Source organism: Klebsiella sp. X1-16S-Nf21 (assembly GCF_002837615.1).
Classification (GTDB): domain Bacteria; phylum Pseudomonadota; class Gammaproteobacteria; order Enterobacterales; family Enterobacteriaceae; genus Klebsiella; species Klebsiella variicola.
Genome location: NZ_PJDK01000007.1, coordinates 57672 through 112606 on the forward strand (window position 1 = coordinate 57672; position 54935 = coordinate 112606).

At 58.1% G+C, this 54935-nt stretch carries 53 protein-coding genes and 1 pseudogene (1 of these 54 only partly in view); 24 read left to right on the forward strand and 30 right to left on the reverse strand.

Annotated features, from left to right (window positions below; all coding sequences use genetic code 11):
- The 4 genes from pepA to CW267_RS05475 form a co-directional block, all read left to right on the forward strand.
- A protein-coding gene (pepA, locus tag CW267_RS05460; protein WP_008807121.1) for a leucyl aminopeptidase crosses the window boundary here: on the forward strand, positions 1–732 show its end. Its footprint begins 780 nt before the window's first position; the window shows 732 of its 1512 coding nt (coding positions 781–1512); the start codon falls outside the window, past its left edge; the stop codon is at positions 730–732.
- Positions 733–853: 121 nt separating this feature from the next.
- On the forward strand, positions 854–1297 hold the full coding sequence (gene holC / locus CW267_RS05465) for a DNA polymerase III subunit chi (protein WP_100781446.1): 444 nt from the start codon (positions 854–856) through the stop codon (positions 1295–1297).
- Complete coding sequence (locus CW267_RS05470; RefSeq protein WP_032736732.1) at positions 1297–4152, forward strand: valine--tRNA ligase; 2856 nt, start codon at positions 1297–1299, stop codon at positions 4150–4152. The genes holC and CW267_RS05470 overlap by 1 nt, the downstream gene beginning before the upstream one ends.
- Positions 4153–4273: 121 nt before the next feature.
- Entirely contained in the window at positions 4274–4777 is a 504-nt protein-coding gene (locus CW267_RS05475) for a GNAT family N-acetyltransferase (RefSeq protein WP_008807124.1), read from the forward strand.
- 283 nt (positions 4778–5060) lie between these two features.
- On the opposite strand, the gene miaE is transcribed toward CW267_RS05475, so the two are convergent.
- A complete protein-coding gene (gene miaE / locus CW267_RS05480) occupies positions 5061–5825 on the reverse strand; it encodes a tRNA isopentenyl-2-thiomethyl-A-37 hydroxylase MiaE (RefSeq protein ID WP_008807125.1) in 765 nt (254 codons plus the stop codon).
- Between the two features lie 49 nt (positions 5826–5874).
- Entirely contained in the window at positions 5875–6297 is a 423-nt protein-coding gene (rraB, locus tag CW267_RS05485; protein ID WP_008807126.1) for a ribonuclease E inhibitor RraB, read from the reverse strand.
- A 98-nt stretch (positions 6298–6395) separates the two neighbouring features.
- Here rraB and argL point away from each other — a divergent pair, with 98 nt between their 5' ends.
- Together argL and argF are read left to right on the forward strand one after the other, a co-directional pair.
- On the forward strand, positions 6396–6491 hold the full coding sequence (gene argL, locus CW267_RS31650) for a putative translational regulatory protein ArgL (protein WP_370736902.1): 96 nt from the start codon (positions 6396–6398) through the stop codon (positions 6489–6491).
- Positions 6461–7465, forward strand: a complete 1005-nt coding sequence (argF, locus tag CW267_RS05490; protein WP_016160171.1) for an ornithine carbamoyltransferase — start codon at positions 6461–6463, stop codon at positions 7463–7465. Before argL ends, argF begins: the two co-directional genes overlap by 31 nt.
- A 61-nt stretch (positions 7466–7526) precedes the next feature.
- Here argF and CW267_RS05495 read toward each other — a convergent pair whose 3' ends face one another.
- Positions 7527–7979 (reverse strand): YhcH/YjgK/YiaL family protein, encoded by a 453-nt coding sequence (locus tag CW267_RS05495; protein ID WP_008807128.1) that lies wholly within the window; start codon positions 7977–7979, stop codon positions 7527–7529.
- 194 nt (positions 7980–8173) lie between these two features.
- Here CW267_RS05495 and CW267_RS05500 point away from each other — a divergent pair, with 194 nt between their 5' ends.
- The 5 genes from CW267_RS05500 to ridA all read left to right on the forward strand — a co-directional run bounded on the left by CW267_RS05500 (position 8174) and on the right by ridA (position 10264).
- Positions 8174–8278 (forward strand): pyrBI operon leader peptide, encoded by a 105-nt coding sequence (locus CW267_RS05500; RefSeq protein WP_012969080.1) that lies wholly within the window; start codon positions 8174–8176, stop codon positions 8276–8278.
- Positions 8253–8312, forward strand: a complete 60-nt coding sequence (locus CW267_RS31515; protein ID WP_227650304.1) for a pyrBI operon leader peptide — start codon at positions 8253–8255, stop codon at positions 8310–8312. The genes CW267_RS05500 and CW267_RS31515 overlap by 26 nt, the downstream gene beginning before the upstream one ends.
- Positions 8313–8314: 2 nt before the next feature.
- Positions 8315–9250, forward strand: a complete 936-nt coding sequence (gene pyrB / locus CW267_RS05505) for an aspartate carbamoyltransferase (RefSeq protein ID WP_044525204.1) — start codon at positions 8315–8317, stop codon at positions 9248–9250.
- Positions 9251–9263: 13 nt separating this feature from the next.
- Positions 9264–9725, forward strand: a complete 462-nt coding sequence (gene pyrI / locus CW267_RS05510; protein WP_002886927.1) for an aspartate carbamoyltransferase regulatory subunit — start codon at positions 9264–9266, stop codon at positions 9723–9725.
- A gap of 152 nt (positions 9726–9877) precedes the next feature.
- Entirely contained in the window at positions 9878–10264 is a 387-nt protein-coding gene (ridA, locus tag CW267_RS05515; protein WP_002886926.1) for a 2-iminobutanoate/2-iminopropanoate deaminase, read from the forward strand.
- 72 nt (positions 10265–10336) lie between these two features.
- Here ridA and mgtA read toward each other — a convergent pair whose 3' ends face one another.
- Positions 10337–13045, reverse strand: a complete 2709-nt coding sequence (gene mgtA / locus CW267_RS05520; protein WP_049164671.1) for a magnesium-translocating P-type ATPase — start codon at positions 13043–13045, stop codon at positions 10337–10339.
- Positions 13046–13190: 145 nt separating this feature from the next.
- Entirely contained in the window at positions 13191–13310 is a 120-nt protein-coding gene (mgtL, locus tag CW267_RS31655; RefSeq protein ID WP_353074613.1) for a mgtA regulatory leader peptide MgtL, read from the reverse strand.
- Between the two features lie 113 nt (positions 13311–13423).
- Between mgtL and treR the strand changes: the two genes are divergently transcribed.
- The 5 genes from treR (at position 13424) to nrdG (ending at position 20859) form a co-directional block, all read left to right on the forward strand.
- The gene (gene treR, locus CW267_RS05530) at positions 13424–14371 is read left to right on the forward strand and encodes a trehalose operon repressor TreR (RefSeq protein ID WP_023323529.1); all 948 of its coding nucleotides are present in this window, start codon (positions 13424–13426) and stop codon (positions 14369–14371) included.
- A gap of 130 nt (positions 14372–14501) precedes the next feature.
- Positions 14502–15920 (forward strand): PTS trehalose transporter subunit IIBC, encoded by a 1419-nt coding sequence (gene treB / locus CW267_RS05535; protein WP_032741413.1) that lies wholly within the window; start codon positions 14502–14504, stop codon positions 15918–15920.
- A 51-nt stretch (positions 15921–15971) separates the two neighbouring features.
- A complete protein-coding gene (treC, locus tag CW267_RS05540) occupies positions 15972–17627 on the forward strand; it encodes an alpha,alpha-phosphotrehalase (protein WP_016160169.1) in 1656 nt (551 codons plus the stop codon).
- A gap of 385 nt (positions 17628–18012) precedes the next feature.
- Positions 18013–20145, forward strand: coding sequence for an anaerobic ribonucleoside-triphosphate reductase (gene nrdD / locus CW267_RS05545; RefSeq protein ID WP_100781445.1), 2133 nt, complete (start codon positions 18013–18015; stop codon positions 20143–20145).
- 249 nt (positions 20146–20394) lie between these two features.
- Positions 20395–20859 (forward strand): anaerobic ribonucleoside-triphosphate reductase-activating protein, encoded by a 465-nt coding sequence (gene nrdG, locus CW267_RS05550; RefSeq protein WP_012969085.1) that lies wholly within the window; start codon positions 20395–20397, stop codon positions 20857–20859.
- 17 nt (positions 20860–20876) lie between these two features.
- On the opposite strand, the gene CW267_RS05555 is transcribed toward nrdG, so the two are convergent.
- The 10 genes from CW267_RS05555 to CW267_RS05600 all read right to left on the reverse strand — a co-directional run bounded on the left by CW267_RS05555 (position 20877) and on the right by CW267_RS05600 (position 29645).
- Positions 20877–22787 carry a BglG family transcription antiterminator gene (locus CW267_RS05555; RefSeq protein ID WP_032731805.1) on the reverse strand — a complete coding sequence of 637 codons (1911 nt, stop codon included), beginning with the start codon at positions 22785–22787 and terminating at the stop codon, positions 20877–20879.
- A gap of 22 nt (positions 22788–22809) precedes the next feature.
- Complete coding sequence (locus CW267_RS05560; RefSeq protein ID WP_022065399.1) at positions 22810–23964, reverse strand: lactonase family protein; 1155 nt, start codon at positions 23962–23964, stop codon at positions 22810–22812.
- Positions 23965–24089: 125 nt separating this feature from the next.
- Positions 24090–24830: a 2-dehydro-3-deoxy-phosphogluconate aldolase gene (dagF, locus tag CW267_RS05565; protein WP_022065398.1), complete on the reverse strand. Its 741-nt coding sequence runs from the start codon at positions 24828–24830 to the stop codon at positions 24090–24092.
- The gene (locus CW267_RS05570; protein WP_016160167.1) at positions 24827–25945 is read right to left on the reverse strand and encodes a DgaE family pyridoxal phosphate-dependent ammonia lyase; all 1119 of its coding nucleotides are present in this window, start codon (positions 25943–25945) and stop codon (positions 24827–24829) included. The genes dagF and CW267_RS05570 overlap by 4 nt, the downstream gene beginning before the upstream one ends.
- On the reverse strand, positions 25929–27062 hold the full coding sequence (locus tag CW267_RS05575) for an amidohydrolase/deacetylase family metallohydrolase (protein ID WP_012969089.1): 1134 nt from the start codon (positions 27060–27062) through the stop codon (positions 25929–25931). The genes CW267_RS05570 and CW267_RS05575 overlap by 17 nt, the downstream gene beginning before the upstream one ends.
- A gap of 113 nt (positions 27063–27175) precedes the next feature.
- A complete protein-coding gene (locus CW267_RS05580) occupies positions 27176–27820 on the reverse strand; it encodes a DUF4310 family protein (RefSeq protein ID WP_004152267.1) in 645 nt (214 codons plus the stop codon).
- A gap of 13 nt (positions 27821–27833) precedes the next feature.
- Complete coding sequence (locus CW267_RS05585; protein ID WP_002886897.1) at positions 27834–28610, reverse strand: DUF4311 domain-containing protein; 777 nt, start codon at positions 28608–28610, stop codon at positions 27834–27836.
- Positions 28611–28631: 21 nt separating this feature from the next.
- Positions 28632–28931 (reverse strand): DUF4312 family protein, encoded by a 300-nt coding sequence (locus tag CW267_RS05590; protein ID WP_004206503.1) that lies wholly within the window; start codon positions 28929–28931, stop codon positions 28632–28634.
- Positions 28932–28933: 2 nt separating this feature from the next.
- Positions 28934–29296 (reverse strand): SFCGS family glycine-rich protein, encoded by a 363-nt coding sequence (locus CW267_RS05595; protein WP_004206501.1) that lies wholly within the window; start codon positions 29294–29296, stop codon positions 28934–28936.
- A 10-nt stretch (positions 29297–29306) separates the two neighbouring features.
- Positions 29307–29645: a PRD domain-containing protein gene (locus CW267_RS05600; RefSeq protein ID WP_008807140.1), complete on the reverse strand. Its 339-nt coding sequence runs from the start codon at positions 29643–29645 to the stop codon at positions 29307–29309.
- Positions 29646–29748: 103 nt separating this feature from the next.
- Between CW267_RS05600 and CW267_RS30360 the strand changes: the two genes are divergently transcribed.
- Positions 29749–29880, forward strand: coding sequence for a hypothetical protein (locus tag CW267_RS30360; RefSeq protein WP_012543089.1), 132 nt, complete (start codon positions 29749–29751; stop codon positions 29878–29880).
- 54 nt (positions 29881–29934) lie between these two features.
- Here CW267_RS30360 and cybC read toward each other — a convergent pair whose 3' ends face one another.
- Entirely contained in the window at positions 29935–30321 is a 387-nt protein-coding gene (cybC, locus tag CW267_RS05605) for a cytochrome b562 (protein ID WP_100781444.1), read from the reverse strand.
- Positions 30322–30357: 36 nt separating this feature from the next.
- Positions 30358–31710, reverse strand: coding sequence for a metalloprotease PmbA (gene pmbA, locus CW267_RS05610; protein WP_064166991.1), 1353 nt, complete (start codon positions 31708–31710; stop codon positions 30358–30360).
- Between the two features lie 95 nt (positions 31711–31805).
- Here pmbA and yjgA point away from each other — a divergent pair, with 95 nt between their 5' ends.
- Positions 31806–32357 carry a ribosome biogenesis factor YjgA gene (yjgA, locus tag CW267_RS05615; RefSeq protein ID WP_004177664.1) on the forward strand — a complete coding sequence of 184 codons (552 nt, stop codon included), beginning with the start codon at positions 31806–31808 and terminating at the stop codon, positions 32355–32357.
- Positions 32358–32690: 333 nt separating this feature from the next.
- Here the strand turns inward: yjgA and CW267_RS30365 are convergent.
- Positions 32691–32806: pseudogene (locus CW267_RS30365) on the reverse strand (hypothetical protein).
- A gap of 184 nt (positions 32807–32990) precedes the next feature.
- On the opposite strand from CW267_RS30365, the gene CW267_RS05620 reads away from it, so the two are divergent.
- Positions 32991–34199, forward strand: a complete 1209-nt coding sequence (locus tag CW267_RS05620; RefSeq protein ID WP_060876401.1) for an aldose 1-epimerase family protein — start codon at positions 32991–32993, stop codon at positions 34197–34199.
- A gap of 47 nt (positions 34200–34246) precedes the next feature.
- Here the strand turns inward: CW267_RS05620 and CW267_RS05625 are convergent, their stop codons facing one another.
- Both CW267_RS05625 and mpl read right to left on the reverse strand, forming a co-directional pair.
- Positions 34247–34774: a GNAT family N-acetyltransferase gene (locus CW267_RS05625; RefSeq protein ID WP_012969092.1), complete on the reverse strand. Its 528-nt coding sequence runs from the start codon at positions 34772–34774 to the stop codon at positions 34247–34249.
- 68 nt (positions 34775–34842) lie between these two features.
- Entirely contained in the window at positions 34843–36216 is a 1374-nt protein-coding gene (gene mpl / locus CW267_RS05630) for a UDP-N-acetylmuramate:L-alanyl-gamma-D-glutamyl-meso-diaminopimelate ligase (RefSeq protein WP_023296931.1), read from the reverse strand.
- A 175-nt stretch (positions 36217–36391) separates the two neighbouring features.
- Between mpl and fbp the strand changes: the two genes are divergently transcribed.
- A complete protein-coding gene (fbp, locus tag CW267_RS05635) occupies positions 36392–37390 on the forward strand; it encodes a class 1 fructose-bisphosphatase (RefSeq protein WP_008807144.1) in 999 nt (332 codons plus the stop codon).
- Between the two features lie 42 nt (positions 37391–37432).
- Here the strand turns inward: fbp and yjfF are convergent, their stop codons facing one another.
- The 4 genes from yjfF to ytfQ form a co-directional block, all read right to left on the reverse strand.
- Positions 37433–38431 (reverse strand): galactofuranose ABC transporter, permease protein YjfF, encoded by a 999-nt coding sequence (gene yjfF, locus CW267_RS05640; RefSeq protein ID WP_002886825.1) that lies wholly within the window; start codon positions 38429–38431, stop codon positions 37433–37435.
- On the reverse strand, positions 38418–39443 hold the full coding sequence (gene ytfT, locus CW267_RS05645; protein WP_048271419.1) for a galactofuranose ABC transporter, ATP-binding protein YtfT: 1026 nt from the start codon (positions 39441–39443) through the stop codon (positions 38418–38420). Before ytfT ends, yjfF begins: the two co-directional genes overlap by 14 nt.
- 10 nt (positions 39444–39453) lie before the next feature.
- Positions 39454–40956 carry a galactofuranose ABC transporter, ATP-binding protein YtfR gene (gene ytfR, locus CW267_RS05650; protein WP_008807146.1) on the reverse strand — a complete coding sequence of 501 codons (1503 nt, stop codon included), beginning with the start codon at positions 40954–40956 and terminating at the stop codon, positions 39454–39456.
- Positions 40957–41079: 123 nt separating this feature from the next.
- A complete protein-coding gene (gene ytfQ / locus CW267_RS05655) occupies positions 41080–42036 on the reverse strand; it encodes a galactofuranose ABC transporter, galactofuranose-binding protein YtfQ (RefSeq protein WP_008807147.1) in 957 nt (318 codons plus the stop codon).
- A 403-nt stretch (positions 42037–42439) separates the two neighbouring features.
- Between ytfQ and ppa the strand changes: the two genes are divergently transcribed.
- Together ppa and CW267_RS05665 are read left to right on the forward strand one after the other, a co-directional pair.
- The gene (ppa, locus tag CW267_RS05660; RefSeq protein ID WP_002886766.1) at positions 42440–42970 is read left to right on the forward strand and encodes an inorganic diphosphatase; all 531 of its coding nucleotides are present in this window, start codon (positions 42440–42442) and stop codon (positions 42968–42970) included.
- A gap of 74 nt (positions 42971–43044) precedes the next feature.
- Positions 43045–44232: a hypothetical protein gene (locus tag CW267_RS05665; protein ID WP_100781443.1), complete on the forward strand. Its 1188-nt coding sequence runs from the start codon at positions 43045–43047 to the stop codon at positions 44230–44232.
- A 143-nt stretch (positions 44233–44375) separates the two neighbouring features.
- Here CW267_RS05665 and CW267_RS05670 read toward each other — a convergent pair whose 3' ends face one another.
- Genes CW267_RS05670 through tamA form a run of 3 tightly spaced genes read right to left on the reverse strand, consistent with a single transcriptional unit; the run spans position 44376 to position 50229 of the window.
- Positions 44376–44720 (reverse strand): gamma-glutamylcyclotransferase, encoded by a 345-nt coding sequence (locus CW267_RS05670; protein WP_008807149.1) that lies wholly within the window; start codon positions 44718–44720, stop codon positions 44376–44378.
- Between the two features lie 2 nt (positions 44721–44722).
- Positions 44723–48499: an autotransporter assembly complex protein TamB gene (tamB, locus tag CW267_RS05675; RefSeq protein WP_008807150.1), complete on the reverse strand. Its 3777-nt coding sequence runs from the start codon at positions 48497–48499 to the stop codon at positions 44723–44725.
- Positions 48496–50229 carry an autotransporter assembly complex protein TamA gene (tamA, locus tag CW267_RS05680; protein WP_008807151.1) on the reverse strand — a complete coding sequence of 578 codons (1734 nt, stop codon included), beginning with the start codon at positions 50227–50229 and terminating at the stop codon, positions 48496–48498. The genes tamB and tamA overlap by 4 nt, the downstream gene beginning before the upstream one ends.
- A gap of 208 nt (positions 50230–50437) precedes the next feature.
- On the opposite strand from tamA, the gene msrA reads away from it, so the two are divergent.
- Positions 50438–51073, forward strand: coding sequence for a peptide-methionine (S)-S-oxide reductase MsrA (msrA, locus tag CW267_RS05685; protein ID WP_008807152.1), 636 nt, complete (start codon positions 50438–50440; stop codon positions 51071–51073).
- A gap of 30 nt (positions 51074–51103) precedes the next feature.
- Here the strand turns inward: msrA and CW267_RS05690 are convergent, their stop codons facing one another.
- The 3 genes from CW267_RS05690 to CW267_RS05700 all read right to left on the reverse strand — a co-directional run bounded on the left by CW267_RS05690 (position 51104) and on the right by CW267_RS05700 (position 54226).
- Complete coding sequence (locus tag CW267_RS05690) at positions 51104–51775, reverse strand: hypothetical protein (protein WP_008807153.1); 672 nt, start codon at positions 51773–51775, stop codon at positions 51104–51106.
- 99 nt (positions 51776–51874) lie between these two features.
- Positions 51875–53164: an Nramp family divalent metal transporter gene (locus CW267_RS05695; protein WP_008807154.1), complete on the reverse strand. Its 1290-nt coding sequence runs from the start codon at positions 53162–53164 to the stop codon at positions 51875–51877.
- 129 nt (positions 53165–53293) lie between these two features.
- On the reverse strand, positions 53294–54226 hold the full coding sequence (locus CW267_RS05700; RefSeq protein ID WP_008807155.1) for a dihydrodipicolinate synthase family protein: 933 nt from the start codon (positions 54224–54226) through the stop codon (positions 53294–53296).
- A gap of 291 nt (positions 54227–54517) precedes the next feature.
- Between CW267_RS05700 and CW267_RS05705 the strand changes: the two genes are divergently transcribed.
- Positions 54518–54935 (forward strand): LacI family DNA-binding transcriptional regulator (locus CW267_RS05705; RefSeq protein WP_133124735.1); only part of this gene is annotated, 418 nt, incomplete at its 3' end.

The window sequence follows — 54935 nt, forward strand, 5'->3', positions numbered from 1 at the left end:
GACGCGCGCCCTATCGTGCTGGTCGGTAAAGGCCTGACCTTCGACTCTGGCGGCATCTCCATCAAGCCTGCCGAAGGCATGGACGAGATGAAGTACGACATGTGCGGCGCCGCGGCGGTGTACGGCGTGATGCGGATGGTTGCCGAGCTGCAGCTGCCGCTGAACGTCATCGGCGTGCTGGCGGGCTGTGAAAACATGCCTGGCGGTCGCGCCTATCGTCCGGGTGACGTCCTGACCACCATGTCCGGCCAGACGGTGGAAGTCCTGAACACCGACGCCGAAGGCCGCCTGGTGTTGTGCGACGTCCTGACCTACGTTGAGCGTTTCGAACCGGAAGCGGTTATCGACGTCGCGACGCTGACCGGCGCCTGCGTGATTGCCCTCGGCCATCACATCACCGGCCTGATGTCGAACCATAACCCGCTGGCTCATGAGCTGATCGGCGCCTCCGAACTGGCGGGCGACCGCGCCTGGCGTCTGCCGCTGGCCGACGAGTTCCAGGATCAGCTGGAGTCCAACTTTGCCGATATGGCGAACATTGGCGGCCGTCCTGGCGGCGCAATTACCGCCGGCTGCTTCCTGTCGCGCTTTACCCGTAAGTACAACTGGGCGCACCTCGACATTGCCGGTACCGCCTGGCGTTCCGGTAAGGCCAAAGGCGCTACCGGTCGTCCGGTGGCGCTGCTGTCGCAGTTCCTGCTCAATCGTGCGGGTTTTAACGGCGAAGAGTGATTGCCGTCTGATGCCCGGTGGCGCTACGCTTACCGGGCCTACGGAAAGATGCCGTTTGTAGGCCGGGTAAGCGTAGCGCCACCCGGCTTTGCATTTAAATCCACGACAAGAAGCCCCATATATGAAGAATGCAACGTTCTACCTTCTGGACAACGAAAACACCGTCGAAGGCCTGAGCGCCGTCGAGCAGCTGGTGTGTGACATTGCCGCAGAACGTTGGCGCAACGGCAAGCGCGTCCTGATCGCCTGTGAAGATGAGCAGCAGGCGATTCGCCTCGACGAGGCGCTGTGGTCGCGGCCGCCGGAGAGCTTTGTGCCGCATAATCTGGCGGGCGAAGGCCCGAAAGGCGGTGCGCCAGTGGAGATTGCCTGGCCGCAGAAACGCAACAGCAGCCCGCGGGACATTCTGATCAGTCTGCGGCTTAACTTTGCAGATTTTGCCACCGCTTTCACAGAAGTGATAGACTTTGTCCCTTACGAAGAAAATCTGAAACAACTGGCGCGCGAACGCTATAAAGCGTACCGCATGGCTGGTTTCAACCTGAACACGGCAACCTGGAAATAATGGAAAAGACATACAACCCACAAGATATCGAACAGCCGCTTTACGAGCACTGGGAAAAGCAGGGCTATTTCAAACCGAATGGTGATGAAAGCCAGGAGAGCTTCTGCATCATGATCCCGCCGCCGAACGTCACCGGCAGTTTGCATATGGGTCATGCCTTCCAGCAAACCATCATGGATACCATGATTCGCTACCAGCGCATGCAGGGCAAAAACACCCTGTGGCAGGCCGGTACCGACCACGCGGGTATCGCCACCCAGATGGTGGTTGAGCGTAAGATTGCCGCGGAAGAAGGGAAAACCCGTCACGACTACGGCCGCGATGCCTTCATCGACAAAATCTGGCAGTGGAAAGCGGAATCCGGCGGCACCATTACCCGCCAGATGCGCCGCCTCGGCAACTCCGTGGACTGGGAGCGCGAGCGCTTCACCATGGACGAGGGGCTTTCCAATGCCGTGAAAGAAGTCTTTGTTCGCCTGTACAAAGAAGATCTGATCTACCGCGGTAAACGCCTGGTTAACTGGGACCCGAAACTGCGCACCGCCATTTCCGACCTCGAAGTGGAAAACCGCGAATCGAAAGGTTCCATGTGGCACATCCGCTACCCGCTGGCCGATGGCGCGAAAACCGCTGACGGTAAAGATTACCTGGTGGTCGCCACCACCCGTCCGGAAACCCTGCTTGGCGATACCGGCGTGGCCGTTAACCCGGAAGATCCGCGTTACAAAGATTTGATTGGCAAATTCGTGGTGCTGCCGCTGGTTAACCGTCGCATCCCGATCGTGGGCGACGAACACGCCGACATGGAAAAAGGCACCGGCTGCGTGAAGATCACCCCGGCGCACGACTTTAACGACTACGAAGTGGGTCGTCGTCATCAGCTGCCGATGATCAACATCCTGACCTTTGACGGCGACATCCGCGAAAGCGCGGAAGTCTACGACACCAAAGGCAATGAATCCGACGTCTACTCCAGCGAGATCCCGGCGGAGTTCCAGAAACTGGAACGCTTCGCGGCGCGTAAAGCCGTCGTTGCGGCGGTTGACGCCCTCGGCCTGCTGGAAGAGATCAAACCGCACGACCTGACCGTCCCTTACGGCGATCGCGGCGGCGTGGTTATCGAACCGATGCTCACCGACCAGTGGTACGTGCGTGCGGACGTGCTGGCCAAGCCGGCGGTGGAAGCCGTTGAGAATGGCGACATTCAGTTCGTGCCGAAGCAGTACGAAAACATGTACTTCTCCTGGATGCGCGATATTCAGGACTGGTGTATCTCCCGTCAGCTGTGGTGGGGTCACCGCATCCCGGCATGGTATGACAACGACGGCAACGTCTACGTGGGCCGTAGCGAAGACGAAGTGCGTCAGGAAAACAACCTGAGCGCCGACGTTGCCCTGCGTCAGGATGAAGACGTTCTCGATACCTGGTTCTCCTCCGCGCTGTGGACCTTCTCCACCCTCGGCTGGCCGGAAAACACCGACGCCCTGCGTCAGTTCCACCCGACCAGCGTGATGGTGTCCGGCTTCGACATCATCTTCTTCTGGATCGCCCGCATGATCATGATGACCATGCACTTCATCAAAGATGAAAACGGCAAGCCGCAGGTACCGTTTAAGACCGTCTACATGACCGGTCTGATCCGCGATGACGAAGGCCAGAAGATGTCCAAATCCAAGGGTAACGTTATCGACCCGCTGGATATGGTTGACGGCATCACCCTGCCGGAGCTGCTGGAGAAACGTACCGGCAACATGATGCAGCCGCAGCTGGCGGAGAAAATCCGTAAGCGCACCGAGAAACAGTTCCCGAACGGCATTGAGCCGCACGGCACCGACGCCCTGCGTTTCACCCTGGCAGCGCTGGCCTCTACCGGCCGCGACATCAACTGGGATATGAAGCGTCTGGAAGGCTACCGTAACTTCTGTAACAAGCTGTGGAACGCCAGCCGCTTCGTACTGATGAATACCGAAGATCAGGATTGTGGCTTCAACGGCGGCGAAATGGTGCTCTCCCTGGCCGACCGCTGGATCCTCGCAGAATTCAACCACACCGTGAAAGCGTATCGCGAAGCGCTGGATAACTTCCGCTTCGATATCGCCGCCGGCATCCTGTACGAGTTCACCTGGAACCAGTTCTGCGACTGGTACCTGGAGCTGACCAAGCCGGTGATGAACGGTGGCAGCGAAGCGGAGCTGCGCGGGACGCGTCATACGCTGGTGACCGTGCTGGAAGGTCTGCTGCGCCTGGCGCATCCGATCATTCCGTTCATCACCGAGACCATCTGGCAGCGCGTGAAAGCGATCTGCGGTATCACCGCCGACACCATCATGCTGCAGCCGTTCCCGCAGTACGATGCTTCTCAGGTCGATGACGCGGCGCTGGCCGATACCGAATGGCTGAAACAGGCGATCGTCGCCGTGCGTAACATCCGTGCGGAAATGAACATCGCCCCGGGCAAACCGCTGGAACTGCTGCTGCGCGGCTGCAGCAAAGAGGCCGAGCGTCGTGTGAACGACAACCGCAGCTTCCTGCTGAACCTGGCGCGTCTGGAAAGCATTACCGTGCTGCCTGCCGATGATAAAGGTCCGGTCTCCGTGACCAAGATTATCGACGGTGCCGAGCTGCTGATCCCGATGGCGGGCCTCATCAATAAAGAAGATGAGCTGGCGCGTCTGGCGAAAGAAGTGGCCAAAATCGAAGGTGAAATTGGCCGCATCGAAAGCAAGCTGTCCAACGAAGGTTTTGTCGCCCGCGCGCCAGAAGCGGTGATCGCTAAAGAGCGCGAGAAGCTGGAAGGCTACGCGGAAGCGAAAGCGAAGCTGATTGAGCAGCAGGCGGTGATCGCCGCGCTGTGATCCTCCCGCCCCTTGCCACCCGGCAAGGGGCGTTTTTTTATGAAACATCCTCGCTTGCGCTCTCCCCTGTCGCGATGTTATTAACATCATCATTCGTCTTTTTTGGGTAATGAGTCATTGTATGAATACGAGCGTCCCCGCGGCGACGTTGCTGCGTCGCATTACGGCGGCAGACAATGCCGCCATCGCCAGGGTCATCCGCCAGGTCTCGGCTGAATATGGCCTGACCGCCGATAAAGGCTATACGGTCGCCGACCCGAATCTCGATGAACTGTATGAGCTGTACAGCCAGCCAGGCTCTGCCTATTGGGTGGTGGAGAAAGAGGGCGAAGTGGTTGGCGGCGGCGGCGTCGCGCCGCTCGCCTGCAGCGAGCCGGATATCTGCGAGTTACAGAAAATGTATTTTATGACCAGCGCGCGCGGTCAGGGGCTGGCGAAGAAGCTGGCGCTGCTGGCGCTGGACTACGCCCGCGAGCAGGGCTTTAAACGCTGCTATCTGGAAACTACCGCCTTCCTGACGGAGGCGATCGGCTTATATGAACATCTCGGCTTTGAGCACATTGACGGGCCGCTGGGTTGCACCGGCCACGTTGACTGTGAAGTGCGGATGCTGAAAACGCTGTAGCGCCTCGATATCGCAGGCGTCCCCGGTAGAGCTACGCTTACCGGGGCTACAGTTCGGTAGCCCGGCTAAGCGTAGCGCAAGCCGGGGTATGTCCCGGATGGAACCCCTTGCACCTTACCCGTGCTCGCGGTGCCGTTTTTTTGTTGGGTGGCGGCTAACGCCTTACCCGACCTACGGCTCGTACCATTGCGGGCTGAAGCTCTCAACGCTATCTCTTTCCCCAGGGCTACTGAAACTGCCAGTGTTAGTGGCTACCGGGGCTGCAGGGCCCGAATACCGAGGGTTACGCCGCCACCGGCACACCGCTGTGAAAGCGGAACTCGGCCTCCGGCCTGAGGATCAGCGCCGCTTCCGCCTCGCCGAGCTGGCGCACCCGCTCGCTAATATCGTCTCCGGCAATCTTCTGCGCCAGATCCAGATAGTCCTGATAGTGACGCGCCTCGGAACGCAGCAGCGACAGATAAAACTTCTGCAGATCGTCATCCAGCCACGGCGCCAGCGCCGCAAAGCGTTCGCAGGAGCGGGCCTCGATATAGGCGCCGCAGATCAACTTATCGATCAGCATCACCGGCTCGTGCGAACGCACCTCCCGCCGCATGCCGCGGGCATAGTTGCTGGCGGTGATTTTGACGTAGGGGATATCGCGCGCCAGCATCATCTCCCGCACCTGCCAGAAGTGATGTAACTCCTCTTTAATCAGCAAAATCATGCTGTCCAGCAACTGGCGGCCCCACGGGTCGTCGGTCTGCGGCATGGCGCTTTTGTTGATCCGCTTATGCAGGGCGACGAAATCCGGCTCCGGCCCCCAGCGGTAGGTGAAGTCTTCATACGGCTTCAGGCAGGCCAGCAGCTCGTCGGCGTCGGCTTTATCCGCGACGTAGCGACGCACCAGCAGCATGGCGTTCTGCGCCGCTTTCAGTTCGCACACCATATGGTCGGTCAGCAGCAGCGGCAGGTTTTCCGGCTTGCGGGCTTCATCAATCCACGCCTGCGGCGTCGGGCAGTGCAGGAAGTTGATAATCGGGGAGAGTATCTGCGGGTAATCCATGGAAGTTCCTTGCTATACGGCGGCAGGCGCCGCCGTATCCATCTGCAGCTTAGTGGCGAACACCATCGTCGTCTTCATCGACAAAATCTTCGTCATCGTCGCCGTCTTCTTCACCGTTCGGGTCCTCATAATAGGTACCCCAACCGTCATACTCGACGTCATATTTTTCTGCCAGCGTCATCAGCTGTTCCACCTGGGCATCGATCAGGTCTGCGTTCAGCGCGCATTCGCTGAGAATATCGCAGCAGATGACCATGTCACCCTCTTCCACTTCCAGCTCTTCGGGCTCGGTCACTTCATAGCCCAGCTTGAACGCTTCCACCGCCACTTTCTCCAGCGTTTCGAAATCGTCTGCAGAGAGGTGATGCTCAATCGTGTACAGTGCGTCCGGATCGCTGCCATCCTCCAGCAGCTCTTCGATAATCAGACGCGTCTCTTCACGCTGTTCTTCCAGGTGTTCCGGGTTTGCCATGGCTCGTTCCTCATAATGTGCGGCAGTTGTCCCTATTGTCACATACCGCCGTCATTGCCTCCACTTCTCAGTGAAAGATTTCGATCACAGACTTGCAAATGAATATTCATACATATAAATTGAATTTTAATTCAATTAGTGGCCTATGCCAGGTGAGGGAACCATGTCTGCGTTTTACCAGAAGCATTTTTTAAAGTTACTCGATTTTACGCCTGCAGAAATCACCGCCCTGCTCGAGCTGGCGGCAAAGCTCAAAGCCGATAAGAAAAACGGTATCGAAGTCCAGAAACTGGCAGGGAAAAACATCGCGCTCATCTTCGAAAAAGACTCAACCCGTACACGATGCTCTTTCGAAGTTGCCGCATACGATCAGGGCGCCCGCGTGACCTATCTGGGGCCAAGCGGCAGCCAGATTGGCCATAAAGAGTCGATCAAAGACACCGCCCGCGTGCTCGGGCGGATGTACGATGGCATTCAGTATCGCGGCCACGGCCAGGAGGTGGTGGAGACCCTGGCGCAATACGCCGGCGTGCCGGTGTGGAACGGCCTCACCAACGAGTTCCACCCCACCCAGTTGCTGGCGGACCTGCTGACCATGAAAGAGCACCTGCCGGGCAAAGCCTTTAACCAGATGACGCTGGTCTACGCCGGCGACGCGCGCAACAACATGGGCAATTCGATGCTGGAAGCCGCAGCGCTGACCGGTCTGGATCTGCGCCTGGTAGCGCCATCGGCCTGCTGGCCGGAGTCTCAGCTGGTGGAGACCTGTACGGCACTGGCCAAACAGCAGGGTGGCAACATCACCCTGACGGAAGATATCGCCGCGGGGGTGAAAGGCGCCGATTTTATCTATACCGACGTCTGGGTATCGATGGGCGAGGCGAAGGAAAAATGGGCCGAACGTATCGCCCTGCTCCGCGATTATCAGGTTAACAGCGCGATGCTGGCGCTGACCGGCAATCCGCAGGTCAAGTTCCTCCACTGCCTGCCGGCATTCCATGACGACCAGACCACGCTGGGCAAACAGATGGCCGCCGATTACGGCCTGCACGGCGGCATGGAAGTGACTGACGAAGTGTTTGAGTCGGCGGCGAGCGTGGTTTTCGATCAGGCGGAAAACCGGATGCACACCATCAAAGCGGTGATGGTGGCGACGCTGGGCAAGTAGCCCCTCGCTGGCGGTCAAATCCCGGATAGCACGGCGCTTATCCGGGATATGGCTCGCCATTTTACGCCATCAGCATCTTCACTACCGCTTTGCGCACCTTCGCCGGGGCGCCTACGGCGCACAGCGGTTTATGCACTTCGCCGGGATAAAACACCACAAAATCCCCTTCGTTGAGGATCACCGTTTTCTCCTGCTGGCCTTCGGCCAGAAAAGCGATGTCTTTCTCCGCCAGCCAGTCGGTCTGCGGCTCTCCAGCCGGCAAGGTACTGAAGGTCATCCCCTCGATGCCGCGGAGCACAATCTGAATATCGAGATAGCGGGCATGGTATTCCGCGCGGCGCGCGGCCTGCGGCTCGGTGGTGTCTTCGGAAATCAGATAAAACAGGTTATTGCCGTCGATATCGTGTTTACCCAGCGGCGTCGCCTCGCTGACATGGGCGATGACGTGCTCAATGGCCTCGCGCAGCGCAGCAGGCAGCCATGGCTGCAGATGGTGGATATTGCCAATAATCATCACTTACCTCGAATATAAAACAGCATTTCATTTTATGACTTTATACCCCCATCGCCACTGCCATACCAGTACAGTTTCACCGTTCTTTGCGCTGGCGCACTTTTCTGCAGGCAAACGATTACCTGTTTGTGAATGAATCGCTTGATCGTCATAACGGTCTGCGTATAATGCCAGTCGTTTTGCCGGGAGGAAGCATGGCCAATTGCGTACGACATTCTGTCTTAGCGCGTCTGAACGCAGACGCTGGCCTGGCGTTTTTCTTTCCGTTGCTCATTGGATTCCCGAAGCCCCTTATTTAAGGGGCTTTTTTTTTGCCCAGGCGTCAGGAGATAAGCATGGCTAACCCGCTATATCAAAAACATATCATTTCCATAAACGATCTCAGCCGCGAAGACCTCGAACTGGTGCTGGCGACGGCGGCAAAGCTGAAAGCCAATCCGCAACCCGAGCTGCTGAAGCATAAGGTTATCGCCAGCTGTTTCTTTGAAGCCTCCACCCGTACCCGTCTCTCTTTTGAAACCTCGATGCACCGCCTGGGCGCCAGCGTGGTCGGCTTTTCTGACAGCGCCAATACCTCGCTGGGCAAAAAAGGGGAAACCCTGGCGGATACTATCTCCGTTATCAGCACCTACGTTGACACCATCGTGATGCGTCATCCGCAGGAGGGCGCCGCGCGCCTGGCGACTGAATTCTCCGGCGGCGTGCCGGTGTTGAACGCTGGCGACGGCGCTAACCAGCACCCGACCCAAACCCTGCTCGACCTGTTCACCATTCAGGAGACCCAGGGCCGCCTCGAAAACCTCAACGTGGCGATGGTCGGCGATCTGAAGTATGGCCGTACCGTCCACTCCCTGACCCAGGCGCTGGCCAAATTCAGCGGCAACCGCTTCTACTTTATCGCCCCGGACGCGCTGGCCATGCCGCAGTACATCCTCGATATGCTGGATGAAAAAGGTATCGCCTGGAGCCTGCATAGCGCCATCGACGACGTGATGGCGGAAGTGGATATTCTGTACATGACCCGCGTGCAGAAAGAGCGTCTGGATCCGTCGGAATACGCCAACGTGAAAGCGCAGTTCGTCCTGCGCGCCGCCGACCTCGAAGGGGCGCGCGCCAACATGAAGGTGCTGCACCCGCTGCCGCGCATTGACGAAATCACCACCGATGTCGATAAAACACCGCACGCCTGGTACTTCCAGCAGGCCGGTAACGGCATCTTCGCCCGCCAGGCGTTACTGGCACTGGTACTGAATAGCGAGCTGGCACTGTAAGGGGGAATGAGAGATGACACACGACAATAAACTGCAAGTAGAAGCCATTAAACGCGGCACCGTGATCGACCATATCCCGGCGCAGGTCGGCTTTAAGCTGCTCACCCTGTTCAAACTGACCGAAACCGACCAGCGCATCACCATCGGCCTGAACCTGCCCTCCGGCGAGATGGGCCGCAAGGATTTGATTAAAATCGAGAACACCTTCCTGACCGACGAGCAGGTTAACCAGCTGTCGCTGTACGCCCCGCAGGCGACGGTAAACCGCATTGATGATTACGAAGTGGTGGGCAAATCCCGCCCGAGCCTGCCGGATCGCATTGACAGCGTGCTGGTCTGCCCGAACAGCAACTGTATCAGCCACGCCGAACCGGTTTCTTCCAGTTTTGCAGTGAAAAAACGCGCCGATGACATCGCACTCAAATGCAAATACTGTGAAAAAGAGTTTTCTCATTATGTGGTGCTGGCCAACTAAATGCGGTTGGTATTGGTGGTAGGCCTCCCTATAATGGCTACCACCCTACGCTTCGTCCTTCAGGCGGCGTCTGCGCCGGCGGCACAGCGCTTACCCTCTGGCGGCAACCTGAATGATTTTGCGTAACATTACTCAGTTCATCTGGAGATAACATGAGCAAAACTATTGCGACGGAAAATGCACCAGCAGCGATTGGCCCATACGTTCAGGGCGTTGATCTGGGCAGCATGATCATCACCTCTGGCCAGATCCCGGTCGACCCGAAAACCGGCAGCGTCCCGGAAGACGTGTCCGCGCAGGCGCGTCAGTCGCTGAACAACGTGAAAGCGATCGTTGAAGCCGCTGGCCTCACCGTCGGCGACATCGTCAAGACCACCGTATTCGTCAAAGATCTCAACGATTTCGCTACCGTTAACGCCACCTACGAAGCGTTCTTCACCGAGCACAATGCCACCTTCCCGGCGCGCTCCTGTGTGGAAGTCGCTCGTCTGCCGAAAGACGTGAAGATCGAGATCGAAGCCATCGCCGTGCGTCGCTGATCGCTTTGGTTGGCAGAAAAAAAGGCAGCCAGTGGCTGCCTTTTTTACGTGGCTCATCCGAAAATGCGCCCTTCACTGCCAGCCGTAGCGACGGCTGTAGAAACCTTTAACGGTCTGGGTCAGCACCATATAGCCCGCCAGGATCACCACCAGCCACGGGAAGTAGCTGAGCGGCAGCGCCTGCAGCTGCAGGTAGCCCGCCAGCGGCGAGAACGGCAGGGCAATGCCCACGGCCATCACCACCAGAGTCATGGCGAACAGCGGCCACGCGGCGCGGCTCTGAACGAACGGAATGCGCCGGGTGCGGATCATATGCACAATCAGCGTCTGCGACAGCAGCCCTTCGATAAACCAGCCGGACTGGAACAGGGTCTGCATCTCCACGGTATTGGCGTGGAACACCCACCACATCAGGCCGAAGGTGAGGATATCGAAAATCGAGCTGATCGGTCCGAAGAAGACCATAAAGCGCCCGAGATCGGTCGGGTTCCAGCGCTGCGGTTTACGGATCTGCTCATCATCGACGTTATCAAACGGGATCGCCACCTGGGAGACATCGTACAGCAGGTTCTGAATCAACAGGTGCAGCGGCAGCATCGGCAGAAACGGCAGGAAGGCGCTGGCCACCAGCACGCTAAAGACGTTACCGAAGTTGGAGCTGGCGGTCATTTTGATGTACTTGAGCATGTTGGCGAAGGTGCGGCGGCCTTCGATCACCCCCTCCTCCAGCACCATCAGGCTTTTTTCCAGCAGAATGATATCCGCCGCCTCGCGGGCGATATCCACCGCGCCATCAACCGAGATGCCAATATCCGCCGCGCGTAACGCCGGGGCGTCGTTGATGCCATCGCCCATAAAGCCCACCACGTGACCTTCGCGTTTCAGCAGCGTCACGATACGCTCTTTATGCAGCGGCGCCAGACGCGCAAACAAAGTGGTGCGCTTCGCCAGCGCCGCCAGGTCATCGTCGCTCATGGCTTCAATCTGGCTGCCAATCACCACTTCGCCCGCATCCAGCCCCACTTCATGGCACACCTTGGCCGCCACCAGTTCGCTATCGCCGGTGAGGATTTTCACCGTGATGCCGCTGGCCTTCAACGCCTTCAGCGCCGGGGCGGTGGTCTCTTTCGGCGGATCGAGGAAGGCGATGTAGCCTTCGAGGATCAGGTCGGATTCATCGGCGCGCTGGTAATCGCCCTCGCGCGCCGGCAGGTATTTGGTTGCTACCGCCACCACCCGCAGTCCCTGACGGTTCAGAGTATCGGTGACCCGACGGATGCGGCGCAGCATGGTGTCGTCCAGCGGTACGATTTCGCCGTTGTAGCGCACCTGGGTCGAGACGTTAAGGATCTCCTGCAGCGCCCCTTTACAGATCAGCTGATGCGCGTCGCCCTGCTCTTTTACCACCACCGACATGCGGCGGCGTTCGAAGTCGAACGGGATCTCATCCACCTTCTGCCAGCGCTCCGCGAGACCGCGAGCGGCATCCAGTTCCACGCCTTCCAGCACCGCGGTATCGAGCAGGTTTTTCAGCCCGGTCTGGTAATGGCTGTTGAGCCAGGCGGTATGCAGCACTCTCTCGCTGGACTTACCGGAGACATCGGTGTGGTTCTCCAGCACGATCTTGTCCTGAGTCAGGGTGCCGGTTTTATCGGTGCAGAGAATATCCATCGCGCCAAAGTTCTGAATGGCGTCGAGGTGTTTGACGATCACTTTTTGTTTCGACAGCTTCACCGCCCCGCGCGCCAGCGTCGAGGTGACGATCATCGGCAGCATCTCCGGCGTCAAGCCGACCGCCACCGACAGTGCAAACAGCGCCGCTTCCCACCAGTCGCCTTTGGTGTAGCCATTAATCAATAGCACCACCGGGGCCATCACCAGCATAAAGCGGATCAGCAGCATGCTGACCCGGCTGATGCCTTTCTGGAAGGCGTTCGGCTCGCTTTCCTGCTCGCTGACGCGCCCGGCCAGCTGGCCAAACCAGGTGTTGCCGCCGGTGGCGTAGACGATAGCCTGCGCCGAGCCGCTCACCACGTTGGTCCCCATAAAGCACAGGGTGTCGCATTCCAGCGGGTTCTGCTGCAGCGGGTCGCGGCTGCGCGCGACTTTCTCTACCGGCAGCGATTCGCCGGTCAGCGAGGCCTGAGCGACAAACAGGTCGCGCGCCTGAATAATGCGCAGGTCCGCCGGGATCATATCTCCCGCCGACAGCTTGACGATATCTCCTGGCACCAGTTGGTCGATAGGCAGTTCAAGCCAGCGGCTCTCCCCCTGCTCGTTCACCACCCGCAGTACCGTGGCGGTATTGCTGACCATCGCCTTTAGCGCATCCGCCGCTTTGGTCGAGCGCGCTTCCTGGATGAAGTTAAGCAGCGTCGAGATGCCGACCATCAGCGCGATAACGCCCGCGGCGAACAGATCTTCGGTGGAATAGGAGACGATGCCGAGCACCGTCAGCAGCAGGTTGAACGGGTTGCGATAGCAGGTCCACAGATGCACCCACCACGGCGAGGGCTTCTGCGCCGGGATCTGATTGTCACCATGTTTGAGGATCTTTGCCGCCACTTCGCCTTCATTGAGCCCTTCAGGGTGGCTGTCAAAGGCACGCCAGATCTCCTGGTCATCCATCGCCGCAACGTCCAGGCAGCGCTTGCCGAGCGAGTCCGGGATCGGCACGCTGGTCAGGTTACGGGCATCAGGCAGCGGATCGCGCTGGACCAAACGGCGTGGCAGATGGCGGCTAAGCTGCGCGAACAGCTGCCGGGTATAATTTTTCAACATAAACAGTCCCTCCGCGCTCGCGCGAGCGAACGCAGCGTTGCCAACAGGCGTAGCAAAGCCTACCTGTCAGGCATGTAATTTTTATGGCAGGGACATCAAGGACGTCACTGCTTTACGCTTTCCGGTAAAGCAGTGTTAAACAGGCTTACCGGAAAGAAAGGTTGCTCCATCGAGGATGAGGAGTGGGATCGGGGTCCATAAATTCTCCGGTAAGTGAATATAAACGGCGCGGATTATAGCGCGCTCGTTGAGACATGTGTGGCATTTATGGCGATGATAAGCCCGCGCAACTAAACCGAACGTAAACCAGACTTTGCTCATTGCGGTTTGGTTGAGTAGCATTAGGCTCACTTCTACCATCCCTGACGAGAATTCCGCATGCAGAACCGGCTGACCATCAAAGATATCGCGCGTTTAAGCGGCGTAGGAAAATCGACGGTATCCCGCGTCCTTAACAACGAGAGCGGGGTCAGCGAACGGACCCGCGAGCGCGTCGAAGCGGTGATGCAGCAGCACGGTTTCTCCCCCTCCCGCTCCGCCCGCGCCATGCGCGGCCAGAGCGATAAAGTGGTGGCGATTATCGTCACCCGTCTGGATTCCCTGTCGGAAAACCTTGCCGTACAGACCATGCTGCCCGCCTTTTATGAACAGGGTTACGATCCGATTATGATGGAGAGCCAGTTCTCCCCGGGACTGGTTGAAGAGCATCTCGGCATGCTCGCCCGGCGTAATATTGACGGCGTGGTGCTGTTCGGATTTACCGGCATTGATGAGGCGATGCTCGCCCCCTGGCGCGATACGCTGGTGCTGATGGCCCGCGACGCCCCCGGTTTCGCCTCGGTGTGCTATGACGACGAAGGCGCCATCACGCTGCTGATGCAGCGGCTCTACGATCGCGGACATCGCCACATCAGTTTTCTTGGCGTCCCGCACAGCGACGTCACCACCGGCGAACGCCGCCATCTCGCCTACCTCGCTTTCTGTAAAAAGCATCGCCTGACGCCCACCGCCGCTCTGCCGGGCTTGGGCATGAAGCAGGGGTATGACACCGTCGCCAGCGTGCTGACGGCCGAAACCAGCGCCCTGGTCTGCGCGACGGATACCCTCGCCCTCGGCGCCAGCAAGTACCTCCAGCAGCAGGGCTGCGCTGCGCTGCAGCTCGCCAGCGTCGGCAGCACGCCGCTAATGAAGTTTCTCCACCCGGAAATCTTGACCGTCGATCCCGGCTATGCCGAGTCCGGACGCCGGGCCGCCCGGCAGTTGATCGAGCAGATCGCCGGCAGCGTCGAACCCCGCCAGATCGTGATTCCTGCCGCCCTGAATTAATCTCGTTCGGACGATTTATGTGATCGTCGCCGGGTTTCGGGAACGTTCCCATTTCGCAAAGCAAACGAAACGGTTAGGATGCCCTCAAGGTAAAAACGGCATCTCTCCCCTCTGTTTTTGAGGCTTCATCATGAGCAAAGTAAACCAGCAGGACATCGATAAACTGATCGAACTGGTGGGCGGGCGCGGCAACATCGCCACCGTCAGCCACTGTATTACCCGTTTGCGCTTTGTGCTGAACGACCCGGCCATCGCCAAACCAAAAGAGATTGAACAGCTGCGCATGGTGAAGGGATGCTTCACTAACGCCGGTCAGTTCCAGGTGGTCATCGGCACCGAGGTGGGCGATTACTACAAGGCCCTGCTGGCTACCACCGGCCAGACCTCCGCCAATAAAGAGCAGGTCAAGCAGGCCGCGCGGCAAAATATGAAGTGGCATGAGCAGTTGATCTCGCACTTTGCCGAGATCTTCTTCCCGCTGCTGCCGGCGCTAATCAGTGGCGGTCTGATCCTCGGTTTCCGTAACGTCATCGGCGACTTACCCATGAGCAACGGCCAGACGCTGGCTCAGATGCACCCGTCGCTGAAAACCATCTATGACTTCCTGTGGCTGATTGGCGAGGCGATCTTCTTCTATCTGCCGGTGGGGATCTGCTGGTCAGCGGTGAAGAAGATGGGCGGCACGCCGATCCTCGGGATCGTTCTTGGCGTCACCCTGGTTTCCCCGCAGCTGATGAACGCCTATCTCCTCGGCCAGCAGGTGCCGGAGGTGTGGAACTTCGGCCTGTTTACGATTGCCAAAGTCGGCTACCAGGCGCAGGTGATCCCGGCCTTGCTGGCGGGCCTGACGCTCGGCTTTATCGAGACGCGCCTCAAGCGCATCGTGCCTGACTACCTCTACCTGGTCATTGTCCCGGTCTGCTCGCTGATCCTCGCGGTGTTCCTCGCGCACGCCATTATCGGTCCGTTCGGCCGCCTGATCGGCGACGGCGTGGCCTTCGCGGTACGCCATCTGTTAACCGGCAGCTTCGCGCCAATCGGCGCCGCGCTGTTCGGCTTCCTCTACGCGCCGCTGGTGATTACCGGTGTCCACCAGACCACCCTCGCTATCGATATGCAGATGATCCAGAGCATGGGCGGCACCCCGGTGTGGCCGCTGATTGCGCTGTCGAACATTGCCCAGGCGTCGGCGGTGGTCGGCATCATCATCGCCAGCCGTAAACAGAATGAACGTGAAATCTCGGTGCCGGCGGCAATTTCTGCTTACCTCGGGGTTACCGAACCGGCGATGTACGGTATCAACCTGAAGTACCGCTTCCCGATGCTGTGCGCGATGATCGGCTCCGGCCTCGCCGGCCTGCTGTGCGGCCTGAACGGCGTGCTGGCGAACGGCATCGGCGTCGGCGGCCTGCCGGGCATCCTCTCCATCCAGCCAACCTACTGGCAGGTGTACGCCATGGCGATGGCTATCGCGGTGGTGGTGCCGATTATCCTGACCACCGTGGTGTATCAGCGCAAGTACCGTCAGGGCACCTTGCAGATTGTCTAACTTCTTCTTTCGGGGCGCCTTTGGCGCCCCTCGTTGCAGCAGGAAAGCACTATGAATCATCTTCCCCACTGGTGGCAAAACGGCGTTATTTATCAAATCTATCCGAAGAGTTTTCAGGATACCACCGGCAGCGGTACCGGCGATCTGCGCGGCGTCACTTCCCGCCTCGACTATCTGCAGAAGCTTGGGGTCGACGCCATCTGGCTGACGCCGTTCTATGTCTCACCGCAGGTGGATAACGGCTACGATGTGGCGAACTACACCGCTATCGATCCCTCCTACGGCACGATGGCCGACTTTGACGCCCTGGTGGCGGAGGCGAAGGCCCGTGGTATCCGCATCGTGCTGGATATGGTACTGAACCATACCTCGACCGAGCATGAATGGTTCCGTCAGTCGCTGAATAAGGAGAGTCCCTACCGGCAGTTCTATATCTGGCGCGACGGCGAACCGGACGCGCTGCCGAACAACTGGCGCTCCAAATTTGGCGGCAACGCCTGGCAGTGGCACGCCGACAGCGGGCAGTATTATCTGCACCTGTTCGCCATTGAACAGGCGGATCTCAACTGGGAGAACCCGGCGGTACGCGCCGAGCTGAAAAAGGTCTGCGAATTCTGGGCCGATCGCGGCGTCGACGGTCTGCGCCTCGACGTCGTCAACCTGATCTCGAAAGACCAGACCTTCCCCTGCGATGCGGAGGGTGATGGCCGCCGCTTCTACACTGACGGCCCGCGGGTGCATGAATTCCTGCAGGAGATGAGCCGCGATGTCTTTACTCCCCGTAACCTGATGACCGTCGGCGAGATGTCCTCCACCTCGCTGGAGCACTGCCAGCAGTACGCCGCGCTGGACGGCCGCGAGCTGTCGATGACCTTTAACTTCCACCATTTAAAGGTCGATTATCCCGGCGGTGAAAAATGGACCCTCGCCCGCCCGGACTATGTGGCGCTGAAAGCGCTGTTCCGCCACTGGCAGCAGGGGATGCACAATCGGGCGTGGAACGCGCTGTTCTGGTGTAACCACGATCAGCCGCGCATCGTGTCGCGCTTTGGCGACGAAGGCGAGTATCGGGTACCGGCGGCAAAGATGCTGGCGATGGTGCTGCACGGCATGCAGGGCACGCCCTATATCTATCAGGGCGAAGAGATCGGCATGACCAACCCGCACTTCAGCAACATCAGCGACTATCGCGACGTCGAAAGCCACAATATGTTTATCGAACGCGCAGCGCAGGGGCAAAGCCCGGACGAACTGCTGGCAATCCTCGCCAGTAAGTCGCGCGACAACAGCCGCACGCCGATGCCATGGCACGCGGGGGAGAACGGCGGCTTCAGCGACGGTGAGCCGTGGATCGGCCTTGGCGATAATTACCGGGAGATCAACGTCGAGGCGGCGCTGGCGGACCCCGATTCGGTGTTTTATGCCTATCAGCAACTGATTACGCTGCGCAAAACCCTGCCACTGCTGACCTGGGGCGATTACCAGGATCTCCTGCCGGACCATCCGTCGCTGTGGTGTTATCGCCGTCAGTGGCAGGGGCAAACGCTGGTGGTGGCCGCCAACCTGAGCCGCGACCTGCAGACCTGGCAGCCAGAGGAAGCCCAGGGCGACTGGAAGATGATCATCAGCAACTATGCCGAAACCACGCCCCGCCCGACCGGTCTGACGCTGCGGCCGTTCGAAGCCGTATGGTGGCTGCAGGCGTAAGGTACTTCTTGCCCGACAGAAACCGGAGCGTAATGCCTGGCATCGGAGGTGGATGCCAGGCATTTTTGCTTATTTTCCAGCCAGATAAATTTACATTTATCGCCAGCGCCCATCATCCGTACTCTCACCTTTTTACCTTGTTCTGGGTCAATAAAATCGCAAACATCTTTGATGCAAATCACTACATATAGAACTTAAAATGCGTCCCGGCCCTACATGTTGTATTAATCGTCTATTATGTCACCATATCTTGTCGATGTCTGGCGGTGATGAGATGTGGATAAAACGGGCCGGATCTGAAGGCAAACAGCACGAGCCGTAGCGTGCAGCGCCTTCGGGATAACCTCCGCCTCTGTGGATAACCTGTTCTATATATGGAGTGATCATGACACCGCATGTGATGAAACGTGATGGCTGTAAAGTGCCGTTCAAATCAGAGCGCATTCAGGAAGCAATTCTACGTGCAGCTAAAGCAGCGGGAGTCGATGACGCAGACTATTGCGCCACCGTCGCAGAAGTCGTTAGCCAACAAATGCAGGGCCGCGCCCAGGTCGACATCAACGAGATCCAGACTGCGGTAGAAAACCAGCTGATGTCCGGCCCCTATAAGCAGCTGGCGCGCGCCTACATTGAGTATCGCCATGACCGCGATAGCCAGCGCGAGAAGCGCGGCCGCCTCAATCAGGAGATCCGCGGCCTCGTCGAGCAGACCAACTCCGCGCTGCTCAACGAAAATGCCAACAAGGATAGCAAAGTCATCCCGACCCAGCGGGACCTGCTGGCCGGTATCGTCGCCAAGCACTATGCGCGGCAGCACCTGCTGCCCCACGATGTGGTGATGGCCCACGAGCGCGGCATGATCCACTATCACGACCTCGATTACTCGCCCTTCTTCCCGATGTTCAACTGCATGCTGATCGATCTGAAAGGGATGCTGACTCAGGGCTTTAAGATGGGCAACGCGGAGATCGAGCCGCCGAAGTCTATCTCTACCGCCACCGCGGTGACGGCGCAGATCATCGCCCAGGTCGCCAGCCATATTTATGGCGGCACTACCATCAACCGTATCGATGAAGTGCTGGCGCCGTTCGTCACCGAAAGCTTCAAAAAGCATCGTAAAATCGCCGAAGAGTGGCAGATCCCGGACGCCGAAGGCTATGCCCGCGCCCGTACCGAAAAAGAGTGCTACGACGCCTTCCAGTCGCTGGAGTATGAAGTCAACACGCTGCATACCGCCAACGGTCAGACGCCGTTTGTCACCTTTGGTTTCGGCCTCGGCACCAGTTGGGAATCGCGGTTGATCCAGCAGTCGATTCTGCGTAACCGCATTGCCGGCCTCGGTAAAAATCGCAAAACCGCGGTATTCCCGAAACTGGTGTTCGCCATTCGCGACGGTCTGAACCATAAGTTCGGCGACCCGAACTACGACATCAAGCAGCTGGCGCTGGAGTGCGCCAGCAAGCGCATGTACCCGGATATCCTCAACTACGATCAGGTGGTGAAAGTGACCGGGTCGTTTAAAACGCCGATGGGCTGCCGCAGCTTCCTCGGGGTGTGGGAAAACGAGGATGGCGAGCAGGTGCATGACGGCCGCAATAACCTCGGCGTGATTAGCCTCAACCTGCCGCGTATCGCCCTGGAAGCGAAAGGCGACGAAGCCGCCTTCTGGGCGCTGCTGGACGAGCGCCTGCAGCTGGCGCGCAAAGCGCTGATGACCCGTATTGCCCGTCTGGAAGGGGTGAAGGCCCGCGTGGCGCCGATCCTGTATATGGAAGGGGCCTGCGGCGTGCGGCTGAAAGCCGACGATGACGTCTCCGAGATTTTCAAAAACGGCCGCGCGTCCATTTCACTGGGTTACATCGGTATCCATGAGACCATCAATGCGCTGTACGGTAATCAGCATATGTACGACAGCGAGGCGCTGCGTGAGAAAGGTGTGGCCATCGTCCAGCGCCTGCGCGACGCCGTCGATGTGTGGAAGGAAGAAACCGGCTACGGCTTTAGTCTGTACAGCACGCCGAGCGAAAACCTGTGCGACCGCTTCTGCCGTCTCGACACCGCCGAGTTTGGCATAGTGGAGGGCGTGACCGATAAAGGTTACTACACCAACAGCTTCCACCTCGACGTCGAGAAGAAGGTCAACCCGTACGACAAGATCGATTTCGAAGCGCCGTACCCGCCGCTGGCCAACGGCGGCTTCATATGCTACGGCGAGTACCCGAATATCCAGCACAACCTGAAGGCGCTGGAAGACGTGTGGGATTACAGCTATGAGCACGTGCCGTACTACGGGACTAATACGCCGATCGATGAATGCTACGAGTGTGGTTTTACCGGCGAGTTCGAGTGCACCAGCAAGGGCTTTACCTGCCCGAAATGCGGTAACCACGATGCCGTGTCGGTTACTCGTCGGGTATGCGGTTATCTCGGCAGTCCGGACGCGCGTCCGTTCAACGCCGGCAAGCAGGAAGAAGTGAAGCGCCGCGTTAAGCACCTGGCCAATGGGCAGATCGGTTAAAGAGCTATGCGCTTTTCCCGGATAGCGGCGCGCAGCGCCTTATCCGGGCTACTGTTTTGCACCGTCCGGTAGCCCGGGTAAGGCGGAACGCCGCGACCCGGGAAATGGCCGCATTCCTTCGTATTCGCAAAGCAATTAGCGTCAGAGCAAGGCGGCAAACGAGGGAATCCCCGGGAGCGTACATTTAGTACATGACTGGGGTGAGCGAGCGCAGCCAACGCGGCTATGGCGTTAATTGAGAAGCGAAAAATGAATTACCATCAGTACTACCCGGTAGATATCGTCAACGGCCCCGGCACCCGCTGCACCCTGTTTGTTTCCGGCTGCGTCCACGAGTGCCCAGGCTGCTACAACAAGAGCACCTGGCGGGTGAACTCCGGTATGCCTTTTACCGCTGAGATGGCCGACCGCATCATTGCCGACCTCAACGATACCCGCATCAAGCGCCAGGGGATTTCACTCTCCGGCGGCGATCCGCTGCATCCGCAGAACGTCGCGGAGATCCTCAAGCTGGTTCAGCGCGTGCGCGCCGAATGCCCCGGCAAAGATATCTGGGTCTGGACCGGCTATAAACTGGATGAGCTGAATGAGGCGCAGATGCAGGTAGTGAACCTGATCAACGTGCTGGTCGACGGTAAGTTTGTGCAGGATTTAAAAGACCCGGCGCTGATCTGGCGCGGCAGCAGCAACCAGGTGGTACATCATTTGCGTTAATCCCCTCCGTCAGCCTCTCAAAACCGGCTGACGCACTCCATCGCCACCGTTTTAAACTCATTGAAGCTGCGGGTCGTGGCAAGGCGGCTCATGGCGCGCTCGCGCAGGAAAGTCACGAAAATATCGTAGATCGCCATCGCCTCTTCGTACTCGCGCTTACTGATGGCGAGCAGGAAAATGATATGGGCGGTTTCGTCGCCCCAGGCGATGCCCTGCGGGGCGATAACCGTATAAACCACCGTCTTTTTGGCCAGCAGTCCCAGGGAGTGCGGCAGCGCAATGCCATCGCCGAGCATGGTGCTGACAATCGCCTCACGCTCCACCACCGAAGCATGAAACTCGGCGTCAACAAAGCCTTCCTCCAGCAGCTGCTGGCACAGCTCAGCGAACAGCGTTTGCTGATCCATCGGCTTATCGACCACCCGGAAGTGGGCGGCATCGAAGTATTTATTCAACATCCACGGACGGGTGCGATCCACCAGCACCAGCTTGCCAATCTGATCCAGCTGATAGTCGGTGGGAAACGGCGCGATGGTCACCACCGGTTTGTCTTTTTCGCTGATGCGCACCGTGGAGATAACAAAATCCGCCTCGATCGCATCCCGCTGTTCATACTCGCGCTGGGAAATCGTGGCGGCGATCTCCAGCTGCGGATATTTGCGCTGCAGGATCGCTTCGATCATCCGTACCATCGCATTGCTGGTATCGCAGACCAGTAGCACCTGTGGTTGACGCTGGTAGCCAATGTTGTAGTGACGCTCCAGCCCGACGCCGATATGCAGCACCAGAAAGCCGATTTCGTTTTCGCTGATGGTGTACGGAGTATATTTCCCCCAGCTGGAGACCGCGGCGAGGGTCATATCCCAGGCCATCGGGTAGTGCTGTTTGATGTTATCCAGCAGCGGATTGGGGATCATGATCTGGTAGCGCACGCGGGTGATCATGGTTTTAATGTGGGTCAGCAGATCGGCGTGCAGCTGGGCGTCGTCCAGCAGGTTGTAGTTATACTGGCTGTTGATGTAGCGCAGAATGTAATTGACCAGCGCTTCGTCATCGTCGGCGCTGATGGTTTCCGGGTCGACGTCCTGCACCTGACGGGCGGCGAGATGCACGCACAGCCACTCTTCTTCAGCGGGCGAGAAGGGTTTTCCGGCCAGCCGCTGCAGCTCTCCCGCCAAATCGCGCGCGGCGTCGCGGACGTTTTGCGCCACATCTTCGGCGCTGAAATCGGCCAGCGGATAGCCTTCGCTGACGCGGCGCACCACCACTGCGCCGTACAGGCAGATAAAGCGCTCACCGACATCAGTGAGGCGAATATGGTGCCGGGTGAGCGTCTCCTGCAGCATCGGCTCCAGCAGCGCAGGCACTTCCGCCTCCAGCGCCTCGGCGCCGATCAACGGATTGATACCGCCCTGTTGGGCCAGCTCCCACAGCAGATCGGTCAGGCAGGCGCGAATCGACACCTCGCTACCAAACAGCTTCATGCCGTGGCGAGGGCGGGTTTCAAGGGTAAGCTGATAGCGCTGGAAGCGCTCACGCACCTCGACCATATCATTTTGCAGCGTCGCGCGGCTGACGAACCACTCATCCGCCAGATCTTCCAGCTTGATGGAGAACGCCGACGTCAGGAAGCGCACCAGCAGAAACGTGATGCGATCCTGGGCGGTTCGCGGCACGTGCTGCGTCTTCGGCGCCGTCTCCTCCAGCGCCTGAAAGCTCGCCGGGTTATCAATTTTCAGTTGATAACCGCTGCCGCGGTTGAGGATAAACTGCGCGCCATACTGCGCCAGTAGCGCATTCAGGGCGGTAATATCGGCGCGCACAGTACGGGTGGAAACCGACAGCCGCTGCGCCAGCTCATCCTGCGGCAGCGTTTCATTCCGCAGCAGGGTGAAGAGTTGCGCTAAGCGTTGGTTGGGAAATCGCATGTCAGTTCCTTGTGGTTACGGCTCAGGGTTGGGCGGATATCACCATCTGCGATGGGCTACCAACCGGCGTGTAGTCGGAGGCAAAGGTTAATTTGCCATCCTTCGGCGCCACGCTGAAGCGGGTAATATTATCGCTACGCTGGTTCATGACGTACAGCCACTGCCCCTGATTATCCAGGGTCAGCGTACGGGGGTAATCCCCACGCGTCCAGATATCCTCCTGGTGGCTCAGGCGGCCGTCGGCCTGCACCGTAAAGTGGGCGATGCTGTTATGCAGGCGGTTGGCGACATACAGCTGCTTACCATCGTTGCTCAGCGCCAGACCGGCGGCAAAGCTGGTGCCCTTATACTCTTTCGGCAGCGCGGAGACGGTTTTGCCTTCGCGCAGCAAGCCGCTTTGCTTATCCAGATGATAGAAAGTCAGCGTCGACGCTTCTTCGTTGATCAGCCACAGGCCGTCGCCCTTTGGCGTAAAGACGAAGTGGCGTGGGCCGGCGCCCGGCGACGAAGCGGCGATGAACGGCGGATCGTTCGGCGTCAGCTTGCCGCTGGCGCTATCCAGCCGGTACTGATAGATCCGATCCAGCCCCAGATCGGTGGAATAAACAAATTTCCCGCTGGGATCGGCGGCGATCATATGGGCGTGCGGGCCATTGTGATCGCTGATGGCGAAGCTGCCCTCGACGGCCGCCGCCGGGCGTTCGGCGCCTGCCGGGCCTTCATCCTGATGCTTGTCCACTGCCTCGCCCAGGCTACCATCTTCTTTCACCGGTAGCACGGCGATACTGCCGCTGACGTAGTTGGCCACCAGCAGATGTTTACCATCCGGCGTCAGGGAGAGATACACCGGCCCGGCGCCGCCGGAGGCAACCTGGCTGAGCGCGGTCAGCTCGCCATTCTTCTCAATGCGCCACGCCTGCACGACGCCTTTTTCGACTTCACTGGCGGCATACAGCGTTTTGCCATCGCGCGACACGGTCAGCTGCGCGACGTTTGGCAACGCGCTCACCAGCGCCCTGTCACGCAGCGCGCCGGTGTTGGCATCGACGGTAAAGCGGTACAGACCTTCGCCATTGGGATTATAGGTACCTACCCAGGCATAGTGGGTTTGCGCGGCGCCCGCGGCGGCGGCAAACAGGGACAGTGAAGCGACAAGCAGATGACGAGCGACAGGCATAGCAACTCCTTGATGGTTCGGTGGGATAAGTTGCCTCTCACCCCGGCCCTCTCCCAAAGGGAGAGGGAGAAAACCAGATGGTTCCCTCTCCCTCCGGGAGAAAGTTAGGATGAGCGGCAATAGCACTACTTCACTAACTGTTTAGTCATCTCCAGCAGCTGGCGCACATCGGCCGGGCGGGTGTTGCCGCTGGCTTTATCGATAATCGAGCTGTAGATATGCGGGATGATTTTGCTCACCCCGGCATCGAGAGCGATTTTCAGGATCTCGCTGTAGTTGTCCAGATCGATACCGCCGGTCGGTTCCAGCCAGAAATCGTGCGCAGCGCTGGCTTTGGCGACGGCTTCGAATTCGGCGCGGTGCTTCAGGCCGCCCATCGGGAAGTATTTGATGGAGCTGCCGCCCATGTCTTTCAGCAGCGCGATGGCGGTTTCCAGCGGCACAATGCCATCCGCCGCGCCGCTGCTCAGCGGGCCGGTGGAGATCTTCACCATTCCCGGCGTACCGGTCGGCGAGACCAGGCCATTCACCACGGTCTCATTCTGCCCGAGCAGCGCGCGGCTGGTAGCCACGCCGGTGAAGACCTGGTTGACATGCTGCGGCTGCACCTGGCGAGAAATCTCGCTCACCATCGCCGACTGGTTTGGATCGCCTGCGCCCAGCCCGACGGAGAGCGCGTTATCAATAAGCTTCGCGTAGTCACGCATATCGGCCACCGCGCTGGCGACATCCGGATAGTTTTTGGAGAGCACGCCGACCAGGACGTGACCTTCCGCCGCGTCGTAAATTTCGCGGGCGTTGTCTTTGCTGCCCGCCAGGACGTTCAGGCACACGCGATCACGGTAAAAGTTTGGGGTCAGTTTCATGCTTGTTTCTCCTTGTTCAGCACTTCCGCGATGCGGCGAGCAACCACCGCCAACTGCTGCGCGTTCACGCTGCGGACATCGGCTTCGATAATGCCTTCATTCGCTTTATAGCCGCGGAAGTAGATGGCGTATTCGCCCTGCTTCAGCGCGTTAACCAGATCGCCGGTCTTCACGCCGGTCACCGCTTCGTTGAATTTGATTTCGGCGCGGGCGATATCGCGACCCGCGCTATCCCACACCACCCGGGCGGTCACGCCGTTAAGCGTGTTGAGCTGTTCGATAAACGGCGTCATCTTCGCCACCATCTGCTCGCCGCTCTCTTTGCTCGCCGTCAGGTAGTGTTCAATGGCGCAGGTCAGGCCGAGAATGCCCTCTTTACCCACTTTCATCGCCCGGCCAATCCCCATCGACTGGCGTTTAACCCACTCGACGTACTGCGTTTTGCCGATCACCAGCCCGCTGGTCGGCCCTTCAATGGCTTTTGCGCCGCTGTAGATCACCAGGTCGGCGCCCATGCGGTAGTAGCACTGCAGATCTTCTTCCGCCGCCGCATCGACAATCAGCGGCAAGCCATGCTGGCGCGCCACTTCCGCAGCCTGCGCGACGTTGAGCATGCTTTTCTGTACGCAGTGGTGGGATTTGATGTACAGGATCGCCGCGGTGCGCGGGGTGATTGCCGCCGCCAGCTGTTGGGCGGAACATTCGTTGGCGTAGCCCGCTTCCACCAGCTTACCGCCGCCCAGCGCCACCATGGTGCCAACCGGCGCGCCGAAGTTGACGTTGTGGCCCTTCGGCAACACGATTTCGTTATTCTCAATCGGCGTAACGTGCAGGTTCTCCAGCAGCCAGTCGCTGTCTTTCACCAGCACCGCCGCCACCGACTGGGCAATCCCCGCCGACGCGCAGGAGACAACGGTCGCCCCTTCCACATCCAGCAACCTGGCGATGTACTCGCCGGTTTTATTCACCAGGTCTTTCATTTCAAAGTACTGGTTCATACCGGCCATCGCGGCTTCCACCACTTCCGGGCGCGGCGTGGAAACGCCCAGCGCCGTCATGCGGCCCGAAGTATTAATCACCTGTTTTAAATGGTATTTCTCAAAAATCGAAGGCATGTTCCGCGCTCCCTTGTTCGGTCAGATAGCCTTTGCCCGCGCGGATCGCGGCCAGCGGCACCAGAATGTTGTCAGCCTGGAGGCTCTCTTTTTCGGCATCCACCAGCAGCGTGGGCCGGTGCTCCAGGCGAAATAGCGTTAAATCGGCGTCGAAGCCCACTTCCAGCCGCCCTTTACGCGACAGGCGCAGCCCCTCGGCGGCGCTGACGGTCACGCAGGCAATGACCTGCGGCAGGGTCATGCCGATGGCGAGGAATTTCGACATCACCAGCGCCAGCGAGCGCACCGGGCCATCGATACGGTTACGGCAGTAAATATCGGAGCTGATGGTGTGCGGCAGAATGCCCAGCGCAATCGCCCGCCGCGCCACTTCAAAGCTGAAGCTGGCGGTGCCGTGCCCAACGTCGAGGCGCACGCCGCGCTGCAGAGCGCGAGTAATCGAGCTACGCAGTTCGCCGGCGGGATTCAGAATGCGGTTCGGCTTGCCGTTATAGCAGTGGGTAATGATGTCGCCGCGGCTCAGCAGATCGGCGATTTCATCGAGGTTCGGCGGGTTATTGCCGATGTGCACCATCAGCGGCAGATCGCCGTTTTCCTGCTGAATGGCCTTGGCGCGCGCCAGCGGCGTAATGCCGTTTTCGCCGACGACGCTGCTGCTCATCCGCGCCTTCAGGCCGACGATAAAATCAGGATGACGCTGCACCGCCTGCTTCACCGCAGCGGCGTCGATATTGGCCATATTCGCCAGTTCATTCTGCGCAATCAGCCCGACGCGGGAGATATTGAGCAACGCATAAACTTCCGTCGCCGCGTTACGGGTCAGTTGATAGAAGTCATCGACGTCGTCGGCGCCGGTGCTGCCGGCATCAATCACGGTGGTGACGCCGGTGGCGATGCCGACGCTGTCCGGCTCATCGTGATAAATCGGCGAATTCGGGTAGCAGTGAACGTGGGAGTCAATCCAGCCGGCGCTGACGTAGCTGTTGCCGTGCAGATCGAGGGTGTTGCGGGAGGGCGCGCTAATCTCGCCCAGCGCCGCGATTTTCCCGTCCTGGATGGCGATATCAGTCAGGGTATCGTCGACGAGGCGCGCACGGCGCAGGAGTAAATCAAACATAGCTATCTCCTGATGAAGAGGGTGAATCTGTTGCCGGATGGCGGCGTACCGCCTTATCCGGCCTACCAATCGCGCTGACGTGTAGGCCCGATAAGCGCAGCGCCATCGGGCGATTAGCTAATCGCCACCGGGAAGATGGAGCCGAGGATCATCGCGCCGAGGATGGCGCCGCCGGTGATCGGTTTCTGCCAGATGTAGAACAGCAGTGCGCCAACCAGCGAGCCAATCCCGATAGGAATCGAGGCGGTCATCGCGCTGAGGATAATCAAGGGACCGAGGAAGCGGCCGGAGGCATTACCGGCCCCCATCATCACGTCGGCGCCGTAAGTGGAATCGCTCTGGTTAATGGTGAACTTACGCGCCAGAATGATGATGTAACCCACTGCCAGACCAAGGACCAGGCCGGTGACCAGCGAGGCGGCGAAGTTCGCCACCGGGAAGACAAAGCCCGCGCCGAGCAGCAGCGCCGGTACGCCAAGACCGATACCGGTCTGTATCGCTCCGCCGATATCGAGGATCCCCACCAGCGACCCTTCGATGATGCGGGCGAACAGGAAGCTGGCGCCAAACGCCGCCACCGCGCCGTAAACGCCGGTATCAATCCCCGACTTCAGCATGGCCACGAAGGCCACTTCGTTAAAGGCGCCGATGCCGTACAGGTAGTACATGTGCGTCCCGGCGAAGACGCCGGAGGAGAGCAGGCCAACAAAGATCGGGAACGACCAGTCGGCATACCAAAAACCTTTATTCTGTTCCATTATCAGGCTCCCGTTACTTGCCGCTGAGTGAGTTGTGGATCATGTCCAGCCAGTTCGGCACGGTCAGATGGAAGGATTCGATCATCTTCATGTCGAAGCCGCGGAAGAAGCCGCTGAGGACAAACAGCGCGACGATGGCCACCATCATCACTTTAGTCACCCGGTTCCAGCCGCTCTCTTCGACGCCTTTACCGATCAGGATCCCCAGCACCAGACCCGGTACGGCGTTACCCATAATCAGCTGCGCGGCGCCGCCGAAAATCGTCGCCCAGAAGCCTGATTTCTTACCGGCATCGATAGCCGCCAGCCAGAAGATCACCGGCATCACGGTGTTCACCAGCAGGTTTGCCGCCGGCACCAGGACCTTAACCGCGGTCACCTGCAGCGCTTCCGGTACGGACGAGGCGGTGAGGTTGAGGAAGGCGACGACAATCATGCCGATGATGCCGCAGGAGATGGCCATTTTTTTCGGATCGTGCAGCGTTTCGCCGACGTTACGATTTTTCAGCATTAGCGCCGCCGCGCCCCAGTTGGGGATAATGCGGTGGTCAACATCCTGGGTGAAGGAGCCTGCTGCCACGGAAGAGGCCCAGGCGTTAAAGAAGAAACCGAGGCCAAAGGAGAAGTGGGAAGCCGGATCGCCTTCGCAGGAATTCAGCTCGCCCAGGGTTCGAAACGCCCCCATCCCCTGGGTGGTAGGGGCGTGAAACATGCGTGCCGCTCCGGCGCCCACGCCGACGCCGACCAGGCCGCCGATGATGAGCGATTTTATTAAAATTATCAGGAACATAGTCAGACCCTTTGCTAACAATCAGGTTTGCGTGACGAAATCCACTTTATCGAGATCGATGGCGGTCACGTTGACGGTGACGTCCAGCTCCACGCTGTAGGTCCGTCGTTCACGGCGCAAAAAGAAGAACAGGAAGGCCTCTTTTCGTACCGCTTCGCGCGCATGAACAACCGTCACGTCCTGTGGCTCAATACGCAGCAGAATGTGCGATGAGGTTTTCATCACCGCAGCCTGCACATGGTTCAGGGCATCGGCGAAGGCCCGTGATTTGCTTTCGCCTTTGCCGGCAACCCTCACCGTGGTGGTGAATTGCTCTTTCATACTTATGCGCCGTATTTCTTTTTCCAGGCTTCTACCAGGCGCTCGCCCAGCTCTTCTTTATCCATAAAGCCGAAGCCCAGCACGTTGCACCCTTCGTTGATGGCAGTGACGCCCTCTTCCACCGAACGCATGCCATATTTCGCTTTGTAGCCGTATTTGGTCTGGGCGGTGATGGCCCCGGCGCCGCCGCTGCCGCAGAAGGAGATGCCGAAGGTAGCGTTTTCCGCTTTCATCATGTCGCCAAGCTTCATATCGGCAGCAACGCCAGGGACGACCACAGCACGTGCGCCCGCTTTCTCAGCGCCTGCAGCGACTTTTTGGCCTTTACCCAGACGGTCGCCAATGACTACGGTGATTTGTTCCATGTTTTGCTCCTTACAGGTTTTCTTTTGCGACTTCGAAATGGACGGACAGCAGCCAGGCCTCTTCATCGGGCAGGTTGCCGAACTGCGCGACCACTTCGCGGGCCAGCGTCATTGAATCTGGTGAAATCTCTTCGAACAGGCTGGCATCCACTTCCGGCAGCGGTTCGCCACTGATTGACCGGTGGGCCATGGCCCGCACGTGGGAAGTCAGCATTTGCTCCTGAACGTCGTTAGGGACGATGCCGTGACGGTTTAACAAGGCGTAAACCTGCTGCAGCATCTTGTCAGCCAGCCGTTCAGTCTGCGCTGCCTGCTCCCCTTCGTCGTGTATTACCGCTCCGTTATTCACTTCTGATACCCCGCTGATGTCTCTGGAAATCAAGGTAGCGCCGGGGGATGGGAGTTTGTAGCGAGTTGTTTTCCACTTCGAAGTGGAAAGGGAGACGGCAGGCGTGATCGACCCCACATATTCACAGGGAAAAGGCAAAAACGACGGCTATGACGTGAGATGTATCACAACAATGAGCGTGGACAAGGCGCCCGCGGCAGCGGAAAGGCCGGAAAAAGAGAGTGGAAAAATGTGATATCGGTAGGCTTTCAGGCGGGAGGCATCGGCTGATGCCTCCCGAAAAGAACGGTTAGCGGTACTTCTTATGGTAGGTGTTGCGGGTGGTTTTAAACTCCTCCGCGGCGGCCTGCGCCTCTTTCACCTTGCCTTCGTTCGCCAGCTTCAGCGCACCGTCGATCTGGCCGATCAGAATATCCAGACCATGACGGTAATCTTTCATCTCAGCGCTGTCGGCCGCTTTGCCTTCCAGCTTCGGCGGGGTCTCTTTCTGGGCATCGACCGCGGCGGTACGCATCTTATTCAGCACCGCTTTCAGCTCGCCGGCGTCGGAGGTCTTCTGTACCACTTGCAGGTTTTCTGCCAGAGTGTCCATGTCTTCGCCCAGGTCGGCGAAGGCCGACGCTGAACCGAGCGCAAAAGCAGAGACAGCCAGCATCGCTAACAGTTTTTTACGCATTGCTCACTTCCTTTTTATTATTTAAGCAAACAGGTGTTATTGCCCGGCGATTTTCATCTCCGGCAGCAGCACAGAACCGCACTGAATGTTGCTGCGCGTTTCAATATCATCGCCAATGGTCACGATATTACGCCACATTTCTTTCAGATTTCCTGCAATGGTGATCTCACTGACAGGATATTGAATTTCGCCGTTTTCTACCCAGAAGCCGGATGCGCCGCGTGAGTAGTCGCCGGTGACGCCACTGACACCCTGCCCCATCAGTTCGGTAACCACAAGACCGGTGCCCATCTCTTTAAGCATCTTTGCAAAACTCAGGCCGCGGCCGTTAATGCGCCAGTTGTGGATGCCCCCGGCGTGGCCGGTGCTTTTCATCCCCAGCTTACGCGCCGAGTAGTTGGTCAGCAGCCACTGGGTCAGCACGCCGTCTTTGATGATGTCACGACGCTCGGTGCGCACGCCTTCGCTGTCGAACGGCGTGGAGGCCAGCCCTTTCAGCAGGTGCGGATGTTCTTCGATGGTCAGCCACTCAGGCAAAATTTGTTTGCCCAGCGAATCGAGCAGGAAGGTGGATTTGCGGTATACCGAACCACCGGCAATCGCTCCGACCAGGTGGCCAAACAGCCCGGTCGCCACTTCGTTGGCGAAAATGACCGGCGCCTTCATGGTCGACAGCTTACGCGGCGCCAGACGCGACAGGGTGCGGCGAGCGCACTCTTCCCCGACCCATTCCGGGGACTGCAGATCCTCGATCGCCCGGCCAATGGTGTAGGCGTAGTCGCGCTCCATATCGCCATCATCTTCCGCGATGACGCAGCTGGAGAGCGAATGGCGAGTCGAGCAGTAACTTTGCAGCATGCCGTGACTGTTACCGAACACTTTGATGCCGTAGTGGCTGTTAAAGCTGCCGCCTTCGGTGTTGGTGATGCGTTTATCGGCCTTCAGCGCCGCTTGCTCCGCGCGGGCGGCCAGTTCGATGGCTTCGTCCGGGGAGACCTCCGCCGGGTGGAACAGGTCCAGATCCGGGGCGTCAAAGGCCAGCAGATCTTTATCGGCCACGCCGGCAAACGGGTCCGGGGAGGTGTAGCGCGCAATATCCAGCGCCGCCTGCACGGTGCGGGCGATGGCGTCCGGGCTAAGATCGGTGGAAGAGGCGCTGCCCTTGCGGTTCTGATGGTAAACCGTAATGCCTAACGCCCCATCGCTATTGAATTCTACATTCTCCACTTCGCCATAGCGGGTGCTGACGCCGATGCCCGTCGTTTTGCTGACGGAGACTTCCGCACCGTCAGATTTACCTGCCGCCAGTTCCAGTGCCGTGGTAACGGCTTCTTCCAGCGTCTTACGCTGCTGTGCAACTTGAGAGATGACTTTCATTGCTAATGCCATAATGTAAGAAGGAGTTAACTGAAGTCTAACAGAGAACCGTTTTTCAGTGCGCGCCTTAACTGGTAACATTAGCCTCTTTTTTTAAGGAGCCTGAGATGACAAAGCAGCCCGAAGACTGGCTCGACGACGTGCCCGGTGATGACGTTGAAGATGAAGATGATGAAATCATCTGGGTCAGTAAGAGTGAAATTAAGCGCGACGCGGAAGAACTGAAGCGTCTTGGCGCGGAACTCGTTGACCTGGGGAAAAACGCGCTGGATAAAATTCCGCTGGATACTGACCTGCGCGACGCCATCGAACTCGCCCAGCGAATCAAAAAAGAGGGTCGCCGCCGCCAGCTGCAGCTTATCGGTAAGATGCTGCGCAACCGCGATGTCGATCCGATTCGTCAGGCGCTGGACAAGCTGAAAAACCGTCACAACCAGCAGGTTGCGCTGTTCCACAAGCTGGAGCAGATCCGCGACCGACTGATTGACGATGGGGATGACGCTGTCGCTGAAGTGCTGAACCTGTGGCCAGATGCTGACCGTCAGCAGCTGCGTTCGCTGATCCGCAATGCGAAGAAAGAGAAAGAAGGCAACAAGCCGCCGAAATCGGCGCGCCTGATCTTCCAGTATCTGCGTGAACTGGCGGAAAACGAAGGCTAAGTCCCGCTGTTTTTGCCCGCAATAGTCTCCCGGATGGCGGCGCGCTGCGCCTTATCCGGGCTACAGATCCCTGTATATCAACCGGTTACTCTGTTTCGTAGGCCCGCGCAAGCACAGCGCCGCCGGGCAACCTGTACCAGACTCCATTCCCGTCGTTGTGCCGGATGGCGGCTAACGCCTTATCCGGCCTACGGAGCCCTGTATATCAAACGGTTACTCAACACCGTAGGCCCGCGCAAGCGCAGCGCCGCCGGGCAACCTGCATCAGACTCCGTTCCCGTCATTGTGCCGGATGGCGGCTAACGCCTTATCCGGCCTACCTTCACCCCAGTTCTAAGGCTTGCGCCAGCAGGGGGATTCCCGTCGCATCGGATGAGTCCCCTCATCCGCACGACGATACGTTTGTTTTTTGCCTTGTTGCCAAGCTGAATCGTTAAAGCTAAAAACAATGTAGATCACATATCCTGGTGATAAATACGCATTACTTAGCAAAATAATACGACTTTAATCTCATTTAACATCATAAAAACGGCCACTTTCTCACCAGGTGAGGCGCTTCACATTTTAATCACCCCCATGCCGGTAGATTTCACACGTCAATGACACAATCGATTCAGCAAAAAGGGAATAAAAATGAAAAAGACATTGGTTCTGACGACGATCGCCCTGCTGGTTTCCGGCTCGGCCGCGGCAAAAACATGGGTGCTGACGAACGCTGAAGAGGGGATGGATAAAGGAAACTGGCAGATCAGCAGCGATCAGCTGAAGGTGAAAGACCATGTGTTCAGCATTGAGCAAAAAGTCCTGCACGGCGGTAAGCAGGAAGGCAGCAAAATCCTCACCATTCACAGTAAAGACGGCCTGACCATCACTCTCAGCCCAACCCGCGGCATGAACTTACTGCGTATTGAGGGTTTCGGCAGCCGGATGGGCTGGGATTCGCCGGTTAAAGAGGTCGTCAACCCGGCGTTTATCAACCTGGAAAGCCGCAATGGACTCGGCTGGCTGGAAGGATTCAACGAGATGATGGTCCGCTGCGGCTATGAATGGACCGGCCATCCGGTGACCGCGGACGGGCAGATTTATACCCTGCACGGCAAGGCGGGCAACACTCCGGCCTCGCGGGTAGAAGTCGAGGTGGCTGACAGCGCGCCGTATGAAATCCGCATCCGCGGCCTGGTGAAAGAGAGCACCTTCAAAAAAGCCGATCTGCAGACCCTGACCGAACTGCGCTACGTGCCGGGCAGCAACAGCTTCAGCCTGCATGATGTCTTAACCAACCATGCTGACTATCCGCATGATTATCAGATTATCTACCACAGCAACTTCGGCACCCCGATTCTGGAAGAAGGCGCGCGCTTCCTCGCCCCGATGTCCAGCATCAGCCCGTTCAATGATTACGCGAAGAGCGGGTTAAAAACCTGGCAGACCTATCAGGGACCGACCAAAGATTTTGACGAGATGGTATTTAATATTCAGCCGCTGGCCGATGAAAATCACCAGACCCTGGCCGCGGTGGTCAACAAAGCGGGCGATAAAGGGGCCTCCATTCAGTTTGATACCCGTCAGCTGCCGGTCCTGACGCTATGGAAAAACACCGACACCATCAAACAGGGCTACGTCACCGGTATCGAACCGGGCACCAGCTACGCCTATCCGGTCACCATTGAACGCGAACAAAAACGCGTGAAGCAGCTGCAGCCGGGCGCCAGCGCGCAGTTTGATCTGACCTACACCCTGCTGCACGACAGCGCTCAGGTGGCCGCCGTTGAGCAGAAAATCGCGCAGATTCAGGGCGACAATAAAGTCGCGGAGAACGAGACGCCGATCGCCAAAGAGTAAGGTTGTAACCAGTGAATTCCCGGAGCGGGGCGACGCCCCGTTCCGGACTACTCCCGCCCCATCACCTCGCGCCCGAGATCCCGGGCAAACTGCTGGTACTGTCGCTCATCGATCGGCTGCGGGTAGCTCAGCACCAGCAACTCATGATCCGCGATGCCCTGATGATAGCTCGGGTGATGATGCGCCCACGCATTGGCATGAAATCCCATCGACTGATAAAAGCGCAGCCGTTTATGAGCGATTGCCGTGGTTAGCGGATCGATTTCCAGAATGGTCAGCGGCGCGCGCGTCAGGATCTGCGCCAGCAGCTGTTTACCATAGCCGCGGGAGCGCAGCGTATCGTCGATCGCCAGATGTTCGATATAACCGTAGCCGGCAAACTGCCAGCAGCCGCTGAGGCCGATAAATACGCCCTCATCGAACCACGCTTCCAGCGCGTAGCGCGGGTGGCTCAGCGCCTGAAGTTTGGCGTCGCTTTCCCGCTGCTCGTGCCACGGAAAGGCGCGCGCGTAGAGCGCGTCCAGCGTGGCGAAATGGGGCGAGTCGGTAGAACGTAATCTTTCGCAGTTCAGCATGGCACAATCCCTGGTGGCGAAAACAAAACTGCCCTCACACGGAGGGCAGTGATCGGAGGCGTTCGCGCTTATTCTGCCGCGGCCGCTTTTTGCGCCAGCTTATCCAGCAGCTTCTGATGAATGCCGCCGAAGCCGCCGTTGCTCATCACCAGGATATGGTCGCCCGGGTGGGCGGTTTTGACCACCATCTCCGCCAGGGTATCGACGTCGGCGCTCCAGTGGGCCGGCTGGACGCAGGCTTCCGCCACTTCCGCCACCTGCCAAGGAATATGCTGCGGCTGCAGGAGGAACACTTCATCAGCGCGACCGAGAGACGGCGCCAGATCGTCTTTGCAGACGCCCATTTTCATGGTGTTAGAGCGCGGCTCCAGCACGGCGAGAATACGCGCGGTGCCGCCCACTTTGCCGCGTAGCGCCTGCAGCGTGGCGAGGATTGCCGTCGGATGATGGGCGAAATCGTCATACACGGTGACGCCGTTGGCTTCGCCGCGCAGCTCCAGGCGACGGCGGGCGTTGATAAAGCTGCCCAGCGCGTTCGCGGCATCCGCCGGCAGCACGCCGACGTGACGCGCCGCGGCAATCGCCATCAGGCCGTTATGCATATTATGCTCGCCGACCAGCGCCCACTTCACTTCACCAACCTTTTCGCCGTCGAGCAGCACTTCCCACTGCGAGGCGTCGGCGTTCAGCTTCTTCGCCTGCCAGTGGCCCTGCTCGCCCACCAGCTCCTGCTCGCTCCAGCAGCCCATGGCCATCACCTGCTTCAGGTTGATGTCGTTCTCCGGCAGGATAATTTTGCCTTTGCCCGGCACGATACGCACCAGATGGTGGAACTGTTTCTGAATCGCCTTCAGGTCGTCAAAGATGTCCGCGTGGTCGAACTCAAGGTTGTTGAGGATCAGCGTCCGCGGGCAGTAGTGAACAAACTTGGAGCGCTTGTCGAAGAAGGCGCAGTCATATTCGTCGGCTTCAATCACAAAGAACGGGCTGTCGCCCAGGCGTGCGGAAACATCAAAGTTCCCCGGTACGCCACCGATCACGAAGCCCGGTTTATAGCCGCAGGCTTCGAGGATCCAGGTTGCCATCCCGGCAGTGGTGGTTTTGCCGTGGGTCCCGGCGACGGCCAGCACCCAGCGATCGCGCAGCACGAAGTCGTGCAGCCACTGCGGGCCGGACATATACGGAATATTGTTTTCCAGCACCGCTTCAACGCACGGGTTGCCGCGAGTCATGGCATTACCGATGATCACCAGATCCGGCCGGGGATCCAGCTGGCTGGGGTCATAACCCTGAATTAAATCAATCCCCTGGTTTTCCAGCAGGGTGCTCATCGGCGGATAGACGTTAGCATCCGACCCTGTTACCTCATGACCGAGGGAGCGCGCCAGCATGGCCAGGCCCCCCATAAACGTGCCACAGATTCCTAAAATATGAATGCGCATTCGTCATTTCCTTCTCTTATCCGGGGCACATTTTACCCATATCCCGGGCCCTGGCGAAATGCATTTCAGGCGAATCTGTATTTTGCTGGCGCGATTCACCAGTGCGCACTTTTTTGATTCTTTGTTAAGATTGTTGCGTTCGTTTTACTCAACATAAAAATGCAGGGAACGAGTTATGAAAACGTTAGGTGAGTTTATTGTTGAAAAGCAGCACGAGTTCTCCCACGCCACCGGTGAGCTGACTGCTTTGTTGTCAGCAATAAAGTTGGGCGCCAAGATCATCCACCGCGATATCAACAAGGCCGGTCTGGTCGATATCCTGGGTGCCAGCGGTGCTGAAAACGTTCAGGGCGAGGTTCAGCAAAAACTCGATCTGTTCGCTAATGAAAAATTAAAAGCCGCACTGCGAGCACGCGATATTGTTGCCGGGATCGCCTCCGAAGAAGAAGATGAAATTGTCGTCTTCGAAGGGTGTGAACACGCCAAATACGTGGTGCTGATGGACCCTCTGGATGGCTCCTCTAACATCGACGTTAACGTCTCTGTCGGAACGATCTTCTCTATCTACCGCCGCGTCACGCCTGTCGGCACGCCGGTGACAGAAGAAGACTTCCTGCAGCCGGGTAACAGGCAGGTGGCCGCGGGCTATGTGGTCTACGGCTCTTCGACGATGCTGGTATATACCACCGGTTGCGGCGTCCACGCCTTCACCTACGACCCGTCCCTCGGCGTCTTCTGTCTGTGTCAGGAGCGCATGCGCTTCCCGGAGAAGGGCAATACCTACTCCATCAACGAAGGCAACTACATCAAATTCCCGCAGGGCGTGAAGAAGTACATTAAGTACTGCCAGGAAGAGGACAAAGAGACTCAGCGTCCTTATACCTCACGCTATATCGGCTCGCTGGTGGCGGACTTCCACCGTAACCTGCTGAAGGGAGGCATCTACCTGTATCCGAGCACCGCCAGCCACCCGGACGGCAAGCTGCGCCTGCTGTATGAATGCAACCCGATGGCCTTCCTCGCCGAACAGGCGGGCGGTAAGGCCAGCGACGGTAAAGAGCGTATTCTGGATATTATCCCGGAAAGCCTGCACCAGCGCCGCTCCTTCTTTGTCGGTAACAACCACATGGTTGAAGACGTCGAGAACTTCATTAAAGCATTCCCGGACGCCTGATCCCTGCCCTCCCTTCCCGCCTTGCGGGAAGGGAGTTCCCTGTCAGCGACTCCCCGCTCCGCTCACCCGCGTCACCGCCGCATTCTGCCGATTTTCCCACAGCACCGTCAGCCCACGCTGCAGCGCGATAAAGATAAACAGCAAAATACCGATCGCAATTTTCGTCCACCATGAGCTGAGGGTGCCATCGAAGTTGATGTAAGTCTGAATCAGCCCCTGGATCGCCACCCCGAACAGCGTTCCCAGCACGGTGCCAACACCGCCGCTGAGCAGTGTGCCGCCGATCACCACCGAGGCAATCGCGTCCAGCTCCACGCCGACGCCCGCCAGCGCATAGCCCGCCTGGGTATAAATGGAAAAGACGATCCCGGCCAGCGTCGCCAGCCCGGTGGAAAGCATATAGATACGGATCGTGGCGCTGCGAGTCGAAATCCCCATTAAATTCGCCGACGTCGCGTTGCCGCCGATGGCATACACCTGGTTGCCAAAGCGGGTGCGATGGGCGACAAAAATACCGGCCACCACCACCAGCAGCATCAATAGCCCCATGGCGCTGAGACGACCGCCGCCGGGGATGGTCCATGCCAGTCCGGACAAGGTGTCGTAGACCGGATGGTTAATCGGAATCGACTCCTCCGACACCAGATAGCTGACGCCGCGCAGGAAGAACATGCCGGCAAGCGTGATGATAAAAGCCGGGATCTTCAGCGCGTCGATAAGCAGCCCCATAAACGCACCGAAGGCGCAGCCCATCACCAGCACCAGTGGAAACGCCACCAGCGGCGATATTCCCCAAAAGCCAATCGCTTTGGCGAGGAAGACGCCGGTAAAAGCGATCACCGACCCCACCGACAGATCGATCCCACCGGAGAGGATCACAAAGGTCATGCCCACGGCGATGATCCCGAGGAAGGCATTATCCGTCAGGATATTGCAGATCACCCGCGTTGAGGCAAAGCCGGGGAACTGCGTCAGGCAGTAGAGATAGCCCAGTACAAACACCGCCAGGGTGATCATCAACGGTAAATTACGTTTTATCATGGCCGCGTACCCCTTTCAGTAAACCGATAAAGCGCGGCGACTGGACAATCAGTACGCACAGCACCACCACCGCTTTCACCACCTGGTTGAGCTCCGGCGGGAAGCCAGAGAGCAAAATGCCAGTATTCATTCCCTGGATAATCAGCGCCCCCACCACCGACAGCAGCAGGTTGAAGCGCCCGCCCATCAGCGAGGCGCCGCCGATGACCACCGCCAGAATGGCGTCCAGTTCGAGCCACAACCCGGCGTTATTAGCATCCGCGCCGCGTATGTCCGCCGCCACGATGATCCCGGCAATCGCCGCGCAGACGCCGCTCAGGACATAGGCCAGCATCACCACGATACGAGTATTCACGCCGGCGTTTTTCGCCGCGCGGATGTTGATCCCTACCGCTTCGATAAACATGCCCAGCGCCGTTTTACGGGTAAACAGCCAGAACAGCAGCAGGGTGGCGGCGGCGATGATCACCGGCATCGGGAACAGCAGAAACGATCCGCTGCCGAGCCATGCCAGGGCCGGGGAATCAAAGGTGACGATCTGTCCGGCGGTGATTAACTGCGCGACCCCGCGCCCGGCCACCATCAGGATCAACGTCGCCACAAAAGGTTGGATCTTAAGGATCGCCACGAGGATACCGTTCCACAGTCCGGCCAGCGCACCGGCCCCCAGCGAGGCCAGCACCACCACCGCCAGGCTATGCCCGGCGACGGTCATCGAGGCGGCCGTCGCGCCGGCAATCGCCATCACCGCCCCCACTGACAGGTCGATGCCGCCGGTGGCGATCACCAGCGTCATGCCGATGGCCAGCAGCGCCACCGGCGCGGCGCGGTTAAGAATATCGATCGGGCTGCCAAACAGGCGGCCATCCTGGAGCACCACCTGATAAAAATGGGGCGCCACCAGGCTGTCGACCAGCAGAACCAGCAGCAAGGCAATGATCTGTGGGGTGCCCTTCGGCCAGCTGAAGCGTCGCTTCTCAGGGCCGGTTTGCGAAAGAGATCGAGGCATCATGAGTTACTCCTTATGCCGCAATAGCGTTCATGATCGCCGGTACAGAGAGCTCGGCGAGCGGGATCTCCGCCACCTGTCGGCGATCGCGCATGATAATGACCCGATCGGCGTAACCCACCAGCTCCTCCAGTTCAGAGGAGATAACCAGCAGCGCCAGACCATCGGCGCAGAGGGTTTCAATCAGGCGAATAATTTCCGCATGGGCGCCGACGTCGATGCCGCGGGTCGGCTCATCGAGGATCAGGAACTGCGGTTTGGTCAGTAACCAGCGGGAGAGCAGTACCTTCTGCTGATTGCCGCCGGAGAGAAACTCGATCGGCTGCTCCGCGCTCGGGGTACGGATCCCCAGCTGGCGAATAAAGCGCTCGGCGATCTCGTTCTGTTCACGCCGGGGGATCGGCCGCAGCCAGCCGCGCTGCGCCTGCAGGGCGAGGACGATATTTTCCCGCACCGAAGCGGCGGCGATAATGCCGTCGGTTTTGCGATCTTCAGGACAGAAGCCGATCCCGAGGCAGGAAGCCTGATGCGGAGAGCGCAGGGTCTGCGGTTTGCCTTTGATCCACGCCTTCCCGCTGTCCGCCGTTTTAATACCGAAGATCACCTCGGCGGTTTCCGTGCGTCCGGAACCCAGCAGGCCGGCGAGGCCCACAATTTCGCCCGGACGGACCTGCAGGTCGAACGGGGCGATGGTGCCTTTTTTACCGTAGCCTTCAAACGCCGCCACAGGCTTATCGCTCAGCAGGGTACGACCCGCCCGCTGCAGGGCATTGTGGTCCAGTTCGCGACCCAGCATCATTTTCACCAGCTCAATCTGCGGCAGTTCGCGGGTCTCGCGGCAGCCGACGAAACTGCCGTTGCGCAGCACGGTGATGCGATCGCTGACCGCATAGACCTGGTCGAGAAAATGGGTGACGAAGATCAGACTGACGCCGTTATCCCTGAGCTGGCGCATCAGGGTGAACAGCATCTCCACCTCCTGGGTATCGAGGCTGGCGGTGGGCTCATCGAGGATCAGCACTTTGGCCGACAGGTCGATGGCCCGACAGATAGCGACGATCTGCTGCATCGCCACCGAAAAGCGGTTCAGCGGTTCGCGCACGTCGAGAGAAAAGCCGTAGGAGGCCATCAGCGCCGTCGCCCGTGCCTCCATCTCTTTGCGTCGCAGCAGGCCAAACCGCCGCGGCTCACGGCCGATGAACAGGTTATCCGCCACCGACATATTGGGTAGAAGGTTCACTTCCTGGTAGACGGTACCAATCCCCAGCTGCTGGGCATGGGCGGTATTTTTGGGCGAAATAGCCTGGCCTTCCAGCCAGATGGTGCCGCGATCGGCATGATAAACGCCGGTAAGCGCTTTGATCAGCGTCGATTTTCCGGCGCCGTTTTCGCCCAACAGGGCCATGATTTCGCCGCGCCGCAGGCTAAAGTTGACGTTATCCAGCGCCTTAACGCCGGGGAAGAATTTACTGAGTCCTTCGGTGCGAAGGATCTCCTGGTGTGCCTCGGCGCTCATAATCGATGTCACCTTTAAATGATGTCAGGTTACCCCGGGTCGCGCTGGGCTTCCCGGGGTTACTGGAACGCTGCTTTTTACCTTCTCCCACCGGGGAGAGGGTTGGAATGAGGGGATCCCCACTCAGTAACCCATATTTTTCTTCTTCTCTAACTCTTCTTTCGCCGTATCCGGCAGATACAGCGTCGATTTGGTAATGGTCAGCTTCTCAGGCAGGGTGCCGTCTTTTTTGTATTTCTCCAGCGCATCAAACGCCGGACCGGCCATATTTGGCGTCAGTTCGACGCTGGCGTTGGCTTCACCAGCGATCATGGCTTTATAGATATCCGGCACGCCGTCGATGGAGCCCGTGAGGATATCTTTGCCCGGCTTCAGACCCGCCTCTTTAATGGCCTGGATGGCGCCGATTACCATGTCATCGTTATGGGCGAAGACCATGCAGATGTTTTTGCCGTTATTCTCAGCTTTGATAAAGCTCTCCATCACCTCTTTCCCTTTGCTGCGGGTGAAGTCGCCGGACTGAGAGCGGATAATTTTGATATTCGACGCTTTGGCAATCGCGTCGGCGAACCCTTTCTTACGATCGATGGCCACGCTGGCCCCAACGGTGCCCTGCAGTTCAACGACGTTACACGGCTTACCGTCGACGGTTTTCACCAGCCAGTCGCCAATCAGTTGGCCTTCCAGCACGTTGTTGGCGGTCACGGTGGTCATGTAGAGATCTTTATCTTTAACATCAATGGAACGGTCGAGAAGGAAGACCGGGATCTTGGCCTCTTTCGCCTCTTTCAGCACCGGTTCCCAGCCGGTGGCCACCACCGGTGCAATGAAGATCGCGTCGACCCCTTGAGCGATAAAGGAACGCACTGCTTTGATCTGGTTTTCCTGTTTTTGCTGACCATCAGCGATCTTCAGGGTGATACCGCGCTTGGCGGCCTCCTCTTTCGCGACGCTGGTTTCCGCCGCACGCCAGCCGGATTCAGAACCGACCTGCGAAAAACCTACGGTTAGCGGGGCAGCTATCGCCATAGACGACATAGCTGCGGAAACTGCTGTGACAAGAAGTAAGCGCTTCCACATAAGGGTATCCTCGTAGGGTTATTGTTGGTTAAAGTCTCACCTGCGGACAAACTATAGACAATCGGTGATGTAACTGAATGCGTTACATCACACTTCAAAAAAGTAAATGAGATGTTAATGATGGCCCCGCTGCCCAGCGGAGAGCCGATAAGGCTTCGCAGGGAGCGCGGCTGTTGCGGTTTATGACGTTTTTTTAAGCAGTTTGATAAATCAATCACATGCAATGAAAACGGTTACATAAATTTATTCATGATGTGGCTATGTTTATGGATTTTCATGTCATTATTACGCGAAAAATTCGGAGCACTCCGCGGCGATATCGGGAAAAAGAAGCGAAGACTTTCGATGTGAGTTGGCTATAATACCGAGCACTTGTTTGCCATACATTTTAAAGGAAACAGACATGAGCTTACTCAACGTACCTGCGGGCAAAGATCTGCCGGAAGACATCTACGTCGTGATCGAAATCCCGGCGAACGCAGATCCTATCAAATATGAAGTCGACAAAGAGAGCGGTGCACTATTCGTTGACCGTTTCATGTCCACAGCAATGTTCTATCCGTGCAACTACGGTTACATCAACCACACCCTGTCCCTGGACGGTGACCCGGTTGACGTGCTGGTCCCGACGCCGTACCCGCTGCAGCCGGGCTCCGTGATCCGCTGCCGTCCGGTTGGCGTTCTGAAGATGACCGACGAATCCGGTGAAGATGCGAAACTGGTTGCCGTACCGCACACCAAGCTGAGCAAAGAATACGATCACATCAACGATGTGAACGATCTGCCGGAACTGCTGAAAGCCCAGATCACTCATTTCTTTGAGCACTACAAAGATCTGGAAAAAGGCAAGTGGGTTAAAGTCGACGGTTGGGACAACGCGGAAGCGGCGAAAGCTGAAATCGTTGCCTCTTTCGAGCGCGCAAAGCAGAAGTAATTCTGTCTCAGGCAGGGTCATCCCCTGCCTGATTGCGGCACGGATAGCCGCGATAACACCATGGAGGGTGTCCCGTGAAAAGCGTTCGCTATTTCACTCTGAACTATACCGGTTTCACCACCGCCGCCTGTGAAAAACAGGGATATCTGCGCCTTATCGCCGGCGAGCATGTCTTTTATACCGATAAACGCTATTTTAAAGACCCCGCGCTTTTTGACCGCCTGACGATCAATCAGCCTCTGCACCTTGGCGTCCGCCGTCTGGACAACGGCTGTTACTGGATCCACTGGCTCAGCGATGGCGAAACGCTCCTTGAACCCAGTCAACGGGTAACGCGCTGGGCCCGTCCGCTGCTGATTATCAGCCTGCTGACGCTCATCGTCGCTCTTATCCCGCTCGTGATGAGCACCTCAGAATGGGGAAGGTTCGGCTGCGGCATTATCGCGATACTGGCCTTCATCGGACTGTTAACAGGGCTCTATGAGCGACTGTTCCACCCGGTACTAAAACGGCACCCCGCCATGCGCGATCTGCTGACGAAGATGGCGCAGGCCCGCCGCCGCGACTTTTCCTTTTGCCAGCGGCTACCTGCAACGGCGCGGGCCGTCCGCCAGTCGGCAATGCCTTTTACGCAAGCCCTGCCGGAACGCTATGCCGTCCGGACGGGAAAAATTAGCAATATCATTTTTAAGAAGTGGTTCGCGGGGAACCCAACGCGGGAATACCATGGCGTTGGGATACAATGCGACACGGCGCCGCTGGCCTTCTGGTGGCAGACAGGCTGCGCCAATTTCGCGCTGCATCCCGTTCTCTATCGTCGTCAGCCACCGTTTATCGCCATTGGCGATCGCCTCGTCGCCGTGTACGAGCGCGACAGCCGTGCGATCCACGCGCTATACAATGCCAGCGACGGCGCGGCTTATATAAAAAACCATCCACTCTATCCAGGTCGCCGACAACTGGCGCTGCTCTATTACCTGTTTTACGGCCTCGCGCTGGTGATGTATCTGCTATTTCTCGCTGTTGAACTCATCAGTGCCCTTCAGTCAGGCCGGAGCGTCTGGTGGCAGGTTCAGGATTCACTGGACATGCTGTCCCTATTATTACTCAGTTTCGGCGGGATCCTGGCGGTACTGGAGCTGATTGGCCCGACGGCCTGGTTATTATCACACCGGGTGGCTGACTGGCTGAAGATGCGCTCGGTGATGCGGCGCTACCTGCAGGGAGTGGCCCGCCATACCGCGCTCGAGGAGATCATGTAATGTTCAGTACTCCAACACGACGATTATTCTTTCTCGCGCTGACGACGCTGGCTTCCGCGATGTGGCTGGCGAAGGATCGTCTGCCACTCTGGTAAGGCATGGAGCAGAAAAAACAACGCCACCCGAAGGTGGCGCTGTCGTGGTTAGTACTGGTCGCGATCCAACCAGTTGCCGTTCGCTATCAACGTGCATCCCTCAACGGAACGTTGATACACATACATCCATGCGCTGCCGTAAGGCGTCTGAATGAGGTGGCGCGCATACTCGCCCCCCTTCGTGCGTAGCGCATCCAGTTCGGCCAGCGTCGATGCATCAATACGATAAACTTCACCATGTACTGTGCCTTCGCCGGGCACCGCGCCTGGATAGTGGCCCAGGCTGTACAGCTGATAATCGTTGACACTATGAGCGCCCAGCCACTGGGCGTTGGTCATCCAGTGGCTGTTGCCTTGTTTGCGTCGTAAACTGCCGTAAACAAATATTCGCATTGCTAAAACTCAAACTGATAGAGCAAATCGAGCGCCTGGTCAATGCCAGACACCGCTTCCACATATAGCCTAGGCATCAGGCGATAACGTAAAGTCAGCGTCGCCAGGGAGTCGAAAATACCGACCCCATATTTTACCTGCAGACCCGGCAGTACATAGCCGCTGACCACCACCTGGGAAGAGTCGCCTACCCCTTCGGTGTCCAACGCCAAATTGCTTACGCCAAACGTCTCGCCGATTTTACCCACAACCTGACCACTTTGTGCAACCCCCATTCCAATAAGCATTGAGGTCATCGCGGCGCTATCGCTCTGTCCGCTGCTCAAACCCTGGCCGCGCAGCAGATAAGATAGCGCTTCCTGCTGGGACATCACCGGGTCAGAGAAGATCTCCGCTTTCGGCTGATCGGCGGAGCCGGTGACGCGAACGCCGGCGATCACATCGTCTTCGGTAGCATCCGGGTTACGAATCGCTTCGATATTCAGCAGCGGCTGATCCGGCGGACCGGAGAACAGCAGCTCCCCTTTGCGAACAATCAGATCCTGACCATAGGCGTGGAAGCGGCCGTCCGGAATATTGATCTGCCCGTTGAGGCCCAAGCCTTGCTTGTCCTGCGCCACTTTCAAATCACCGGTCAGACGCGCTTTCAGACCAAAGGCTTCCAGACGCACGTTGTTGCCGACGTGAATCGTCAGGTTGCTGTTGATCGGGATACCGGCGCTCTGCTGATTAATCGGCTTGAGGTTTTTATCCAGCATCACTTCATCAGAGGAGACGCCAACCGCGCTCTCTGGCACCTCGTTGACCACGATCCGCGCCCAGGGCACATCCACCTTGCCATCAAGGCTGAACAGGCTCGGCGTGGCGGTAAACACCACGTCCGGCGACACATCGAGACGCACCATCGGCGGCACCGTGATCCGCACCCGGCTGCCCTTCGCTGCAATCTGCGCCCGCCAGTTATCGATCTGCGTCCAGTCGGCGTTGCCGCTGAGAGCAATTTGCCCCTGGCGGGTGTTCACCGTCCCCTGCAGGGTCGAGCGCGTGCCGTTGAAGTTCATCGCCAGCTGGCTCGGCTGCATATCAAACGGCATGAAGTTGCCATCGATATCCACCCCGCTGAGCTGCATCTGGCCGAACAGCTGCGGGCTTTTCACGTTGCCGCCCAGACGCAGACGGGCGTTGAGCCTCCCCTCGGCTTTTTCGCCGCGAGCGAAAATCGGGTTGATCATCGCCAGCGAGAAGTTGCTGATATTGACGTTGCCGCCGAGATTACGCCGCCCCTGCGGGTCGGTGACCTGCACCTGCCCATCCAGTTGACCATTGTTGGTCAGGCGGATAAGCCAGCCCAGCTCGGCGCGATTGTTATGCAGGTCGGCGCTGAGGTTCAGCGTATCGAATGCCACCGGCAGCGGCGCGTCGTTGACCACCTGGGTCACCTTGACGTTGCGCCCGCTGAGGGTCACTTTGCCCTGCGGCAGCCCCTCTTTGGTGGTGTCCCAGCTCACATCGGCATTACCGGTAAACACGCCGCTGGCCTGGGTCGCCTCCGGCATAAACGGCTTAAGCATCGCCAGATCGAAGCGGTTGAGGTTCACTCGCGCCCGCCCGCTGGCGCCCGCGTCGATGGTCTGCGGGACGCAAAGCTCGGCGTTCGGGTTGGTCCAGCAGTGTGGCCCAATGCTGATTTTCTGCTCCTGGTTGCGGTAGTCCAGCGCAATGCTGCGCGTCAGCGCTACCGGCCCTACCGGCGTCTGGAAGCGGGTATCGCTCAGCGAGCCTCTCCAGCGTTCGGCCTGACGATCGAAGCTGCCTGCCAGCGTCAGCTGGCCGGAAACCGGATCGCCCTGCACGCGCAGCCGCAGCTCATGCTGCTTCTCAGTACCTTTGGCATTGAGCTGCACCAAACTGATATTGACCCCCGGCTGGCTAATGCGATCGACCCGCACATCCAGATTACCGCCAATCTGATCGGTGGATTTCACGTCCCCTTTGACGTTGACCTGGGCGATCGTCAGTTCCTGCCAGCGCAGCGCCCGGGCGGTGATGTCGGCCAGAAGCTGCGGCGCATCGACAGTGCCGCGCACTTTCACCAGCCCCTTCGCCGTTCCGCCAAGCCCCGGCAATGCATTATCCAGATGCGGGGCATCGATAGTGGCGTCGAGGTTAAGATCCTTCACCCCAAGCTCACCTTTGATATCGGCGCTGTTCGGGCCTAACGCCAGGTGCAGGCCCGGGATTTTCCACTGCAGATAGCTGTTACCCTGCAGCGAGCCCGAAACATCCACTTTGTTCTGCTTCACGTTGCCGGTAATTTTCAGCTCCGGCACCGACATCTGCCAGCTGCCGCCGTACAGGCTGCCCTGGGTCTTGATCATGCCGTTGAGCTTCGACGGCCAGTCCGGCACCTCTTTGGCGGTGTTGATCCCATCGAGGGTCAGCTCGCCGCGCCAGCTGATCGCCTGCTGCCAGTCGAGCAGCGCCTTCAGCTCGGTTTTCCCTTCCAGGGCGTTGACCGTCAGCTTGTCGAGATTAATCTGCCGCTCATTGCCTTTGGCGTTGAGGGTGATTTTCGCCGGCGGCAGCGACTGACCTTTCACCGCCGTGGAGAAGGCCAGCGCGTAGTCGGTCATTTTGCCGCTAAACTTCAGCTGGACGTCGTCGGCCTGGAACTGCTTCTCGCCGCTGAATGGCCAGGCGAGCTGCTTACTCTTCAGCTCCATATTGAGCGGCAGCCCGGCCTCCGCCAGCTGCGCATCCGCGCGCAGCGTGGCCGCGACCGGCCCGCTTAAGTCCACCCCGACCTTAAGCGTTTTACGCACTTCGCCGCCCACCTTCAGCTGCACCTTCTCCCCTTTCATCGGGTCAACGTTCAGCGTTCCGGCGAGGGTAATGTCCACCGGCCAGTTATCCTGCAATTGCGCGTGGCCCGAGGCGCTGACCTTGCCCTGATCGGAGTCGATATCGAGGGCGTCGAGCTTCATCTGACCGTCGATACTGCTGACTTTCAGCAGCAGGTTATACACGGTGATGTCGGTATCGCCGGTCAGGCGTAGTTGTTCTCCGCGGAACGCCTGAATATTGAGGTTCAGCGGCAGATGGACATCGGTCATTGCCGGCAGCACCGGCTGCGAGAAGAGGTCGGTCATCGTCTCGCCGAGCGGTTTTTCCTGCGGCTTCGGGTTGTCGATTTTCGGCTCGACCACCTGCTCCTGCGCCACTTTCGCCACCTTCGGCAGGGCGATTAGCAGCCCCTGCAGCGAGGTCGGCGTCAGGGTCAGGTTTTTCTCCTGCCAGTTCAGGCCGGTGGAAAAATCGCGCACGGACACTGCAGTATCGTCGATTTTGACGTTGACGTTATGCAGTGCGACGCGGCTGAGGGTGATCGGATAAGGGGTGGAGAGATTCAGCGGCCCGCTGTCTTCTTCCTCGACCGGCGCGGCGGGCGGCATCTTCTTCGTATCGACGGCGACGTAAATATCGCGCAGCGCGATATCGTTTACGCACAGGCTGCTGTCCCACAGGCAGCGCAACCGGACGCTGAGGTGAAACTGACCGGCGGTCACCGCCACCCCGGGCTGCTCGTAGCGGACATTATCGAGGGTTAAATCACGCCAGCCACCGGTGACTTTGCCGATATCCAGCCCCGGTACCCAGCGATCCGCCGCTTTGAACACCAGATGTAAGCCGGTGGTCGTCCCCACCAGGAACCCGACGGTGCCCAGCAGGAGCACCAACACGATTAAGACGCCGAGGCTTATTTTCTTCCATAAACTCATAATTCAGGCCCCAGACCGATGTAAAACTGTAAACCATGCTCTTCTTTGTCGCCGATCGGCCGGGCGATATCCAGCTTGATCGGCCCCACCGGCGACTGCCAGCGCACGCCCACCCCGGCGCCGGTTTTGAAATCGCTCTCGCGAATATCGCTGACCGCTTCGCCGCTATCGACAAACACGGCGCCCCACCATTTACCACTGACGTTGTACTGATACTCCAGCGAGCCGGTCGCCAGCTTCGAGGCCCCGATCAGCTTGCCGTCATCGTCCTTCGGCGAGATAGATTTGTATTTATAGCCGCGAATACTGCGGTCGCCCCCGGCGAAAAAGCGCAGATCCGGCGGCACCTTGTCAAAGTTGTCCGCTTCGATCCAGCCAAGGTTGCCGCGCACCACAAAGCGGTGGCGGTCATAGAGGGTACGGATCCAGACGTCCTGGGCCTGCATCACGATGAAGTTGATGTCCGAGCCCCACATGGTGTTGGAGTAGTCCACGGAGTAGCGCTGTGAATCGCCCCAGGTGGGCATCAGACCGCCGCGAGAGCGAGTGCGGTTCACCGAGACCCCAGGGTAAATCAGCATGGTGGTGTTGGTGACGTTCGCCTGGGTAAAGTGGTCCAGGCTCCAGCGCAGGTTGATCGCCCGCTGCCAGCCGCTCGACATCTCCCAAAAACGCGATACCCCAAGCGTGGTGGAGTCGGCCTGGGTGTCATTAAGATCGGTGCGCTTAAAGCCGCCCTGCATCAGATAGTACTGCTCGAGCGGGCTCTTCAGCAGCGGGACTTTATAGGTAAAGTCGAACTGCTGCTCCGGAGCAGAGAGGCTGACGCTGGAGGTCAGGCTGTGGCCATACGAGTTCATCCACGGTTTTTTCCACGTGGCTTTCACGCGCGGCCCGACATCGGTTGAAAAACCAACCCCGGTTTCCACGGTGTTCTCTTTGCGTGGCGAAACAACGCCCTGCAGAGGCAGCACCTTGGTTTTCCGTGACTTAGCGAAATCAGGCGCCACCACGACTGAACTGAACCAGCCGGTCGCCGCCAGGCGGCGGTTTAGCTCGGCCAGATCCTGCGAGGTGTAGTAGTCGCCCTCTTTAAACGGCACGAGGTTTTGCAGGTATTCATCGCGAATTTGCGATCCGGAGAAGGTGACGTGACCAAAGCGATAGCGCTCGCCGCTGTCGTAATCGATATCCCAGAACGCCTGGTGGCGGTCAAGGGAGACCCCGAGCTGGCTTTTGTTGAACTCGCTGTCAAAGTAGCCTTTGCGCAGGGCGACGCGGGTCAACGAGCTTTTGAAACCGTCATAATCGCCATGGTTCAGCACCGTCCCGATGGCCGGACGCGTTTTTAGCAGCGCCAGATAGTCGCTATCGGTACGGGCGCCGCCGCGCAGAATGACCTCGGTTCCACCAATGCGCACCGGTTCACCCGGGGTCACTTTGGCGATCAGCACCTGACGCCCCCTTTTCGGCGGCGGACGTAAATCAAATTCAATCGTCGGCTCGTAATAACCCAGCGCTTTCAGACCTTCGCGAATGGCGTCATCGACGCGCGCGCGAAAGCGACGATCCGGCGTGACCTCATCACTCTGGATGGTGGAAAGCTGGGCGCGAACGTTTCTCTCCAGCTCCCCGGATAATCCCTCAACCTGCAAACGCACATTCGCTGCGCTGGCGACCCCGCTGACCAGCAAAAGGCTGGTGATACATAACTGGCGGATTTTTAGCACATTTTCTCCTGAATCTCCCTGTTTCCCCCTACAGGAAACACTGGCGCCGCTCCACGGCTTAACAAAACCCTAACAACCAGGGTTGAAAAAGTGGCAATAACCCAAATAATTCTTATGTATTAATCTAGACGTATTACGCGTGTTTATTGTGTTAAAAGACACGCTTCGTTACAACCTTAACGACGATTTCTGTATTGAGAGGCCAACCGTGAGTCTATTTGATAAAACGCATCTTGTCGCCCAGGCGGATGCGCTGCCTGGACGCAATACCCCCATGCCAGTGGCGACGCTCCACGCAGTTAACGGCCACTCGATGACCAACGTCCCGGCGGGGATGGAAGTGGCGCTGTTCGCCATGGGCTGCTTCTGGGGAGTGGAGCGCCTGTTCTGGCAATTGCCGGGGGTTTACAGCACCGCCGCAGGCTATACCGGCGGCTATACGCCAAATCCGACCTATCGCGAAGTGTGCAGCGGCCAGACCGGTCACGCGGAAGCAGTGCGCGTGGTTTACGATCCGCAGGTCATTAGCTATGAGCAGTTATTACAGGTGTTCTGGGAAAATCACGATCCGGCGCAGGGCATGCGACAGGGCAACGACCACGGTACCCAGTACCGTTCGGCGATTTACCCGCTGACGCCGGAACAAACGGCAGCGGCAAAGGCCAGCCTCGCCCGCTTCCAGGCGGCGATGAACGACGCGCACGATACTCGTCACATCACTACCGAGATCGCTACCGCCAAACCCTTCTACTATGCCGAAGACGATCATCAGCAGTATCTGTATAAAAACCCGCACGGCTATTGCGGCATCGGCGGCATCGGCGTGTGCCTGCCGCCTCAGTAACAACCCGATTGCGCTATCGGGGTGTGGTGGTTAATCAGAAAAGACCGGGCCCGCAGGGAAGTGGGCCAGAAATGCCGTCACGGTTAACCATTCACGCAATGACGGAAACGTCATCTCTTTCTCTGCCAATGCCCGATCGAAAGCGATTAGCGAATCGATGCCTGCCGTTCCGAACACGCCCCCGGCCCATAGTATTCTTTGCGCCTGGTCCCGCGCCCAGCCACTCTCGCTACGCCAGGCAAGGATATGCAGCAGAGCCTGTAATAAAGAGGCGACGTGGGTGCGCTGCTCTTTCACCAGCCGGCGGTAAACAGGCAGAGCAACACTTCTTATAATGTCGATACTCTCCCATACCGCCTCGTCTTTCAGCAGCCTCCCGGCCTCTTCGCACAGACGATTATGGGTAATAACCTCTTTTTTCTCGATGGTCTTCCCGGCAGCAATCACCATCCCACCCAGCAAATAGAGCGACTCTGGCAATAATGGCAAAACAACCCGCCGTTCTCTGGCAAGCTGCTGTCCGGCATAAAGGCAGTTAACCACTGTTTTTTGGACGTTGTATGGCTCGCTGTGGCTATCGAGGAGGTGTAACTCAGGTACCAGGTGATTCACTAAATCCACCGCCCGGACAGAGTGAAGAATAATGCTGCTCTGTTCGGAGGTCTGTATTCTCTGCACATCCAGTAAAACAGTCTCTTCCATTTTATTTTCCCTCTGTTATACGTACTTGCACAACGCCCATGCCGGGACGCATCTGATTCCAGCCTTCGCTTAATCGCGCAGCATCAGTCATACCCCACCTCAAAACAGGGTTGAAAGAGAGGACATAAACTTAGGTAAGGTATTTATCAGCGCAACGAGAGTGAGCAACAAACAAAAGAGATAGCTGATCGCCATGCATATTTGTAATAACCGTGGCGCCTTGTATCCTTTATTAATATCCTTTCGCCACAGCAGCAGGCAAATAAACAAGCCGGCGACCGGCGTGGATACCGCCGTTGCCACATTCGCTAAGTAAATTAACTGCACCGGCGAACCGCCAAAGCTAAAGCAGATTAACCCCGCCACCACCAGCACCACCATGGATCCCCACTGGACCGCTTTACTCTCCAGCGCGGTAGATTTATTGAAGCCGGAATTGAGCAGCACAACCCCACGCTGAGTATTCCCCAGTAGAGATGAGAAACCCGCCCCCAATAGGGCGACACCCATAATGTATTTTGCCGCCCGTCCCATACTGGGCGTTAACAAATCGGCCAGCTGCGTCGGCGTATTGATTGATATCCCTTGCGGAAAAAGGACGATGGCCCCCACCAGAATAATCGCCCCGCTGATCAGCAGCACACCGATAATATGGGCGACGGTATCCGCCACCATCACGCCATTAAAGAGGTCATCTTTTTTCCATTTTTTCTCTTTGCCAAGGTAAGTGCCGTAGATCCCGGTCGTCAGGGAGGCATTGGTACTGATAAAGCCCAGGGCGGTGACTAAACTCCCCGCAGGAAACATCCAATGCGTTAACCCTTCGCCACTGGCTTTCCAGTCTGGTCCCCCCGTCCCTACCAGGGTAATATAAAAAGCGATAATCATTGCCACAATACAAATAGTGATCCCTTTTTCGACTTTGGAATAAACGCCTTTAGAGAAATAGCAATAGATCATCACCGCAATCATAATTAACGCACCGAGTTTCCAGTCAATGCCGAAAACCAGGTTCATGCCGGCCCCGGTACCCGAGATATTCCCCATGGTAAAAAAAAGACAGGCTAAAAAAGTAGCCCCCCCCACAAACCCCGAGGCGACTTTACCGTAATAGTGACGTATCGCCTCGATTGACGGCATTCCGGTGAGCATCGAGATACGATAGGTCGTCAACATAAACGTGATCCCCATAAAGGCAATGGGGATCAGCAGCCATAACAAAGAGTAGCCATAGTCCGCCCCTAACATCGACGCGGTGGTGATAGCGCCGGGACCGACAACGACCCCGGTAAGAACAATACCCGGACCAATACGGCGAATTAATTGAGAGAAGGGAAGTTTTTCTATTTGTGCGGGTACAGTGGAAGATGTTTTTTCTAAATTATTCATGACAGCCTCATTATATTATCTTTACAGAATATTATATGGCCAACCTTATATATTGAATAAAACCGGATAGTCCCTGGTAAAACCAACCCGTATTCATGAAGAATACGGGTTTAACATACAAATAATGAATTAAATAACCGCTTTTTTAATACCTGCTTCACGGATAGCCGCTTTGATCTCTTCTTCCGCGCCGGGTTCCAGCGGTAACAACGGTGAACGAACGGTCGCGTGTTCCAGGATGCCACGTTCAACCAGAGCATGTTTCAGCGCGACCGTGCCTTCCATATGTGAGCCACGGTGATAAACGGCCTTGGTAACCGGCAGCAGACGATCGTGAACCGCTTTGGCCTTCACATAATCCTGCGCTTTTCCGGCCTCCAGCAGCTCTAACAGGAGTTCCGGCGCAATATTGCCATACCCCACCAGGAAACCATCAATATCAAAAGCGGTATGCAGCAAATATTCATCATGACAGCTGAGGATCTGTAAATCAGGGCGTTCGCGGCGAATCACCGGAATTTCCGTATCCCAGCGGCGCATATTCCGCACGCCATTTTTCATCGCAAAGACTCCCGGTTGCGCGGAGATATCCAGCATCGTTTCGAGGTTATAGGTGGCTTTCGTGACATCCGGATACTGAAACAGAATAAGCGGCAGGCCGCTCTCTTCGTATACCACGCGATAACGATCCTGCGGCGCCCCTTTTTGGTAGCCAAAACGCAGCCAGCCATGGGAGGGATACAGCAGGCCAGCAGAGGCGCCAGCGTCGACGGCACGCTGTGCTTCCAGCGCCGCCACTTCCGTCCCTTCGCCGGTAATACCGGCGATAACCGGCACGCGGCCTTCGGTCGAGTCCACAAAACTACGGATAACATCGGCCTGCTCCTGCTGAGTCAGGAAGGTACCTTCCCCGGCATGTCCCAGCACCACCAGACCTTTCACGCCTTTCACGCTGCCAAGCCAGGAACCTAAGCGTTTGATCGCTTGATGATCGATGCGTCCATCGCGGGTAAAAGGGGTAACGGGGGCTGGAACAATACCACGCAAATCAAGTGCTTTCATGTTAACTCCTTACACATTTCAACAATAAAGATGATAAAATCCCCTTCTTGAAATCGATTGCAGGAACGATTGCAAGTGAGTTGAAATGTCTTCCCTTTACTCCGCAAGATCAAGGGTACTCTGCGAATAAATGCAATTCGCATCACAAAAAAGAGCGGCTTAAATGTTTATCAATCTGCATTACGTGATCTATTTCCCACATTATTGCCTGTTACCGTTCACGCCAATTCAGTTGCGTGGGCGAAATAACTACGAATACAATCTCAGCTGAATTTAAACAGGGAATCGGTCATGGGAAATCAGTCATCTTCAGAGCAAAATGGAAGAACGATCACGATGCAGGATGTGGCACGCGCTGCAGGCGTGAGTGTTTCAACTGTTTCACGCGTGCTGGATGAACGTCTCCCCCCGTCCCGCAGCCCTTCCGCTGAAAAAATACGCGAAGCGGCGAAGCAGTTGGGTTATCGACGTGACTATGTGGCGTCAAGTCTGCGCCGGGGCGATACCGGCACGATAGGCGTACTGGTCCCCAGATTGACTGATACCGTGACGGCGATGTTCTATGAAGCCGTCTCTCAGGCCGCTGCGCGCCATGGGTATTTCACGGTAGTGGCCACCTGTGGCAACGATCCAGAAACGGAAGAGCGCGCCACGCAATCTCTGTTAGACCGCCGGGTGGACGGCCTGATCCTTTCCACCTGCCGCCTGG

Bases quoted from the DNA above. Each gene is read 5' to 3' on its own strand.
- holC (WP_100781446.1), top strand. From the start codon at position 854: ATGAAGAATGCAACGTTCTACCTTCTGGACAACGAAAACACCGTCGAA.
- CW267_RS05470 (WP_032736732.1), top strand. From the start codon at position 1,297: ATGGAAAAGACATACAACCCACAAGATATCGAACAGCCGCTTTACGAG.
- CW267_RS05475 (WP_008807124.1), top strand. From the start codon at position 4,274: ATGAATACGAGCGTCCCCGCGGCGACGTTGCTGCGTCGCATTACGGCG.
- miaE (WP_008807125.1), bottom strand. From the start codon at position 5,825: ATGGATTACCCGCAGATACTCTCCCCGATTATCAACTTCCTGCACTGC.
- rraB (WP_008807126.1), bottom strand. From the start codon at position 6,297: ATGGCAAACCCGGAACACCTGGAAGAACAGCGTGAAGAGACGCGTCTG.
- argL (WP_370736902.1), top strand. From the start codon at position 6,396: ATGAATATTCATACATATAAATTGAATTTTAATTCAATTAGTGGCCTA.
- argF (WP_016160171.1), top strand. From the start codon at position 6,461: ATGTCTGCGTTTTACCAGAAGCATTTTTTAAAGTTACTCGATTTTACG.
- CW267_RS05495 (WP_008807128.1), bottom strand. From the start codon at position 7,979: ATGATTATTGGCAATATCCACCATCTGCAGCCATGGCTGCCTGCTGCG.
- CW267_RS05500 (WP_012969080.1), top strand. From the start codon at position 8,174: ATGGCCAATTGCGTACGACATTCTGTCTTAGCGCGTCTGAACGCAGAC.
- pyrB (WP_044525204.1), top strand. From the start codon at position 8,315: ATGGCTAACCCGCTATATCAAAAACATATCATTTCCATAAACGATCTC.
- pyrI (WP_002886927.1), top strand. From the start codon at position 9,264: ATGACACACGACAATAAACTGCAAGTAGAAGCCATTAAACGCGGCACC.
- ridA (WP_002886926.1), top strand. From the start codon at position 9,878: ATGAGCAAAACTATTGCGACGGAAAATGCACCAGCAGCGATTGGCCCA.
- mgtA (WP_049164671.1), bottom strand. From the start codon at position 13,045: ATGTTGAAAAATTATACCCGGCAGCTGTTCGCGCAGCTTAGCCGCCAT.
- mgtL (WP_353074613.1), bottom strand. From the start codon at position 13,310: ATGCCACACATGTCTCAACGAGCGCGCTATAATCCGCGCCGTTTATAT.
- treR (WP_023323529.1), top strand. From the start codon at position 13,424: ATGCAGAACCGGCTGACCATCAAAGATATCGCGCGTTTAAGCGGCGTA.
- treB (WP_032741413.1), top strand. From the start codon at position 14,502: ATGAGCAAAGTAAACCAGCAGGACATCGATAAACTGATCGAACTGGTG.
- treC (WP_016160169.1), top strand. From the start codon at position 15,972: ATGAATCATCTTCCCCACTGGTGGCAAAACGGCGTTATTTATCAAATC.
- nrdD (WP_100781445.1), top strand. From the start codon at position 18,013: ATGACACCGCATGTGATGAAACGTGATGGCTGTAAAGTGCCGTTCAAA.
- nrdG (WP_012969085.1), top strand. From the start codon at position 20,395: ATGAATTACCATCAGTACTACCCGGTAGATATCGTCAACGGCCCCGGC.
- CW267_RS05555 (WP_032731805.1), bottom strand. From the start codon at position 22,787: ATGCGATTTCCCAACCAACGCTTAGCGCAACTCTTCACCCTGCTGCGG.
- CW267_RS05560 (WP_022065399.1), bottom strand. From the start codon at position 23,964: ATGCCTGTCGCTCGTCATCTGCTTGTCGCTTCACTGTCCCTGTTTGCC.
- dagF (WP_022065398.1), bottom strand. From the start codon at position 24,830: ATGAAACTGACCCCAAACTTTTACCGTGATCGCGTGTGCCTGAACGTC.
- CW267_RS05570 (WP_016160167.1), bottom strand. From the start codon at position 25,945: ATGCCTTCGATTTTTGAGAAATACCATTTAAAACAGGTGATTAATACT.
- CW267_RS05575 (WP_012969089.1), bottom strand. From the start codon at position 27,062: ATGTTTGATTTACTCCTGCGCCGTGCGCGCCTCGTCGACGATACCCTG.
- CW267_RS05580 (WP_004152267.1), bottom strand. From the start codon at position 27,820: ATGGAACAGAATAAAGGTTTTTGGTATGCCGACTGGTCGTTCCCGATC.
- CW267_RS05585 (WP_002886897.1), bottom strand. From the start codon at position 28,610: ATGTTCCTGATAATTTTAATAAAATCGCTCATCATCGGCGGCCTGGTC.
- CW267_RS05590 (WP_004206503.1), bottom strand. From the start codon at position 28,931: ATGAAAGAGCAATTCACCACCACGGTGAGGGTTGCCGGCAAAGGCGAA.
- CW267_RS05595 (WP_004206501.1), bottom strand. From the start codon at position 29,296: ATGGAACAAATCACCGTAGTCATTGGCGACCGTCTGGGTAAAGGCCAA.
- cybC (WP_100781444.1), bottom strand. From the start codon at position 30,321: ATGCGTAAAAAACTGTTAGCGATGCTGGCTGTCTCTGCTTTTGCGCTC.
- pmbA (WP_064166991.1), bottom strand. From the start codon at position 31,710: ATGGCATTAGCAATGAAAGTCATCTCTCAAGTTGCACAGCAGCGTAAG.
- yjgA (WP_004177664.1), top strand. From the start codon at position 31,806: ATGACAAAGCAGCCCGAAGACTGGCTCGACGACGTGCCCGGTGATGAC.
- CW267_RS05620 (WP_060876401.1), top strand. From the start codon at position 32,991: ATGAAAAAGACATTGGTTCTGACGACGATCGCCCTGCTGGTTTCCGGC.
- CW267_RS05625 (WP_012969092.1), bottom strand. From the start codon at position 34,774: ATGCTGAACTGCGAAAGATTACGTTCTACCGACTCGCCCCATTTCGCC.
- mpl (WP_023296931.1), bottom strand. From the start codon at position 36,216: ATGCGCATTCATATTTTAGGAATCTGTGGCACGTTTATGGGGGGCCTG.
- fbp (WP_008807144.1), top strand. From the start codon at position 36,392: ATGAAAACGTTAGGTGAGTTTATTGTTGAAAAGCAGCACGAGTTCTCC.
- yjfF (WP_002886825.1), bottom strand. From the start codon at position 38,431: ATGATAAAACGTAATTTACCGTTGATGATCACCCTGGCGGTGTTTGTA.
- ytfT (WP_048271419.1), bottom strand. From the start codon at position 39,443: ATGATGCCTCGATCTCTTTCGCAAACCGGCCCTGAGAAGCGACGCTTC.
- ytfR (WP_008807146.1), bottom strand. From the start codon at position 40,956: ATGAGCGCCGAGGCACACCAGGAGATCCTTCGCACCGAAGGACTCAGT.
- ytfQ (WP_008807147.1), bottom strand. From the start codon at position 42,036: ATGTGGAAGCGCTTACTTCTTGTCACAGCAGTTTCCGCAGCTATGTCG.
- ppa (WP_002886766.1), top strand. From the start codon at position 42,440: ATGAGCTTACTCAACGTACCTGCGGGCAAAGATCTGCCGGAAGACATC.
- CW267_RS05670 (WP_008807149.1), bottom strand. From the start codon at position 44,720: ATGCGAATATTTGTTTACGGCAGTTTACGACGCAAACAAGGCAACAGC.
- tamB (WP_008807150.1), bottom strand. From the start codon at position 48,499: ATGAGTTTATGGAAGAAAATAAGCCTCGGCGTCTTAATCGTGTTGGTG.
- CW267_RS05690 (WP_008807153.1), bottom strand. From the start codon at position 51,775: ATGGAAGAGACTGTTTTACTGGATGTGCAGAGAATACAGACCTCCGAA.
- CW267_RS05695 (WP_008807154.1), bottom strand. From the start codon at position 53,164: ATGAATAATTTAGAAAAAACATCTTCCACTGTACCCGCACAAATAGAA.
- CW267_RS05700 (WP_008807155.1), bottom strand. From the start codon at position 54,226: ATGAAAGCACTTGATTTGCGTGGTATTGTTCCAGCCCCCGTTACCCCT.